Origin of the sequence: Kribbella sp. NPDC051620, assembly GCF_044453825.1 — a bacterium.
In the GTDB taxonomy this organism is placed as follows: Bacteria; Actinomycetota; Actinomycetes; order Propionibacteriales; family Kribbellaceae; genus Kribbella.
The window spans coordinates 351,085-407,360 of sequence record NZ_JBITDB010000006.1 but is presented as its reverse complement, the minus strand read 5'-3'; the positions used below and the strand labels follow the sequence as shown (position 1 = coordinate 407,360).

51 protein-coding genes and 1 pseudogene (2 of these 52 only partly in view) are annotated in these 56,276 nt (G+C 67.5%); 35 read left to right on the top strand and 17 right to left on the bottom strand.

Going from position 1 to position 56,276, the window contains the following annotated elements:
- Together ACIA12_RS31525 and ACIA12_RS31520 are read left to right on the top strand one after the other, a co-directional pair.
- Positions 1–149: the 3' portion of a TIGR03560 family F420-dependent LLM class oxidoreductase gene (locus ACIA12_RS31525; protein WP_396370833.1), read on the top strand. 694 nt of this gene lie to the left of the window's left edge; 149 of the gene's 843 nt are visible here — the last part of the coding sequence; its start codon lies beyond the left edge, outside the window; its stop codon occupies positions 147–149.
- A gap of 320 nt (positions 150–469) precedes the next feature.
- Positions 470–772, top strand: coding sequence for an MGMT family protein (locus ACIA12_RS31520; protein ID WP_396370832.1), 303 nt, complete (start codon positions 470–472; stop codon positions 770–772).
- Positions 773–787: 15 nt separating this feature from the next.
- Here ACIA12_RS31520 and ACIA12_RS31515 read toward each other — a convergent pair whose 3' ends face one another.
- Complete coding sequence (locus ACIA12_RS31515) at positions 788–1,873, bottom strand: DUF4037 domain-containing protein (RefSeq protein WP_396370831.1); 1,086 nt, start codon at positions 1,871–1,873, stop codon at positions 788–790.
- A gap of 85 nt (positions 1,874–1,958) precedes the next feature.
- Here ACIA12_RS31515 and ACIA12_RS31510 point away from each other — a divergent pair, with 85 nt between their 5' ends.
- From ACIA12_RS31510 to ACIA12_RS31500, 3 genes are read left to right on the top strand one after another with little or no spacing between them, the layout of a single operon-like run.
- A complete protein-coding gene (locus tag ACIA12_RS31510) occupies positions 1,959–5,183 on the top strand; it encodes an ATP-dependent helicase (RefSeq protein WP_396370830.1) in 3,225 nt (1,074 codons plus the stop codon).
- A complete protein-coding gene (locus tag ACIA12_RS31505; RefSeq protein WP_396370829.1) occupies positions 5,183–8,404 on the top strand; it encodes a UvrD-helicase domain-containing protein in 3,222 nt (1,073 codons plus the stop codon). Before ACIA12_RS31510 ends, ACIA12_RS31505 begins: the two co-directional genes overlap by 1 nt.
- A gap of 38 nt (positions 8,405–8,442) precedes the next feature.
- Entirely contained in the window at positions 8,443–8,757 is a 315-nt protein-coding gene (locus ACIA12_RS31500) for a peptidase inhibitor family I36 protein (RefSeq protein WP_396370827.1), read from the top strand.
- 133 nt (positions 8,758–8,890) lie between these two features.
- Here the strand turns inward: ACIA12_RS31500 and ACIA12_RS31495 are convergent.
- The 4 genes and pseudogenes from ACIA12_RS31495 to ACIA12_RS31480 form a co-directional block, all read right to left on the bottom strand.
- A pseudogene (locus ACIA12_RS31495) lies at positions 8,891–9,355 on the bottom strand (Uma2 family endonuclease); the annotation flags it as partial.
- 71 nt (positions 9,356–9,426) lie between these two features.
- A complete protein-coding gene (locus tag ACIA12_RS31490) occupies positions 9,427–9,990 on the bottom strand; it encodes a Uma2 family endonuclease (RefSeq protein ID WP_396370826.1) in 564 nt (187 codons plus the stop codon).
- Between the two features lie 39 nt (positions 9,991–10,029).
- Complete coding sequence (locus tag ACIA12_RS31485; protein WP_396370825.1) at positions 10,030–11,817, bottom strand: IucA/IucC family protein; 1,788 nt, start codon at positions 11,815–11,817, stop codon at positions 10,030–10,032.
- Between the two features lie 2 nt (positions 11,818–11,819).
- Entirely contained in the window at positions 11,820–12,389 is a 570-nt protein-coding gene (locus ACIA12_RS31480) for a GNAT family N-acetyltransferase (RefSeq protein ID WP_396370824.1), read from the bottom strand.
- A 160-nt stretch (positions 12,390–12,549) separates the two neighbouring features.
- Between ACIA12_RS31480 and ACIA12_RS31475 the strand changes: the two genes are divergently transcribed.
- A complete protein-coding gene (locus tag ACIA12_RS31475; protein WP_396370823.1) occupies positions 12,550–13,230 on the top strand; it encodes a GPP34 family phosphoprotein in 681 nt (226 codons plus the stop codon).
- Between the two features lie 119 nt (positions 13,231–13,349).
- Here ACIA12_RS31475 and ACIA12_RS31470 read toward each other — a convergent pair whose 3' ends face one another.
- Both ACIA12_RS31470 and deoD read right to left on the bottom strand, forming a co-directional pair.
- Positions 13,350–13,904 (bottom strand): hypothetical protein, encoded by a 555-nt coding sequence (locus ACIA12_RS31470; protein WP_396370822.1) that lies wholly within the window; start codon positions 13,902–13,904, stop codon positions 13,350–13,352.
- A gap of 20 nt (positions 13,905–13,924) precedes the next feature.
- Entirely contained in the window at positions 13,925–14,638 is a 714-nt protein-coding gene (gene deoD, locus ACIA12_RS31465) for a purine-nucleoside phosphorylase (RefSeq protein ID WP_396370821.1), read from the bottom strand.
- Positions 14,639–14,681: 43 nt separating this feature from the next.
- Between deoD and nudC the strand changes: the two genes are divergently transcribed.
- Entirely contained in the window at positions 14,682–15,605 is a 924-nt protein-coding gene (nudC, locus tag ACIA12_RS31460; RefSeq protein WP_396370820.1) for an NAD(+) diphosphatase, read from the top strand.
- A 4-nt stretch (positions 15,606–15,609) separates the two neighbouring features.
- On the opposite strand, the gene ACIA12_RS31455 is transcribed toward nudC, so the two are convergent.
- Positions 15,610–15,849 (bottom strand): mycoredoxin, encoded by a 240-nt coding sequence (locus ACIA12_RS31455; RefSeq protein ID WP_328327721.1) that lies wholly within the window; start codon positions 15,847–15,849, stop codon positions 15,610–15,612.
- 111 nt (positions 15,850–15,960) lie between these two features.
- On the opposite strand from ACIA12_RS31455, the gene ACIA12_RS31450 reads away from it, so the two are divergent.
- From ACIA12_RS31450 to ACIA12_RS31435, 4 genes are all read left to right on the top strand, one after another.
- On the top strand, positions 15,961–18,081 hold the full coding sequence (locus tag ACIA12_RS31450) for an ATP-dependent DNA helicase UvrD2 (protein ID WP_396370819.1): 2,121 nt from the start codon (positions 15,961–15,963) through the stop codon (positions 18,079–18,081).
- A gap of 398 nt (positions 18,082–18,479) precedes the next feature.
- Entirely contained in the window at positions 18,480–18,680 is a 201-nt protein-coding gene (locus ACIA12_RS31445) for a hypothetical protein (protein WP_396370818.1), read from the top strand.
- A 150-nt stretch (positions 18,681–18,830) separates the two neighbouring features.
- Positions 18,831–19,118: a WhiB family transcriptional regulator gene (locus ACIA12_RS31440; protein ID WP_328327716.1), complete on the top strand. Its 288-nt coding sequence runs from the start codon at positions 18,831–18,833 to the stop codon at positions 19,116–19,118.
- A 49-nt stretch (positions 19,119–19,167) separates the two neighbouring features.
- Complete coding sequence (locus tag ACIA12_RS31435; protein WP_396370817.1) at positions 19,168–19,386, top strand: hypothetical protein; 219 nt, start codon at positions 19,168–19,170, stop codon at positions 19,384–19,386.
- A 134-nt stretch (positions 19,387–19,520) separates the two neighbouring features.
- Here the strand turns inward: ACIA12_RS31435 and ACIA12_RS31430 are convergent, their stop codons facing one another.
- The gene (locus ACIA12_RS31430) at positions 19,521–20,438 is read right to left on the bottom strand and encodes a LysR family transcriptional regulator (RefSeq protein ID WP_396371176.1); all 918 of its coding nucleotides are present in this window, start codon (positions 20,436–20,438) and stop codon (positions 19,521–19,523) included.
- A gap of 128 nt (positions 20,439–20,566) precedes the next feature.
- On the opposite strand from ACIA12_RS31430, the gene ACIA12_RS31425 reads away from it, so the two are divergent.
- The gene (locus ACIA12_RS31425; RefSeq protein WP_396370816.1) at positions 20,567–21,310 is read left to right on the top strand and encodes a glucose 1-dehydrogenase; all 744 of its coding nucleotides are present in this window, start codon (positions 20,567–20,569) and stop codon (positions 21,308–21,310) included.
- A 15-nt stretch (positions 21,311–21,325) separates the two neighbouring features.
- Positions 21,326–22,339 (top strand): alcohol dehydrogenase catalytic domain-containing protein, encoded by a 1,014-nt coding sequence (locus ACIA12_RS31420; RefSeq protein ID WP_396370815.1) that lies wholly within the window; start codon positions 21,326–21,328, stop codon positions 22,337–22,339.
- Positions 22,340–22,352: 13 nt separating this feature from the next.
- On the opposite strand, the gene ACIA12_RS31415 is transcribed toward ACIA12_RS31420, so the two are convergent.
- Complete coding sequence (locus ACIA12_RS31415) at positions 22,353–22,877, bottom strand: NUDIX domain-containing protein (RefSeq protein WP_396370814.1); 525 nt, start codon at positions 22,875–22,877, stop codon at positions 22,353–22,355.
- Positions 22,878–22,909: 32 nt separating this feature from the next.
- Here ACIA12_RS31415 and ACIA12_RS31410 point away from each other — a divergent pair, with 32 nt between their 5' ends.
- Positions 22,910–23,077, top strand: a complete 168-nt coding sequence (locus tag ACIA12_RS31410) for a hypothetical protein (protein WP_396370813.1) — start codon at positions 22,910–22,912, stop codon at positions 23,075–23,077.
- 4 nt (positions 23,078–23,081) lie between these two features.
- Here ACIA12_RS31410 and ACIA12_RS31405 read toward each other — a convergent pair whose 3' ends face one another.
- Both ACIA12_RS31405 and ACIA12_RS31400 read right to left on the bottom strand, forming a co-directional pair.
- Positions 23,082–24,401, bottom strand: coding sequence for an ABC1 kinase family protein (locus ACIA12_RS31405; protein WP_396370812.1), 1,320 nt, complete (start codon positions 24,399–24,401; stop codon positions 23,082–23,084).
- A gap of 131 nt (positions 24,402–24,532) precedes the next feature.
- Positions 24,533–24,691 (bottom strand): DUF5679 domain-containing protein, encoded by a 159-nt coding sequence (locus ACIA12_RS31400; protein ID WP_012922897.1) that lies wholly within the window; start codon positions 24,689–24,691, stop codon positions 24,533–24,535.
- Between the two features lie 506 nt (positions 24,692–25,197).
- On the opposite strand from ACIA12_RS31400, the gene ACIA12_RS31395 reads away from it, so the two are divergent.
- Together ACIA12_RS31395 and ACIA12_RS31390 are read left to right on the top strand one after the other, a co-directional pair.
- Entirely contained in the window at positions 25,198–25,734 is a 537-nt protein-coding gene (locus ACIA12_RS31395) for a YgjP-like metallopeptidase domain-containing protein (protein WP_396370811.1), read from the top strand.
- Positions 25,735–25,800: 66 nt separating this feature from the next.
- Positions 25,801–28,698 (top strand): CHAT domain-containing protein, encoded by a 2,898-nt coding sequence (locus ACIA12_RS31390; RefSeq protein ID WP_396370810.1) that lies wholly within the window; start codon positions 25,801–25,803, stop codon positions 28,696–28,698.
- 12 nt (positions 28,699–28,710) lie between these two features.
- Here the strand turns inward: ACIA12_RS31390 and ACIA12_RS31385 are convergent, their stop codons facing one another.
- Entirely contained in the window at positions 28,711–29,685 is a 975-nt protein-coding gene (locus ACIA12_RS31385; protein ID WP_396370809.1) for a hypothetical protein, read from the bottom strand.
- Between the two features lie 747 nt (positions 29,686–30,432).
- Between ACIA12_RS31385 and ACIA12_RS31380 the strand changes: the two genes are divergently transcribed.
- Positions 30,433–32,625, top strand: a complete 2,193-nt coding sequence (locus tag ACIA12_RS31380; RefSeq protein ID WP_396370808.1) for an MMPL family transporter — start codon at positions 30,433–30,435, stop codon at positions 32,623–32,625.
- Between the two features lie 151 nt (positions 32,626–32,776).
- Positions 32,777–33,271 (top strand): hypothetical protein, encoded by a 495-nt coding sequence (locus ACIA12_RS31375; RefSeq protein ID WP_396370807.1) that lies wholly within the window; start codon positions 32,777–32,779, stop codon positions 33,269–33,271.
- A 60-nt stretch (positions 33,272–33,331) separates the two neighbouring features.
- On the opposite strand, the gene ACIA12_RS31370 is transcribed toward ACIA12_RS31375, so the two are convergent.
- Positions 33,332–35,125 carry a M4 family metallopeptidase gene (locus ACIA12_RS31370; protein WP_396370806.1) on the bottom strand — a complete coding sequence of 598 codons (1,794 nt, stop codon included), beginning with the start codon at positions 35,123–35,125 and terminating at the stop codon, positions 33,332–33,334.
- 149 nt (positions 35,126–35,274) lie between these two features.
- On the opposite strand from ACIA12_RS31370, the gene ACIA12_RS31365 reads away from it, so the two are divergent.
- Positions 35,275–36,282 (top strand): LysR family transcriptional regulator, encoded by a 1,008-nt coding sequence (locus ACIA12_RS31365; RefSeq protein ID WP_396370805.1) that lies wholly within the window; start codon positions 35,275–35,277, stop codon positions 36,280–36,282.
- Here the strand turns inward: ACIA12_RS31365 and ACIA12_RS31360 are convergent.
- Complete coding sequence (locus ACIA12_RS31360) at positions 36,266–36,931, bottom strand: class I SAM-dependent methyltransferase (RefSeq protein ID WP_396370804.1); 666 nt, start codon at positions 36,929–36,931, stop codon at positions 36,266–36,268. The two genes, ACIA12_RS31365 and ACIA12_RS31360, sit on opposite strands and share 17 nt — an antisense overlap.
- 45 nt (positions 36,932–36,976) lie before the next feature.
- On the opposite strand from ACIA12_RS31360, the gene ACIA12_RS31355 reads away from it, so the two are divergent.
- Positions 36,977–37,324: a hypothetical protein gene (locus tag ACIA12_RS31355; RefSeq protein ID WP_396370803.1), complete on the top strand. Its 348-nt coding sequence runs from the start codon at positions 36,977–36,979 to the stop codon at positions 37,322–37,324.
- Here ACIA12_RS31355 and ACIA12_RS31350 read toward each other — a convergent pair.
- A complete protein-coding gene (locus ACIA12_RS31350) occupies positions 37,321–39,576 on the bottom strand; it encodes an FdhF/YdeP family oxidoreductase (protein ID WP_396370801.1) in 2,256 nt (751 codons plus the stop codon). The genes ACIA12_RS31355 and ACIA12_RS31350 overlap by 4 nt on opposite strands.
- 146 nt (positions 39,577–39,722) lie before the next feature.
- On the opposite strand from ACIA12_RS31350, the gene ACIA12_RS31345 reads away from it, so the two are divergent.
- From ACIA12_RS31345 to ACIA12_RS31295, 11 genes are all read left to right on the top strand, one after another.
- Positions 39,723–40,457 (top strand): SDR family NAD(P)-dependent oxidoreductase, encoded by a 735-nt coding sequence (locus tag ACIA12_RS31345; protein ID WP_396370799.1) that lies wholly within the window; start codon positions 39,723–39,725, stop codon positions 40,455–40,457.
- Positions 40,458–40,635: 178 nt separating this feature from the next.
- Positions 40,636–41,940, top strand: a complete 1,305-nt coding sequence (locus ACIA12_RS31340; RefSeq protein ID WP_396370798.1) for an MFS transporter — start codon at positions 40,636–40,638, stop codon at positions 41,938–41,940.
- Between the two features lie 23 nt (positions 41,941–41,963).
- On the top strand, positions 41,964–43,766 hold the full coding sequence (locus ACIA12_RS31335; RefSeq protein WP_396370796.1) for a helix-turn-helix domain-containing protein: 1,803 nt from the start codon (positions 41,964–41,966) through the stop codon (positions 43,764–43,766).
- A 180-nt stretch (positions 43,767–43,946) separates the two neighbouring features.
- Positions 43,947–44,711 (top strand): CpaE family protein, encoded by a 765-nt coding sequence (locus tag ACIA12_RS31330; RefSeq protein WP_396370795.1) that lies wholly within the window; start codon positions 43,947–43,949, stop codon positions 44,709–44,711.
- Positions 44,712–44,736: 25 nt separating this feature from the next.
- A complete protein-coding gene (locus ACIA12_RS31325; protein ID WP_396370794.1) occupies positions 44,737–45,120 on the top strand; it encodes a type II secretion system protein in 384 nt (127 codons plus the stop codon).
- An 87-nt stretch (positions 45,121–45,207) separates the two neighbouring features.
- On the top strand, positions 45,208–46,302 hold the full coding sequence (locus tag ACIA12_RS31320; protein WP_396370793.1) for a type IV pilus twitching motility protein PilT: 1,095 nt from the start codon (positions 45,208–45,210) through the stop codon (positions 46,300–46,302).
- Positions 46,299–47,936: a GspE/PulE family protein gene (locus ACIA12_RS31315; RefSeq protein ID WP_396370792.1), complete on the top strand. Its 1,638-nt coding sequence runs from the start codon at positions 46,299–46,301 to the stop codon at positions 47,934–47,936. Before ACIA12_RS31320 ends, ACIA12_RS31315 begins: the two co-directional genes overlap by 4 nt.
- Before the next feature lies 1 nt (position 47,937).
- On the top strand, positions 47,938–49,143 hold the full coding sequence (locus tag ACIA12_RS31310; protein WP_396370791.1) for a type II secretion system F family protein: 1,206 nt from the start codon (positions 47,938–47,940) through the stop codon (positions 49,141–49,143).
- A complete protein-coding gene (locus ACIA12_RS31305; protein WP_396370790.1) occupies positions 49,143–49,607 on the top strand; it encodes a prepilin-type N-terminal cleavage/methylation domain-containing protein in 465 nt (154 codons plus the stop codon). Before ACIA12_RS31310 ends, ACIA12_RS31305 begins: the two co-directional genes overlap by 1 nt.
- Positions 49,598–50,239: a type II secretion system protein J gene (locus ACIA12_RS31300; RefSeq protein ID WP_396370789.1), complete on the top strand. Its 642-nt coding sequence runs from the start codon at positions 49,598–49,600 to the stop codon at positions 50,237–50,239. Before ACIA12_RS31305 ends, ACIA12_RS31300 begins: the two co-directional genes overlap by 10 nt.
- Positions 50,236–52,338 carry a hypothetical protein gene (locus ACIA12_RS31295; RefSeq protein ID WP_396370788.1) on the top strand — a complete coding sequence of 701 codons (2,103 nt, stop codon included), beginning with the start codon at positions 50,236–50,238 and terminating at the stop codon, positions 52,336–52,338. The genes ACIA12_RS31300 and ACIA12_RS31295 overlap by 4 nt, the downstream gene beginning before the upstream one ends.
- A 10-nt stretch (positions 52,339–52,348) precedes the next feature.
- Here the strand turns inward: ACIA12_RS31295 and ACIA12_RS31290 are convergent, their stop codons facing one another.
- Positions 52,349–53,080 carry a prepilin peptidase gene (locus tag ACIA12_RS31290; protein WP_396370787.1) on the bottom strand — a complete coding sequence of 244 codons (732 nt, stop codon included), beginning with the start codon at positions 53,078–53,080 and terminating at the stop codon, positions 52,349–52,351.
- 176 nt (positions 53,081–53,256) lie between these two features.
- Between ACIA12_RS31290 and ACIA12_RS31285 the strand changes: the two genes are divergently transcribed.
- The 4 genes from ACIA12_RS31285 to ACIA12_RS31270 all read left to right on the top strand — a co-directional run.
- Positions 53,257–53,910 carry a response regulator gene (locus tag ACIA12_RS31285; RefSeq protein WP_396370785.1) on the top strand — a complete coding sequence of 218 codons (654 nt, stop codon included), beginning with the start codon at positions 53,257–53,259 and terminating at the stop codon, positions 53,908–53,910.
- 258 nt (positions 53,911–54,168) lie between these two features.
- Positions 54,169–54,594: a type II secretion system protein gene (locus tag ACIA12_RS31280; protein WP_396370783.1), complete on the top strand. Its 426-nt coding sequence runs from the start codon at positions 54,169–54,171 to the stop codon at positions 54,592–54,594.
- A gap of 237 nt (positions 54,595–54,831) precedes the next feature.
- The gene (locus tag ACIA12_RS31275) at positions 54,832–55,926 is read left to right on the top strand and encodes a type IV pilus twitching motility protein PilT (RefSeq protein WP_396370781.1); all 1,095 of its coding nucleotides are present in this window, start codon (positions 54,832–54,834) and stop codon (positions 55,924–55,926) included.
- A protein-coding gene (locus tag ACIA12_RS31270) for a GspE/PulE family protein (protein ID WP_396370780.1) crosses the window boundary here: on the top strand, positions 55,923–56,276 show its beginning. 972 nt of this gene lie beyond the right edge of the window; only the first 354 of its 1,326 coding nucleotides appear in the window; its start codon is at positions 55,923–55,925; its stop codon lies beyond the right edge, outside the window. The genes ACIA12_RS31275 and ACIA12_RS31270 overlap by 4 nt, the downstream gene beginning before the upstream one ends.

Here is a 56,276-nt window from a genome sequence, read left to right as displayed (position 1 = left end):
ACGCCGACCAGCCGCTGTCCCAAGCCATCGACGAGGCCGTGGCGACAGCCGCGTCATACGCCGAAGCAGGCGTCGACCTCGTCGTCCTCAACCTCCCCTTGAACACCCCACCCACCATCCTCGAACCCCTCGCCAAAGCCATCGCCTGACAAGAGCAACAAGCGAAGAGCAACGGCGAAGAGCAACGGCGAAGAGCAACGGCGAAGAGCAACGGCGAAGAGTAACGGCGAAGAGTAACGGCGAAGAGCAACGGCGAAGAGCAACAGGCGGTCCCGGCTGCCGCTGTGGTTAACGCGGTGCCGGGGTGGCAGCTAGTTGTGGGCGGCGAGCCGACTTCGTGTAATGCCTCGGCGAATTGATGCAACTGGTGTGTGCCGCCCCGGCGTTGCTCCTCTGGCATCGACCCGGAGAATCCGCCATGGTCGGAACGGAGCGGGACTTTGTCGGGGGTGGTGGATAGCGTGGGGGTGTGGATCGTGAGGAGTATGTGGAGGCCGTGTTGGTGGCGGTCGAGTCGATTCCGGCTGGGCGGGTTGCGACGTACGGGGACATCGCCGAGTACGTCGGTCAGGGCGGCCCTCGTCAGGTCGGTGCCGTGATGCGCGAGTACGGCGGTGCCGTCGGCTGGTGGCGGGTCATCCGGGCCAGCGGCATCCCCGCCGACGAGGTGGTCGACCAGCAGATCCAGCTCCTCCGCGGCGACGGCGTCCGCGTAACCAACGGCAAAGTAAACCTCCGCGAAGTCCGCTGGAACCCCGAAGAACAGCCCTAGCTCAGTCGCCGGGACCTAGGCGGTGGCTGGCGTGGGCGTGTTCAGGAGGGTCCGGTATGTCCGCGTCAGATGTTCCGGCCAGGGCGTGAAGTGGATGAGCGCATCGTCGGCATGGGTGAGCTGATCGATCCCACCGACGGCTGTCAGTTTGCGCAGCGCCGGGTCAGTGATGGCTGCGGTTGTTGCCGCTATGAAATCGGAAGTGTTGAGGACCGGGTATGGCCGGACAGCGTCGTTGATGTTGACCTGAAAGTCGCCGATCACCGGTGTGACCGGATCGCTCAGCGCCAAGGCTGTATGGCGGTCGCCGAGCATCGTCAGGGCGCGGGAGATCGCGCTGTCTGTTCCGATCTTGGGGCTTTGTTCTATTGCGGCGTCGATCAGCGGCCCCAGAGTTGCGGCCGCTTCGAGCTCGGCGAACGCGGTGCCGAGCCACTTGTCGTAGGGCCAGTAGCGGCGTTCCTGAAGGAACGTCATGTGCATGATCAGCTTGCACAACTTGGCGGTCAGAAGCCGTGCGCCGCGTTGGTCGCCGGCTTCTAGAGCGCGTCCGATGAGGGGTTCGGTGTTGCCGATCAGGTACCACTGGCTGGCGACAAGCCATCGCCATACGTCGTCGGGGTACCAGTCCAGCGCGGAGCGCACACGCGTGAGTTCGCCGTCATCGTCTCTGAAGACCTTCCCGCGGGTCACGTAGAGAAGTCGCTGGTGTGCCAGCCCGAGCCAGGCGGCGTGGTCCATGCCCTGCCGCGGATCGGTTCCGATCTGGGCGACGATCCAGTCGTCGAAGGTGGTGACTTCGATGTGGTGCGTCACTGTGTTGGTGGCCAGTGAGTACCACGCCGTGGGGAGCCCGTCGTACTCGGCGGGCAGCCCCTGAGCGATCGCGGTGCGGACGCGATCGACCTTGTCGGCGCTCACGAAAAGCTGGACCCGAGGACCCCACTCGTGATCGGTCGACCGGGCGCTGTCATAGCCGAGAATCTCGGATCCCTCGCCGAGCAGACAGGCAGTGTGTGGGCAGTCGACGAGCGGAGCGACCACATCTGCATAGAAGGCCTCAGCGAGCGCAAGACCGGGTCTGAAAGCGGAGCTCGTCATCTCAGGGACGTTATTGGATCTGGTCAGCGCGGCGTCCGTGGGGTGCCGGGTCGGATTTGTCGGTGGGGTCTGGTGGGATGGGGGGATGGTCAGTAGAACTGGGTCCCGGTATCGGTTGGTGCGGGGTGACGGGCATCAGGCTCGGGTCACCGAGGCGCCGGTGCTGGATGCTGATCAGCAGGCTGTGGTTGATCATGCGGGTGGGCCGTTGCTGGTGCTGGCGGGGCCGGGGACCGGGAAGACGACGACGTTGGTGGAGGCCGTCGTCGATCGGGTGGGTAATCGTGGGCTGAAGCCTGATGAGGTGCTGGTGCTGACCTTCGGGCGGAAGGCGGCGACCGAGCTCAGGGACCGGATCACGGCGCGGCTCGGGCGGACGACGCGGGCGATGCCGTCGATGACCTTTCACTCGTTCTGTTATGCGTTGCTTCGGCGGTTCACGCCGGCCGATGCGTTCGACGTACCGCTCCGGCTGCCGTCCGGCCCCGAGCAGACGCTCCGGCTGAGCGAGTCGCTCGAGGGCAGTCGTGAGGTCGGCGTGACGAAATGGCCGGCCAGCTTGCATCCGGCGCTGAAGACGCGCGGGTTCACCGAGGAAGTACAGGCCGTCATCGGCAAGGCACGGCAGCTCGGGCTCGACCCGGAGGACCTGTCCGCGATCGGGCATTCGGCCAGCCGGCCCGAGTGGGTCGCGGTCGGCGACTTCTTCGAGGAGTACCTGCAGATCCTCGACCACGAGCAGGTGCTGGACTACTCCGAGCTGATCCACCGCGCGGTCATCCTGGCCGAGCAGCCGCACGTGAAGGCGCGGCTCCGCGAGGAGTTCAAGGCCGTCTTCGTCGACGAGTACCAGGACACCGACCCCGGCCAGACCAAGCTGCTCCAGGCGATCGCCGGCGACGGCCGCGACCTCGTCGTGGTCGGCGACCCGGACCAGTCCATCTACACCTTTCGCGGCGCCGACGTCCGCGGTCTGCTCCGCTTCACCGACGAGTTCCGTACTACGGAAGGCGCCGAAGCCGCCCAGATCGCGCTGGCCACCACCCGCCGATTCGGCACCACCCTGCAGCGCGTCTCGCGCAACGTCGTCAACCGGCTCGGCGTCCCCGGCACGCTCGACCGCGACACCTTCGACCGCTTCCGCAACCCCGACGCGAGCTCCTGCGTCTACGGCCCCGGCAAGGTCGAGGCCAACCTGTACTCGACCAGCGGCGCCGAATTGGAGCACATCGCCGACCTGCTCCGCCGTGCCCACGTGCAAGACGGAGTCGGCTGGCACGAGATGGCGGTGCTGGTCAGATCGGGCAGCTGGTCGATCCCGCCGTTGCGTCGCGCCCTGGCCGCCGCGGGCATCCCCGTCGACGTCGCCGGCGACGAGTTGCCGCTGTCGCGCGAGCCCGCGGTGCGGCCGATGCTGCTGGCGCTGAGAGCCGTCGCCGACCCGGCCACCTTGACGGTCGACGTCGTCCGGGCCCTCGCCTTGTCACCGCTCGGCGCGATGGATGCCGGCCAGTTGCGCCGCCTCGCCCGGGTACTGCGCAAGCGCGATCGCGAGGCAGCCGCGGGCCAGCGCCTCCCGCGATCGTCCGACGAGTTGCTCCGCGAAGCACTGCTGAACCCGTTGCTGCTCGACGAGCAGGCATCACCGGCCGAGGCACGCTTCGTCGCCCTCGGTGAAAGGTTGCTCAAGGCAAGAAACATCGTGACGGCCGGAGCCGCGCCCGACGAGGTCATGTGGTCGCTGTGGTCGGAGTCGCCGTGGCTGCGACGACTCCGCGGCCAGGCGAACAGCGGCGGCGAGGTCGCCCGTACTGCGAACCGCGACCTCGACTCGCTCTGCGCGCTGTTCGACACCGCGAGCCGGGCCGAGGAGCAGATCGGGTTCAAGGGTGTCTCGACGTTCCTCGCCGAGCTGGAGGCGCTGGACATCGCCGGCGACAACCGCTTCGACGCGACGTACCGCGAAGCCGGCGTGCAGCTGATGACCGCGCACCGCTCCAAGGGACTGCAGTGGCGGCTGGTCGTCGTGGCCAGTGTCCAGGAAGGGCAGTGGCCCGATCTGCGCAGGCGCGGCTCGTTGCTGGAGCCGGATCGACTAGGGCCCGATGGACTGGTCGAGCCGCTGTCGGCCGGTGCCATGCTCGCGGAGGAGAGGCGGCTCTTCTACGTGGCGATCACGAGAGCGCGGGAGCGGCTGATCGTGACAGCCGTCCAGGCGCCCGAGGCCGACGGCGATCAGCCTTCCCGATTGCTTGCCGAGCTGGACATTCCTTTGAAGTTGGTGGCCGGACGGCCGCGCCGGCCGTTGTCGCTGCCCGGTCTGGTGGCCGACCTCCGCTGCGTACTGGCCGACCCCGCCTCGTCGCCTGCCTTGAAGCGGGTCGCCGCTGACCGGTTGGCGCAGCTCGCCGACGCTGTCGACGACCGGGAGTACGCGCTGGTCCCGACGGCTGACCCGCAGCGCTGGTGGGGTGTGCGCGAGCGCACCAAGTCGGAGCGCCCGATCACCGATCCCGACCTGCCGGTGCCGTTGACCGGGAGCGCGTTGACGACGATCGTCGACTGCCCGCTGCGCTGGTTCCTGCAGCGTCGCGCGGGCGGTGAAACACCCAGTACTTCGGCCATCGGCTTCGGCATGGTGCTGCACACGCTCGCCGACGCTGTCGCGACCGGGACGCTGCCGCCCGACATCGACGAGCTGAACGGCTGGCTCGACAAGGTGTGGACGCAGCTCGAGTTCGAGTCGTCCTGGATCTCGGATCGGGAGCGGGTCGAGGCGGAGCAGGCGTTGCGGCGGTTCGTCGCCTGGCACCAGGGGCGGCCGGATCGGACGCTGCTCGGTACCGAGGTGGAGTTCGACGTACTGCTGCCGGACGAGGACAAGCCGGCGGTCCGGGTCAAGGGCCGGATGGACCGGTTGGAGCAGGACGGCGACGGCGCGATCCGGGTGATCGATCTGAAGACCGGGCGCAACGTGCCGACCAAGCCGGCGCTGGAGCGGCATGTTCAGCTGGCCATCTACCAGCGGGCGATCGAGTCGCGGCAGATGAAGAAGCTGGGTGAGGAGCCGCGCAGTGGCGGGGCTGAGCTGGTCCAGTTGCGGCATGACGACATCGGCTTGCCGAAGGTCCAGGGCCAGGCTCCGTTGGAGGCCGACGAAGACGGTCGTACCTGGCTGGACGACGCGGTCGAGGACGCCGAGTCGATGGTCCGTTCGGAGGAGTTCATCGCCAAGCGCAACCCGAGCTGCGACCGCTGCGACGTCCGAGCCCTCTGCCCCATCCAGCCCGAAGGCCGGGAGATCGTCTGATGAGAGCGAAGCTGGAGACGACGGCGGAGCTGTGTGACCTGCTCGGGATTCCGTTCAGTGATCAGCAACTGCAGGCGATCACCGCGCCGCTCGCGCCGGGCGTGATCGTCGCCGGCGCCGGGTCGGGCAAGACGACGGCGATGGCGGCTCGCGTGGTCTGGCTGATCTGCACCGGGCAGGTCCAGCCCGAGGAGGTCCTCGGTCTCACCTTCACCAAGAAGGCGGCCAACGAGCTCGACGTGCGGATCCGCGACGACCTCACCAAGGCCGGCGTGCTCGGCTCCACCCTGCCGCGCGACCAGCACCCGATCCTCGCCGCGCACCTCCGCAGCAACATCCCCAACTGGGAGCCCGAGGAGCCGGGCGAGCCCGTCGTCTCGACGTACCACGCCTTCGCCGGCACGCTGATCGCCGAGCACGGCCTGCGTCTCGGTCTCGAGCCCGACGTCCGGGTACTTGCCGACGCGACCCGTTTCCAGCTCGCCGGCCGGGTGGTACGCCGGTCTAACGGGCCGATCCGATTCGCCTCGCATCACGTGCCGACGCTGGTCAACAGCCTGCTCGCCCTCGACGGTGAGCTCGCCGACCACCTGCTCGGCGCGAACGAAGTACGGGCTCACGACGAGGCCGTGCGGGCTGAGGTCGCGGCTGCGCGCAAGCAGACGGTCGAGGTGAAGAAGCTGGCCGAGACGGCGCTGAAGCGTGGCGAGATCCTGCAACTCGTCGAGGAGTATCAGGCCTACAAGGGTGAGCGGGGCGTCGTCGACTTCGCCGACCAGATGGCGCTCGGTGCCCGGCTGGCCGAGGAGTGTCCCGAGGTCCCGGTGATCGAGCGAGGACGGTACAAGGTCGTCCTCCTCGACGAGTACCAGGACACCTCGGTCTCGCAGCGGCGGATGCTGACCGCGCTGTTCGGCGTCGACGGACACCCGGTTACGGCGGTCGGTGACCCATGTCAGGCGATCTACGGCTGGCGCGGCGCGTCGGTCGCGAACCTCGACGAGTTCCCCGAACACTTCAAGAACGCTGACGGTACGCCGGCCCAGCGGTACGTCCTGAGCGTGAACCGGCGGTGTGGCAGCCGAATCCTCGCGGCAGCCAACCAGCACGCGGCCGAGCTCTACCAGCAGCACCCCGGCGTGATCCCGCTGGAGGCGCCGCCCGAAGCACCCGAGGGCGCGATTACGGTCGGCCTGTTCGAGACGCGCTCGAAGGAGATCGAGTGGGTCGCGGACGCGATCGTCGCCGCGCACAAGCTGCCGAAGCGCCGATGGAAGGACATCGGCATCCTGATGCGCACCAACACCGACCTCAGCGCGGTCCACGAGGCGTTGATCGCGCGCAAGGTCCCGGTCGAGGTGGTCGGCCTCGGCGGACTGCTCGCGCTGCCCGAGGTCGTCGACGTGGTCGCCACCCTGCAGGCCGTCAACGATCTGACCGCGAACGCGGCAATGCTCCGCATCCTCACCGGACCGCGCTACCGGATCGGTCATCGCGACCTCGCCTTGCTGGCCAACCGTTCCCGGGTGCTGGCCGACGCCGGTGATCGCCCGGCCGCGGATGATCTCGTCGCCGCCCTCGACGCGGCGGTGGCGGGGATGGACTCGACCGAGGTCATCTCGCTGGCCGAGGCCGTGGATGATCCTGGGCCGACCGGGTGGGGCTATTCAGCGGAGGCTCTGGAGCGGTTCCGGGAGTTGTCGACCGAGCTGCGTGAGTTGCGTGCGCACTCAGGCGAGCCGCTGCTCGATCTGGTTCGCCGGGTGATCAGCACCATCGGCCTCGACGTCGAGCTCACCGCCACGCCCGATCACGTCGACTCCGGCCGGCGCGATCACCTGGCCGCGTTTTTGGATGCCGTGGGCAACTTCGTGTCGACGGAGTCGAGTGGTTCGCTGGACGGGTTGCTGGCGTACCTGGCGGCGGAGGAAGAGTATGCGGCGGGTCTCGACCTCGCGGTACCGAGCGAGGCGGACTCGGTGAAGTTGCTGACCACGCACCGGTCGAAGGGGCTCGAGTGGCCGATCGTGTTCGTGCCGACGCTGGTGAACAAGGTGTTCCCGTCGGATCGCGGCCGTGACAAGTGGACGACCAACGCGAAGGTGCTGCCATGGCCGTTGCGCGGTGACGCCGACACGCTGCCCAACTTCCACGACCTGTCGAACGCTGGGCTGAAGGTCTTCGCCGATGAGTGCAAGGACGTCAACGCGCTGGAGGAGAGGCGGCTCGGGTACGTCGCTTTCACCCGCGCCAAGGAGCTCCTGGTCGCGACCGGGCACTGGTGGGGGCCGACGCAGAAGCGCCCGCGCGGACCCTCGTCGTACCTGGAGACGCTGAAGCAGCACGCGGGGGAGCGGGTCATCGACTGGGCCCCGCAGCCTGACCTCAACGAGGAGAACCCGGAGCTCGCCGAGCAGACGCTCGCGCCATGGCCCGCGCCGTACGACGCAGCGGCGTACCAGCGGCGGCTCGAATCGGTGGCACTGGTCGAGCAGGCGCGCGCGGAAGGACCGTCGCAGGAAGCCGAGGAATCGCTGCTGCTGGACGAGCAGGCGACGGTCGCGCGCTGGGACTCCGAGCTGGAGCGATTGTTGTCAGAGGCAAGGGAAAGCCGGAGCCGGAAGGCGTACGACGTCGCGCTGCCGGCCTCGTTGTCGGCGACCCAGGTGATGCGGCTGGCGAAGGACCCGGACGGTCTGGCCGCCGACCTGGCCCGCCCGATGCCGCGGAAACCCAACCGGGCGGCGCGATTCGGCACCCGGTTCCATGCCTGGGTGGAGAGCTACTTCGGCCAGCAGTTCCTGCTCGACCCGGACGACCTGCCGGGCGCGGCCGACGAGGGCATCGTCGATGACACCGACCTGACCGAGCTGATGGACGCCTTCCGCGTCGGTCCGTACGGCGAGCAGATGCCGTACGAGATCGAGGCTCCCTTCGCGCTGGCGATCGGCGGCCGGATGGTCCGCGGCCGGATCGACGCCGTCTACCAGGTGATCCGCCCGGACGGCTCCCGCGGCTACGACGTGGTCGACTGGAAGACCAGCCGCAGCGAGACCGCCGACCCGCTCCAGTTGGCCATCTACCGGGTCGCCTGGGCCGAACTGCTCGGCATCCCCGTCGGGCAGGTGGGCGCCGCGTTCTACTACGTCCGTACCGGCGACATCGTCCGTCCGACAGACCTCCCGGACCGCGCTGCCCTGATCACGCTTCTCAACGGCTGAACCTTCCGCGACAACATTTCCAGCTGTCTCGAAAGGGTTTGTCGCGACCGGCCCAGGCGGCCACGACGTCAGGTACCTGCGGCGCCAACTTCGTCTGCATGTGGGAGGACCCGGGCTTCAACGGCACCAAGTACGTCGACGTCGTCGGCCAGCCCGGCTTCATCGACATCGACTGGTGGGAAGGCGACAACGAGATCAGCAGCGTGAACAACCGCACCGGCTACTGGGTCCGGATGTACGCCAACGACGACGCCACCGGCTTCTTCGGCTGCGTAGCCCCCAACCAGTCGATCGCCGCCCTCACCTTCGACAACGAAATGGAAAGCTTCAGCCTCAACACAACCTGCAACTAGTTGGCTGTCAGCACCCGCCGGCCACCCCGGCCGGCGGGCGCTACCCGACAAGCTCCGCTGGAACAATGCGCACCGGAAACGGCAACGTGGCGTCGAACGCCTCTTCGGCCTTCACCACAGCCCGCTCGACGTACCGGCCGTTCTCCAGCTCCAGCACGGTCAGCACAACCTCTTCGGGATCGAAGATCCAGTACGCCGCCACACCGGACCGCTCGTACATGACCCGCTTCAGCACGAGGTCTGTCGTCCGCGTGGCCGAGCACAACACCTCGACTGCCAAGAGCAGTGGGAGTTCGAGCCACTCCGTGCCAGTGTCTTCGCGGCTGAAGACCACCACGTCCGGCTGGAGCAGCAGGTCGGTGGCGGGCCGGAAAGCCAACGGACCTAGTAGCGCTCTGGCAGTGGGAGGGCAGTGGGCTCTCAGTTTCAGCGCCAGGTTGAACACGGCATCCTGGTGAGCGGCAGGCCGAGAGGGCGTGACCAGCAGGACGCCTTCGACCAGTTCGTAGCGCAGTCCGTTCTCCGGAAGACGATCGAGGTCCGCAAGGGTGAACCTGCCGGGCTCGATCGTCAGGGGCGCAAACAGTTCACGGTCCATGCCGCAATGCTGTTGTCAGCTGGGCTGTGCCTCAAGGCCGGATCGGAACTTGCCCGGAGCTGCCCCGGCTTTCAGGTGAGGAGTTGGGCAGGGGAGAGCGTGACAGGGAACGGGGTGGTGGTGGCGTGGGTCTCCTCGCCCTGGATGACGGCCTCGCAGACGTAGCGGTCGTCGTCAAGGCGCAGCACGGTGAGCTCTTGGGCCGCCGGGTCCAGGAGCCAGTACGCCGGTATGCCGTGTTGGGCGTAGAGGTCGCGTTTTGTTACCACGTCGGTGACTCGGGTGCTGGGGGAGAGGACCTCGACGGCCAGGAGTGCCTTCTGGGCGTATTGGGGGCCGGCGTCGGCGCGTGTGGTGACCAGGATGTCGGGGCGGAGGGAGAGGCGGCGGGTTGGGCGGAAGTCGAGGGAGCCGACGGAGACGAGCAGGTCTGGAGGGCAGGCATGCTTGAGCGTCACCATCAACGCGACCACCGCCGCCTGGTGAGCAGGTGGTTGCACCCCGGTCACCGCCAGCCGACCGTCGATCACCTCGTACCGCCGAGCATCCGGTGCCCGAACCGAACTCCCCGGGAGCCCGGCGGGCACGGCAAACGTAAGGCCTGCTGCTTCGAGTCGTGCCGTTCGATCACTCACCCCACCAGCATCGCGGAAACCCGCCGACCCCGGCGAAAGTTATCCACAGCCCCCAGCTCCGACGGCTGGCTGCTGGATCTCCGCCAGCGGGTTCCGCAGCGTCCCGACGAACTGCAACGAGCCGGCCTGGTCGGTCAGATCGACCATGCTCTGGTTGTTCTTCAGCTGCAGCCGGTTCAAGCAGGACAAGGCAAATTCAGGACTGAACAGATCGTACTTCGCGAACGCCGCCGCCAGCTCCGGCGTCGCCTCCTGATAATCACGGACCGACGACGCCACAACCGCCCAGAACTCCTCGGGCGACAGCAGTCCTTCGGCAGCGAGCAGCGGCGACAGGAAGCGGAAGATGCAGTCGAACACGTCGGTGAAGATGCTCAACAGCTTCTCGTCGTCAGGCACGTTGGTGACGCGCACCCGTTCGATCTCGGCGGGCAGTGCGGTCGCCGTGCTCAGCACCGCGATCTCCTCCGCGATGTCCTTCATCAGCACGCGTACCGGCACGTTGTCACGCAGGACCAGGATCAGGTTCTCGCCGTGCGGCATGAACACGAGCTCATACGCATAGAAGCAATGCAGCAACGGCACCAGGTACGCATCAAGATAGGACCGCAGCCATTCGCGGGCATTCAGTCCGGACGACCTGATCAACGCTGCCGCGAGCGCCGAGCCGTGCCGATCGACGTGCAGCAGCGAGGCCATCGTCGCCAGCCGCTCGCCCGGAGCCAGCGTCGGCACCGGGCTCTCACGCCAGAGGGCCGAAAGCATCTTCCGGTACGCCGACGTCGGGTTCGTCGCCGCTTCGTAGTACCGGTTGTGATACCCGACCGCGGCGATCTCGCGCAGCACGGAGAAGCCGTGGCGTTTGAGGATCGCGTCGTTCTCGACCAGGTCGTGCACCCAGTCGTTGATCGCCGGCGTCTTCGCCATGTACGCCGGGGACAGGCCGCGCATGAAGCCCATGTTGAGCACCGACAACGCCGTCTTCACGTAGTTGCGCTCCGGGTCCGACCGATTGAAAAAGGTCCGGATCGACTGCTGCGCTTGGTACTCGTCGTCGCTGGCGCCGAGGAAGACGATATGCCGCTGAGCGATGTCCGCCGCGAACGTGATCGTGGTCTTGTTCTCCCACTGCCACGGGTGCAGCGGCATCAGGTGGTAGTCGGCCGGTTCGCCGCCGACCGCCCGGATGCGCTCGCTGAACCGTTGCAGCACAGGCGTTCCGAGCTCGGACCGCAGCAGGTCGTCGTACGTGATCGTCTTGCTGTGCGAAACCGTCGCGTGGTCCCGGCGTACCGCGATCCACACCAGCCGAACGGGCGCGCCGGCCTCGGGGGCGAAGGCGCGATAGTCCTCGACGCCGAACCCGAGCCGCCCGTTGTTCGCCACGAAACAAGGATGTCCCTCGGTCATCGCGGACTCGATCGTCTGGAAATCCGCGCCGACCAGGTCGGCCGCGGTCAGGTCGTCCTTCGCCAGCTTGTACGCCGAACTGGCGAGCGTACTGCTGATCTCCTCGAGGTAGACCGGGAGCATCTCCGCGCCGATGCCCAGCAGCTCGTGGAACTCCGTGATGAAGTCCAGCGCGTCGACCGGCGCGTCGACGCCGGCGCGTGTGCGGGTGATGCTCGAGGCGTCGACTTCCCAATGATTCAAGGGATAAATCTCGGCCTGGAAGTAGTACTGGCTCGTCGCGTTCGCGACCGTGTAACCCTCGCCCGAGGTGACGGGTTCGAAGAGCCGTTCGTGCGTGAACTCGGCGAGTGCCTTGCGGACCAGCGCGCGGTTGGCGACGGCCCAGGTGTCGGGCTGGAGGTGGGTGGTGGTCATGGTCAGCCTGCCTCGTTCATCCGGGTCGCCTCGGCGTACTGGTCGCGGGTGCAGAAGCTCAACCACGCCTGCTTGTCGGGCAGCGTCACGATGCTGTGCTTGCGGAAACCCATGCGCTGGTTGAGTTCCTGGATCTTGGTGTTGCGCACATCGGGCTCGACCACGACGCGATCGACCAGCGGATCGCTGAACAGATAGTCGAGAATCGTCTCGAACACCGCGCCGGTGAAGCCGCGCACGCGCTGCTCGGGCGGCGCGACGAGGACATGCATGCCGACATCGCCCGGCGCCGGCTGGTACACCCCGCCGACCGGGTCGTGCGCGGGCAGATACCGCTCCATCAAGAACGCCGGCCGTCCGTCGTGGCTGCCCAGGAACGCCTGGTGATAGCCGGTGCGCTCGATTCGCTCGTACTCCGTACGCACCTCGTCAAGGGTGGCGTGCAGCAGCCCCCAGTACTGCGCGTAGGGCTGAGTCACCCACCTGTGCAACGTGGGCACGTCCTGGTCGAGATCAAACGGTCTCAGGCTGAGCGTTCCGATCCCAGCGGCGAATCGGCGGAAGGTGCGCACGGAGGTACTCCAGTCGCTAGATCAGTAGGCGGTTGATTAGCTAAGGCTTACCTTACTAGATAGCTGAGTGGGCGCGGAAAGAGGCCAGCCTTGCGGTGGATGCGGAAGGTCGTTCGCGCGGCGGATGTCCGGGTGGGGTGAGGCGTCCTACGTTGGAGGCATGTTGATCGCGGAGGACCTCGCGCTGCTCTTGTATGACGATGTGAGCGGGAAGCCCGTCACTGGGTCGCCCGGGCTTGACTACGCGCTCGGTGGAGCGGTGCTGATCGAGTTGACGCTGCTGGGCAAGGTGGACATCGCCGAGGCGGGTGACACGGTCAAGGCGGGGCGGCTGAAGGTACTGGACACCACGCCTACCGGGGACGCCGTACTGGACGAGCGGCTCGCGTTGCTGGCGGGCAAGCCGGGTGCTCGGCCGAAGGACCTGATGAAGAAGCTGTCGAACAACCTGCGCCGCCAGGTGCTCACCAGGCTGGCTGAGCGCGGTGTGCTGGAGCAGGACAAGGGCAAGGTGCTGGGCCTGTTCCCGGTCACCCGCTGGCCGGCCAAGGACGCACGGCATGAGGCAGAGGTCCGTACGTCCCTCGAGAACGTCCTGAAGCTCGGCAGCCAGCCAGACGAGCGCACCGCCGCCCTGATCGCCCTCCTGAGCGCCCTGAACGTCGTCCCCAAGGTGATCACCGACGCAGTCGACAAGAAGGCCCTCAAGAACCGCGCAAAGGAAATCGCCGAATCCGACTGGGCCGCCACAGCAGTCCGCAAAGCAGTCCAAGAAATGCAAGCAGCAGTAACCGCAGCCATAGTCGTAGCCAGCACCGCCGGCTCATCCGGCAGCTCCTAACCAACCCAACCCGACTCCACCGGACCACCGACTCCACCGGACCACCGGCTCCGCCGGGTGCGCTGCGCCTTCGTACTTCCCGCCGCCGGGCGCCCGGAGGGCGCGCGGCGGCGGGGTTCTTACTCGGCTTGGCAGTTTGTTTTGCAGGTGGTGTCTACCAGGGTCAGGTGGGCGCCGGGGTCTTCGGTGTCGACGGTTTCGGTGGACCAGTCGACCTCCCAGTCGCCGGCCTCCTCCGAGCGCTCGACGGTGCCCAGCTCGCCGAACCAGTCCGTGATCGGCGTCCGCGGGTTGATGTGCGCGATCTCCAGCACCTTCGGCAGTTGCTTGCCGATCTCGGCGCGCACGTCGGCGATCTTCGCGCCCTTGGCGTGCAGCGACACGACCGGCGGCCGCGGGTGGGATCCGGTCAGCACCCAGACCGCCACCGTGCCCGAAGTACAGATCGCGTACGTCCCGTCAGCCCCGCACTTGTACCCGCCCTTGGCCAGCCCCGCGACCACCTGAGCCGCAGTGAGGTCAGGCAGTACCGGGTCGGAAGGCTTCTCGCTGGGCTGGGATGCGGGCTCGCTGGTGGAGCCTGCGGGCGTCTCACTCGACGCAGGTGCGTCGGAGGACTTCTTGTCGTCTGATCCGGAGCAGGCCGTAGTACCGATGAGCAGTGCAGCGCTCACCAGTGCGACGGCGACCCGCTTCAGACCGCCACCTCGATCGCAGCATCGAGGGCGATCGTGATCATCTCGGAGAAGGTCGTCTGCCGCTCCTCGGCCGACGTCTCCTCCTTGGTGATCAGGTGGTCCGACACCGTCATGATGCCGAGCGCCCGCCGACCGAACTTGGCGGCCAGCGTGTAGAGCGCCGCCGCCTCCATCTCGATCCCCAGTACGCCGTACTCGGCCGTGCGCGACACCAGGTCGGGCCGGTCGTTGTAGAACAGGTCGCCCGAGAACACCTGCCCGACATGCACGTTCAGCCCGGCCGCCTCAGCCGCGTCGACCGCGGCGCGGAGCAGCTGGTAGTCGGCAGTCGGCGCGTAGTCGATGCCGTGGAAGCGCAGCCGGTTCATCTGCGAGTCGGTACTCGCGGACATCGCCACGATCACGTCCCGGACCCGGACGGCCTCGGTCAGCGCGCCACAGGTGCCGACCCGGATCAGGGTCTGGACGTCGTACTCGGCGAACAGCTCGTTCGCGTAGATCGAGGCCGACGCCTGACCCATGCCGGAGCCCTGCACGGAGATGCGCTCACCCTTGTACGTGCCGGTGAACCCGAACATGTTCCGGATCTCGGTGTAGCAGGTGACGTCGGACAGGTAGGTCTCGGCGATCCACTTGGCTCTCAGTGGATCCCCGGGGAACAGCACACGCGGTGCGATCTGTCCCTTCTCGGCAGCGATGTGAATACTCATGCCGGGATGCTCTCACGATCGCCGGGCGAGATACGTTGAAGCCGTGGCCTACTCGATCGTTCCCGGTTCCCTGTCGCTGTCCCGTTCCGTGCTGGACCGAGCTGCCGACCGGCGGCGTGACCAGGAGTGGCTGGAGAAAGCATGGGCCGCCGCGGACACGCAGGTGGCGCTAGTAGCCGGTGACAAGCTCGCAGTAGTCGAGGACCGTACTGCGCTCCGCCTGGTACCGCCCGCCGCAGCCCCCGACGGCATCCGCATCTTCCTGGGCATCGACCGCGTCGCCGGCGCCGGTATGACGGCCGACGGGCGTGCCGTGTTCGCAGTACTGGTCAGTGAAGAGCCAGACGACTCGTACGCCGGCCTGCGTGAACTCGGCGCAGTACTGGACGACAGGGAGGCCGGGATAGCGGTCAACGTGGTCGGGCTGGCCAACTGGCACGCAGTACACACCCACTGCGCCAACTGCGGAGCCCATACCGACGTGGTCGACGCAGGCCACGTACGGCACTGCCCGAACTGCGGTCTCAGCCACTTCCCGCGCAGCGACCCAGCGATCATCGTGCTTGTCACCGACGACCAGGACCGCGCTCTGCTCGGCCGCAACGAGGCCTGGCCCGAGGGCCGCTACTCCACCCTCGCCGGCTTCGTAGAGCCTGGCGAGTCCCTCGAGGCCGCCGTACGCAGAGAGGTATTCGAAGAGACCGGCGTAGTCATCGGAGAGGACATCGAATACGCCGGCAGCCAGCCCTGGCCCCTCCCGTCCAGCCTCATGCTCGGCTTCTACGCCAAGGCCACGGGCTACGCGATCAACGTCGACCAGGACGAGATCGCCGAGGCCAAGTGGTTCAGCCGCGACGACCTCCGCGCCCTGGTCGAGAACGGCTCAATGGCCCTCCCGGGCAACATCTCCATCTCCCGCCGCCTGATAGAAGGCTGGTACGGCGAGGAACTGACCGGCAGCTGGTAACTGCCTACGCGACCAGTTTGTCGGCGATCTGGGCGATCGACGGGTTGGTCATCGCGGTGCCGTCGGGGAAGACGATGGTGGGGACGGTCTGGTTGCCGTGGTTCACCTTCTCGACGATCTTCGCGGCGTCCGGGACCTGCTCGATGTCGACCTCGGTGAACTCGATCCCCGCTCGCTTCAGCTGGCCCTTCAGGCGGTGGCAGTAGCCACACCAGGGGGTCGAGTACATCGTGAATGCCGCCATCGTGGCTTGCTCCGTCTCTGCGTGGGGACGGGCGGCGGAAACTGTCCGGGCGCCCGCATAAGGTGGCTCTACCTTGAAGCCCAACCCCGTCGGTCGGAGTGCTGTTCCCGCATGTCCCAGTCCGTGAGCAACATCACGCAGGCCCTCGTCGGCCGGTCCGCCGACGAGCTGCTCGCTGCCCTCGACCCCGAGCAGCGCGAGGTCGCGACCGCCCTGCACGGCCCGGTCGTCGTGATGGCCGGAGCGGGCACCGGCAAGACCCGCGCGATCACCCACCGGATCGCGTACGGCGTCAGCATCGGCACCTACGACCCGGCCCGCGTGCTGGCCGTCACCTTCACCCAACGCGCCGCCGGTGAGATGCGCGGCCGGCTCGCCCAGCTCGGCGCCAACGGTGTCCAGGCGCGGACCTTCCACTCCGCCGCGCTGCGTCAGGCGCGGTACTTCTGGCCGAAGGTGTTCGGCGGTGAACTGCCACCGATCATCGACCGCAAGTTCCCGCTGCTGACCGAGGCGGCCTCCCGCTGCCGCGTCCGCGTCGACACCCCGGCCCTGCGCGACCTGGCCGGCGAGGTCGAGTGGGCCAAGGTCAGCAACGTCCGCCCGGACGACTACGCCAAGCTCGCCCCGCAGTCCGCCCGCGCCCTCGCCGCCTTCGACCCGGCCACGATCGCCCGCGTCTTCGCGGCGTACGAGGACGTGAAGCTCGAGCGCGGCCGGATCGATCTGGAGGACGTGCTCCTCTGCGCCGTCGCCCTGCTCGCGGAAGACGAGCGCGTGGCAGCCGAGATCCGCCGGCAGTACCGCACCTTCGTAGTAGATGAGTACCAGGACGTCAGCCCGCTGCAGCAGAGCCTGCTCGACCTGTGGCTCGGCGGCCGCGAGGACGTCTGCGTGGTCGGCGACCCGGCCCAGACCATCTACTCCTGGGCAGGCGCCGACCCGGCCAACCTGGTCCACTTCGCCCAGCGCCACCCGACCGCCCAGGTGATCAAGCTCGTCCGCGACTACCGTTCCACTCCGCAGATCGTCGACGTTGCCAACAAGGTCCTCGACGCGGCCGGCCCGTCCGGACTCCCCGGGCGCGTCACCCTGCGGTCCCAGCGCGAGCCCGGCCCGGCGCCGACCTACCGGGAGTACTCCGACGAGGTCGCCGAGGCCGACGCGGTCGCCCGAGCCGTCAGCCGCCTCCAGGATTCCGGTACCGCGCTGCGCGACATCGCGATCCTGTTCCGTACCAACGCGCAGTCGGAGAACTTCGAGCAGGCCCTCGCCGAGCGCAAGATCCCGGCGATGCTCAAGGGCGCCGAGCGGTTCTTCGAGCGCGCCGAGATCCGGCAGGCTGCAGTACTGCTCCGTGGTCAGGCCAAGGCCGGTGACTCCGGGGGAGATCTGGTGGAGACCGTCCGCGCCATCCTCGGCGGCGCGGGCTGGAAGCCGGAGCCGCCGTCGGGCGCCGGAGCGGTCCGGGACCGCTGGGAGTCGCTGGCCGCCCTCGTCACGATGGCCTCCGACTTCAAGGCCGCCCATCCCGACGCGGGGATCGTGGAGCTGGTCGCCGAGCTCGACCGCCGCGCGTCGATCCAGCACGCGCCGCTGGCCGAGGGCGTCACCCTGGCGACGCTGCACGCCGCCAAGGGCCTCGAGTGGGGCTGTGTCTTCATCGTCGGCGCCCACGAGGGCACCCTGCCGATCACGTACGCCCAGACGCCGGCCCAGGTCGAGGAGGAGCGGCGGCTGTTCTATGTCGGCGTGACCCGGGCGAAGGACCAGCTCGCGATCAGCTGGTCGACCTCCCGCTCACCCGGCGGCCGCGCCAGCCGCGGCCCTACCCGCTTCCTGGACCCGATCGGAGTCCGTACTCCGCGCTCTGGCGAGCGAGAGCCGTCCCCGCGAGCCCGTGCTCAGCGCACCGACCGCTCAGACCTGCCCATCCCGAAGTGCAGGGTCTGCGGCCGCGGACTGACCGAGCCGGCCGCCCGCAAGCTCGGCCGCTGCGAGGACTGCCCGTCCACGATGGACCAGGCGCTGTACGACGCCCTGTTCGAGTGGCGCGCCGAGAAGGCGGCCGAGGAGTCGATGCCCGCCTTCGTCATCTTCACCGATGCCACCCTGACCGCGATCGCCGAGGCCCGGCCGACCGACGAGCGCGAGCTGCTGAGGATCACCGGCATCGGCCGGACCAAGGTGATGAAGTACGGCGAGTCCGTCCTCAACATCTGCACCCGTTGACGGTCCAGCCTTCAACTATTTGCCCTTTGAGGCAGCAAGCCTGGCAACAAGTGGAAAAGCCGTTGCAGGCTTGGCCGAACCCGGGCGACACTCGAGGAGCAGGTTTTTCTGCTGCTGGCAGACAAGGGGTCGGGAAGTGGCATCTAGTGGCCACAGGCAACGATCTCGGAGGGTGCCGGGAGCGCGCCGGAGCGTGCCGGGCCGGTGGAGTGGCAGCAAGTTTCCGCACACCAGGCGGCAACTTCCGGCCAACTTCGAAAACCTGGATTAAATAGTTTGCGGCCTCCGGTGAGGTCGGCGTACTGTTCTTTCTGCGGTCGAGGGCTGGCCGGAAAACTTCAAACCATAGCGATGAGCTTGCCGCTCACTTCGCCACAACGAGAGGAGGTGCCTTGGAAATGGTCAACATCACGATGAAGCCGAACGGCGTCAGCGTCGCGCTGCCGTGCGCCCAGATCCAGGGTGCCGCCCTGTCGTCGCGTCTGCACGTCGAGACCGTTGTGGTGCTCGCCAATGACTTCACCCCGATCAAGGGCGGAGCTGTGGGCGATGCGAAGTACGGCGGTCAGGGTTCTCGAGCATGGAGTCCACCGGTCTGACGACAAGTCAGCCGGCACCTCCAAGGCCGCGGAACCCTAACCAGGGTCCCGCGGCCCTTTTGTTTGTCCCAGAGTTTGGCGGCGCCAACCGGTGGCCGTCGAAGACAGCAAGAGAACTACCAGCAAGACAGTCACTAGGAGGTGACCGGAATGAGCGTTAGCTTCCTCGATGCCTTCACCGAGGTTGCGACGTCGCAGGACCTGCCCTGTCGGTCCTACGCGCCAGAACTCTTCTTCGCCGAATCGCCGGCGGACGTCGAGTACGCAAAGTCTCTGTGCAACACCTGCCCGCTGCAGGCCGAGTGCCTGGCCGGAGCGCTCGAGCGTTCCGAGCCGTGGGGAGTGTGGGGAGGCCAGCTGTTCGTCCAGGGTGTCGTCGTCGCTCGCAAGCGTCCTCGCGGACGTCCGCGCAAGTGCGACACCGTGACCGCAGCCTGATCAACCCTGTCCAGACGACTCCATCCATCCCGAATCGAGACACACAGTCATGAAGACCCAGACTTCACCCAGGAGAGTTGAAATGCATTTACTTCAAGAAGATCTCGCTCGTGCTCATTGTCGTAACATCCTGATCGACGCCGAGCAGAACCGGCGCTTCCGTCTGGCGACCCAGTTCGCCAAGGCTCAGAAGCAGGCCGAGCGGGCCACCCGTCGCGCGGAGAGGGCCAGTGCAAAGGCACGCCTCTCCCTCGCCCGGCTGGTCTGATCCACCCCGGTCGCCGGCGCGCCAGGAGCCAATCTCCAGCACAGTGCGCGCCGGCCCCGAACTGAAACACCGAAGCTGACACCCCGAGAGGCGGCATCTAGCGGATGCCGCCTCTCGGCACATCCAAAGCGCTTCTAGGCCGGTCGCTCCGAGGAGCATGGGACCGTGGCCCGTCGAGTCTCCTGCAGAAGCAGTTCCAGGTACGGGTGAGTGCTGTACCGCGGCCAGACCAGCGCCAACTCGTTCGGCACCGCGTCGAGCAGCGGCAGCCACACCAGTCGCGGATGCGCGAAGTACGTGACCGTCGAAGCGGGCGCGATCCAGCATCCGTGCCCGGCCGCGACCAGGTGCAGGCACTCTTCCGGCGTACGGGCCTGTGGTCCGAACAGCGCCCGGCGGCCGTCCGGGCGGGGATCGATGAACCAGAAGTCGACGACCGCCGCCGGCATCCCGTCGCGGGGACCGACCACGGGCACGTCGGCCAGATCATCGATCGTCAGGGAGTCGCGGCCGGACAGCGGATGCCCGGGCGGGAGCGCGACCCAGCGCTTCTCCGCGAGCAGCGGGTGAATGACGAACCGCGGATCGTCGCCGATCGGCAGCCAGAGAAAGGCGGCGTCGGCGCGCCCGTCGAGCAACGCGGCCAGTTCGTCCGGCAGCGTGTGCACGGCGAGCGGCCGGACCTCCAGGTCGGGCATCTGGGCCCGGATCGCCGCCTCGACGCCGGGCATGAAGTGCGCCGTACTCTGCGCCTTGAACGCGATCCGCAACGGCTGTGGCCGCTCCGCGCCGACCACCCGGGCCTCGGCGACCATGGCATGGGCCGAAAGCAACAATGCTTCGCCCTGCTTGAGCACGATCTGCCCGGCCGCGGTCAGTTCGATTCCGGTCGGTAACCGCTCGACCAACGCGCAGCCAACAACCTTCTCCAGTTGACGAATCTGGCTGCTGACAGCCTGCTGCGTGAGGTTGAGTTGCCGCCCCGCGCGCGTCATGCTGCCTTCCTGGGCAACCGCCGCAAGTGCCTGAAGCAACCTCAAGCTGAGATCCACGCCGTGTCGGGTCACTCAGCCATCGTGCCACAACGGTCTGTTGTGGCTCCGCCAACAAGTCTCTGTTTCCGTTCCGCCCGAGGAGGCCGGACGATCGGACCAGGGCCACTTGATGGGAGAAAGCAAGTATGACGCTGCAAGGAAAAACGGCGCTCGTCACCGGGTCGTCCAAGGGGCTCGGACGGGCGATCCTGCTCCGGCTGGCCGCGCAGGGCGCCAACGTCGTCGTCAACTACTCGCGCGACGAGTCCGCCGCGAACGAGGTCCAGGTCGCCGCCGAGGCGCTCGGGGTCAAGGCGATCACGGTCGCCGCGGACGTGTCCCAGGTGGACGGGATCACCAAGGTCTACGACGCCGCGGTCGAGGCGTTCGGGCAGATCGACATCGTGGTCGCGAACGCCGGGATGGAGAAGGTGAACATCCCGGTCACCGACGTCACCGAGGAGGACTTCGACCTGCTCTTCCGGGTCAACACGAAGGGCCCGTACTTCGTACTGCGCGAGGCGGCCCGCCGGATCGCGGACAACGGCCGGATCATCACCATCTCGTCGAACACCACCACGGTCCCGCAGATCGGCGTCGGCCTGTACGGCACCAGCAAGGTGGCGACCGGCTACCTGGCCCGGGTGCTCGCGCTCGAACTCGGCCCGCGCGGCATCACCGTGAACACCATCGTGCCCGGCCCGATCGACGGCGCCGGCATCTTCACCGACCCGGCCAACGACGAGTACAAGAAGAGCCTGATCGCGATGGTGCCGATCGGCCGGCTGGGCACCACCGAGGACGTGGCGGGAATCGCGGCCTTCCTGGCCAGTGATGACGCGGGACTGATCACCGGCCAGCAACTGGTCGCCGACGGCGGAATGCACTGAGGGAGATACCAGAAAATGACAGCGACAATGCGTGCGGCCCAGGTCCAGCAGGCCGGCGGCCCCTTCGTGATGACCGACCTGCCCATCCCCGAGCCCAAAGCCGGCCAGATCCGGGTGAAGGTGTACGCCTGCGGCATCTGCGGCGGCGACGCGATTCCCCGCAACGCGCTCTTCGGCACCGTACTTCCGCGCGTCCCCGGCCATGAGATCGCCGGCGTGGTCGACGCGGTCGGCGACGGTGTGACGGTGTGGGAGGCCGGCCAGCGGGTCGGCGTCGGCTGGTCCGGTGGCGTCGACTTCACCTGCGAGTTCTGCCGTCGCGGTGACTTCACCAACTGCGTCCAGCACACGATCGTCGGTACGTCGTACGACGGCGGTTATGCGGAGTACATGGTGGCTCCGCAGGACGCGGTCGCCCGGATTCCCGAGGGGCTGACCTTCGAGGACGCGGCGCCGTTGATGTGTGGCGGCATCACCGCGTTCAACGCGCTCCGGCACGCGCACGCCGGGCCGGGGGACACGGTCGCGGTACAGGGGGTCGGTGGGGTCGGGCACCTGGCGATCCAGTTCGCGAACAAGATGGGCTTCCGGACCGTCGCGATCAACCGCGGCCGGGACAAGGAGAAGCTGGCGCGTGAGCTCGGCGCGGACGAGTACATCGACAGCAACGAGGGTTCCGCGGGTGAGGCGCTCAAGGCTTTGGGCGGAGCTTCGGCAGTGCTGGCGACGGTGTCCCGGGCGGAGCTGCAGTCCGACCTGGTCAAGGGCCTGCGCCCGAACGGCCAGCTGATCGTGCTGGAGGGCGGCGACCCCATCCAGGTCACCGGCCACGACCTTGCCGACACGCGACTGTCGGTCTCCGGCTGGTACAGCGGCGTCGCCCAGGACAGCGAGGAGACCCTCAACTTCGCCGTCCTGAAGGGAATCCGGCCGATCATCGAGACCTACCCGCTGGAGCAGGCCGAGGAAGCCTGGCAGCACCAGCCGAAGGCCAACCTCCGCATCGTCCTCAAGACCCAACCGGAGTAGGGGCCGGCTGAAGTCAGCCCTGCAACAAAGCTTGTTGTAGTCCAACGAGAGTGATCCCGCTGACGATCTCGCGCCGGGCGATCATCGCCGGTACGTCGCTCAGCGGGATCCACTCGATCCGATCCGACTCATTCAGCTCAGTCGGCTCTCCGATCCGTACCGCCGACGTAGCGCGAAACACGTGATGCTCGGAGTCCATGATCCCGGCCGCGGGTTCGGAGTACACAAGCTCCTCCAACCCACCGACCCGCCACCCCGTCTCCTCCTCAACCTCCCGAGCCGCCGCCTCAGCAGCCGTCTCACCCGCCTCGATCAACCCCATCGGCAGCTCCCAAGCCCACCGATCAGTCAAAAACCGATGCCGCCACATCAAGAGCACCCGCCCCTCCCCATCAGTCACCACCGCCGCCGCAACGTGCCTCAACCGCACCGCGTGATAGTCGAACCGCCTCCCATCAGGCTGCTCGACATCGAGCCGCCGCACACTCAGCCACGGGTTCCCCCAGGCCTCGGTCTCTCCATGGATCTGCCATCGCATATCGGAGAGCCTATGGGTGCAGAATTGGTTTCATGACCAACCCGAGCTGCGCACTGTGCGGCACGCAAGCACCGACCGAGGACCTGCCGCTGACCTGGGTGACCTCGGTCGAGAACGGGCACAAGCTCCTGTACTGCGACCGCTGCGCCCGCGAGAACGTCCGCGGCATCGAAGGCAAGCTCGACAGCGCCTGGTGGTGACTGTCTAGTCGGTGAAGCCGGGGAGGAACTCCTCGAGCACCGACCGGAAGGGCGCCTCGGTGTCCAGCTGGGACAGGACGGCGATGCCGCCGATCCAGACCCGGTGGATCAGCAGGTACGACGGCGGCAGGTTGATCTTGAGTGCCATCGACGCGTTCGGCGAGCGGAAGTCGCTGGTCCGGTTCGCCTGCGCTCGCATCCACGCCCGGTTGAAGTGGAAGTACTCCTCGCGGGCCGGCTCGGCGAACGGCGCCAGGTAGTCCATCAGCTGTGCCGGGTCGATGTCCATCCGCGGCTTGATGAAACCCTCCGCGCGCAACCCCTCCAGTACGGCGTTGCCGTCGCCCTCCAGCGAGATGCGCAGCAGTCGCCCGATGGCAGGCGGCAGCCCGTCAGGCAGCCGCGCGCAGAGGCCGAAGTCGACCACCCCGAGCCGCCCGTCGGCCATCACCCGGAAGTTGCCGGGGTGCGGGTCGGAGTGCAGCAGCCCGGCCAGTCGGGGGCCGCTGAACATGAACCGGACGTACTTGAGCCCGATCTCGTCCCGCTCTTGTTTCGTACCCTCGGTGATCACCTTCGACAGCGGCTTGCCCTCGATCCACTCGGACACGATGACCGTGGGGGAGTGCTTGATGACGCGCGGCACGACGAACTCGTCATGGTCCTTGAAGGCGTCGGCGTACTGCTGCTGCGCCTGCGCCTCGCGGTCGTAGTCGAGCTCCTCGCCGATCCGCTCCTGCAGCTCCGCGACGAGCGGTTTCATGTCGACACCCGGGACCAAGGCACCGAAGGTCCGGGCGAAGCGGCCGAGCTGCTTGAGGTCCGCGCGCAACGCCTCGGCGGCACCCGGGTACTGGAGTTTGATCGCGACCTCACGGCCGTCCTTGAGGATGCCGCGATGCACCTGGCCGATCGACGCGGCGGCCGCGGGCAGGTCGTCGAACTCCTGGAACCGGTCCCGCCAGCGCTTGCCCAGCTCGCGGGAAAGGATCGTGTGCACGGTCGAGGCCGGCATCGGTGGCGCCGAGTCCTGGAGCTTGGTCAGCGTGGCCCGGTACGGCGCCGCGAACTCCTCCGGCATCGCCGACTCCATCAGGCTCAGCATCTGCCCGAACTTCATCGCACCGCCCTTGAGCTCACCCAGGACGGAGAACAACTGGTCGGCGGTCCGGCGCTGGAACTCGGCCATCACCGTCTCGGCCGGCGCACCGCCGATCCGCTTGCCCAGCCCGACGGTTGCGCGCCCGGCGGCACCGAGCGGCAGGCTGGCCAGCTTGGCGGTGCGGCTGAGGGCCTTGCGGGGGAGGTCGGACACGCTCCCCATTCTGTCCGGTCACCCAAGCGAAGCCCCGGCCGGGGCACCGCGAGTTGGGTCACAGCACGTGAAGGTTGCTTAACGACGGAGGGGCGGAGGTGGACCCGAAGGTCGCACCGCCGCCCCCACGACTTGGTGCGTCAGGCCTTGCCGAGGATCCGGTTCAGGTTCGTACCGCACTCGGGGCACTTGGCCTTGGCCATGCGCGTGCCCTTGTCGTTGACCTTGACCTCGCCGTCGGCGGTGCGCTTGGCCTTGCACTTGACGCAGTAGAACTCGCCGCTCCAGGTCTCTGCCATGAGGGCCCTCTCCTTGCTTGATACCAGCCGAGGCTTTGCCCGGCCGTCGTGGATGCTTTCGGCAGACCGTCCTGCCGTAGGCCGTTCGGCCCAATCGGGATTCACCCTACGGCAGGCTGAGAGTGACTCAAGCCCAACTCCCGCTCCGCGCGCCGCCTGGAAATCGCTTTCCGTGGTCCTGGCCGAACGCGGAACAGGCTCCCGGGGGTCCGCCACCGGAGCCACTCGGCTTCCCCTCCGAGTGGCCCCGGAGGCGGTCCGGGAGCCTGCTGGACCTGACGCTAGGAGGTACCGGCCGCGCTGACAAGTCCGGGTTGTCCACCCCTGTGGATAAACCTGTGGGCAAGCTGTGGGGCGCGCCGGGCGACACTGTGGACGAGTGGGGGAACAGGGTGTAAACAACCGGCGTCCACCGATTCGCAAACAGGCGTCTGACCTGCGGAAACGTCCATGCACAGGATGTGGACGGAAGAAAGTTGGGGGATTCAGGCGGTACGGTCTGAGGCATGGCCGACTCTCCACCGCGCCCGATCCCGCCGTACGTGGACATCCGCCGCAGCAAGCGGCGCAAGCGGACCGTCAGCGCCTACCGGGACGGTGAGCGGGTGATCGTGCTGATGCCCGATCGGCTGTCCGCCGCCGAGGAGGCGCGCTGGGTCGAAACCATGCTCCAGCGGCTCGAGAAGCAGCGCAGCAAATCCCGCGTGTCGGACGAAAAATTGTTGGCCAGAGCACACGATCTCGCGTGTCGCCACCTCCCAGAAGTGCCCGAACCTGCGTCGGTGAGGTGGGTTTCGAACCAGAATCGACGCTGGGGATCCTGCACTCCGGCCGACCGTTCGATCCGGTTGTCGACCCGTTTGCAGTCCATGCCGGCCTGGGTCGTGGACTACGTCCTGGTCCACGAGCTCGCTCACCTGGTGGAGCCGTCCCACAACGCAGCGTTCTGGGGCCTGGTCCACCGCTACCCCAAATCCGAGCGCGCCGAAGGCTACCTGGAAGGCATCTCCGCCGCCTCCACCCTCGACCTCGAAGACTTCTGACCAGGAGCCGTTCACTGGGCGTCGCATCTGTGGTGTTGTGGTCTCCCGCTCGATCGGTGGGGGACCATGACGGAATCTGCAGTGACCTGGGCGCGCCGCCGACTCGTCGACTTCGACCGGACCGCCGACACGGCGATCGTCCTCGCCGAGGAAGTGCCGACGCATCTGCTCCGACTGCGGGCCGAACTGGAGTCGCTGCAATCAGGCTCGGATCCTTGGATCGCGGCCAGCGCCGTCGCGGGCCGGCTGTACTACCTGCGGTCTGCCGCCCTTCCGGAAGATGACAGCTGGGCTGACTACGCTGCCGCGTTGCACCTGCTCACACCCGTTGCGGACTTATCCCCTGACCTGGTTCCGGTCGAGCTGCGGAGCGTGATCGGCCGGTCCAGCACGCCCCAAGACCAGGCAGACGCAGGTGGCAGCCTGCTGACGTACTGCCAGGAAGTCGACGATTCGGATGCTCTCGATCTCGCGGTCAGCCTGCTCGGCTCCGCTGCAAGAGGGGCCGTTTCGACGGCAGCGAGAGCCGGCTACCAGGCTGACCTCAGTGCGGCGTACCTGAGCCGCTTCTATCACCACGGCAGGCTGGACGATCTGACTGCCGCGATCGATGTCGCCGAGACCCTTCGGGCCGGAGCATCGATCGCGGACGAACATCGCAGCGGATTCCTGTCCAATCTCAGCGTCGCCTACCGGACGAGATTCGACCACCGCGGTGTCGCGGCTGACATCGACATGGCCATTCGGCTGGGTGAGGAAGCGCTGGCCGCTGCTCCGCCTGAGGACGCCGAGTACAGGGGTGACTTGCTGGCAGGTCTGGGAACTGCGCACCAGCTGCGGTACGTGACGAACTGGGAGCTCGCGGATCTCGAGGCGGCCATCTCTCACGGGCGGTCTGCAGTGGACGCGGAGCCGGACGACGACGGCTTTCAGGCCGATCTCGGGATCGCCTTGAAACTTCGGTTCGACCGGCTCCAGTCACCGGCCGACCTGGCCGAGGCGATCGAACACACAGCCACCGCGGCCGACACGACCTCCTCCGTGATCGAGAGAATCGGCTATCTGACGAACCTCTCGAACTACCATCGGGCCAGCTTTCTGGTCACCGAGGATCGTGCCGACCTCACCTCCGCAGTCGATCGTGCCCAGGCCGCCGTCGACGCCGGAGCGCCGAACCTCGACCTCCGAGTCAGTGCGATGACCGCGCTGGGCGTCGCCCTCCACCTCCGCTATCGGGAAGATGAGGATCCCGCTGACCTCGAGGGTGCTGTCGGTTGCCTGCGTGAAGTAGTCGACTCGGCGGCGGAGGATCGGCCGGATTTCGCGACCTTGCTGTCCAACCTGGCGCAAACGTACGAGTCTGTGCTGGAGAGCGGGGGCGAGATCACGCCGGAGATACTGACCCGGCTGGTCAGTGCGGTCGGCTCGCTGCCCGGCGCCACACCCTTGGCCCGAGCCCTCGCGATCGGCCGCGTCGCGATGGTTGCGCAACTCTTCGGCGCGGTCGACAAAGCGGCCGAGCTGTTCCGCCAGTCCATCCAGATATTGCCGCAAGTGGCGCCGGGGTGGATGGAGACCGCCGATCGGGAGTACGGCCTCGAACAGTTGCAGGTCTTCGTCGCGGAGGCCGTCGCTGCCGAGCTCGCCGTGGATCGCGCTCCGGCCGCTGTCGAGCTCGCCGAATTGGGCAGAGGTCTGCTGCTGTCCTCGAAACTCGACCTTCAGGCAGATGCTGATGAACTGATTGGAGCCGACCCGCAGCTGGTGCGGCAGTTCTTCCAGGTACGTGAGCAGTTAGCTGCTGCGGGCCCGTCCGGTCAAGCGGCTGATGCGCGGCTGGCAGCGGCCGCCGGCCGACGTGAGTTGGACAGTGAGGCGGGTCGACTGCTCGGAGAGATCCGACGTACCGCGGCAGGCTTCTTGGCCGAGCCGAAGTTCCATGAACTCCGGCAGGCAGCCGGCGCCGGCACGATCGTTCTCGTCAACCCAGCGAGCAGCAGAGGCGACGCGATCCTGATCAACGCGGGGCGGGAACCGATCACGGTTCCGTTGCCAGACTTGGATGCGGACGAGGTGGCTGTCCGCGCGAAGGCGCTGGCGGCTGCCTTCTCCGACGAGTCGCTGGCGGCTCGGTTTCGTCGTCCACGAGTGGTCGCGGAGACGCTCTCGTGGCTGTCGGACGCGGTCACCAGCCCGGTACTTGCTGCTCTTCGGCTCGACGCGGCAGGGAGCCGGGATGCACCGAGGGTGTGGTGGCTCCCGATCGGGCAACTGGTGTCGCTGCCCCTCCACGCGGCCGGGGACGCCTTGGATCAAGTGGTTTCGTCGTACGCCCCGACCATCAGATCGTTGGCCAGGGCAACAAGGCGGGCACCGGCCGCAAGCCGTCGGCAGCTCGCCGTCGCGATGACGGCGACCGCAGGGCACGAGCCGCTTGTTCACACAGCGCTGGAGGCGCAAGCCCTTGCCGACCGATTCCCCGGTGTGCAACCGCTCGTCGACGAGATGGCGACGCGGGCAGCTGTGATTGCCGGGATCCGCGCGACATCCTGGGTGCATTTCGCCTGTCATGCGGTCGAGGATCCGATCAGTCCATCCCGAAGCGGGCTGATTCTGTCCGACCAGATCCTCGCGGTACAGGAACTGAATCGCGAGAGGTTCGACTCCGCCGAGCTCGCCTACTTGTCGGCCTGTTCCACAGCCCGGACCAGCAGAAGCCCCGATGAGCCGATTCACCTCGCCTCCGCTTTCCAGCTGGCGGGCTTCCGGCATGTACTTGCCACTCTCTGGCCAGTACCGGACCGGACCGCGGCCGTTGCGGCACAGGCCTTTTATGCGAATTTCGAGACGTCGGCAGACGCGCAGCTGGCCGGTCCGGTGGCCAACAAGGTCGCGCGGCAGTTGCGTGACGAGTATCCCGAGCGGCCGGATCTCTGGGCGGCATTCGTTCATGCCGGCCCTTAGCCGGCCGCTGCCTCATCGACCCTTGCGGACGATGCGCGTGATCTCCAGTCCCTCATCCGGCGTCAGCGGACCGACGGCATCGTCCGCGCCGACCCCGAGTGCTATCGCCAGGGTACGTCCGTGCAAGTCGAGCGCTGCTTCGGTCAGGTCGCCCAGGTCGGCGATCGCAGCTCTTCCCCGAGCCCATCCGACCGCCGCGATGAGGAAGCCGACGACCAGCGCCGGGTACCAGAAGAGGCCTAGGACAAGGTACGGCGCTGCCCAGGCACCGATCAGAACCGCGACGGCAAACTGCCCGAGCGATTGATTGAGCATGCTGGAGACTGATTCGGGTAGAACCAGACGAAACCGTGGCCAACTGAACGGCAGGTCCAGCCCATAACGATTCAAGGCCACCTGATCGACTGCCTGTACACGGTCGCCCATCCAGGTCGGGCGCTGTGGGCTACTCATGGCGAGTCGGTTGATCCGGCCCGCCGCCTGATCAATTCGGTCCTGGTTCTTGGAGGACCGGGAGCCTGCCGGAAAGCGGGTCTCGAGCTCGCGGCGCTGACTCAGCAAGCGGGTGTATCGCTTTTGTCGCGAGAGGATCAGGCGTGCAGCCGGCCGCTTCAGGCCACGCGGCCATTGCCCGAGCCAGAATGCGCGGGTGGACCCTGTCAGCGCTTGAACGAGGAGCCCTGCGCCTGTGCTCGTCAGCAGCACCCCGACGAGGGCTGCTCCTTGGGCGGTCGCGCTCCAGTGGCCGAAATGATCAGCCGCGTCGCCGATCGTCGAGGCGATCCGGGAGACGTCCAACGCGTGACCGTGCCCCAGGAAACCTTGCCGTCCAGCCGCGATCGCGATGGCCGTCGTACTGAGGAAGAGCAACCCGGGGATGGTCAGCAGGCTGATCCACCGCTCGGCCAGCTTCTTGGCAAGTTCCTGGAAGAACTGCCCCATCAGACCGGCTTCGACCGTGTCATTGCCTGGCGGGTGACCTGGCATCGAGGTATCGGACCAGCAGGTTCAGTCCAGCCGCGAAGGTCGCACCGGGCGACCGGACACGAGAACTCCTCCTCGTCGGCCCGGCCAGGACCGAGTCCCGGGAAGGCACCGACGCCTCGATAGGCGTCTGCCTCTGCATCCAGTAGATCGCGCAGCCTTCGAGCTATTGGTTTCCCGGCGGCAGCGGCGCTCACGATCGTTTCCAGCTCGGCCTGTAGGCGCGGCGGGTGAATCGGGTTTGCAAGTTCGGTTCGGAGTTCTGCAAGGTCCCGGCAGAGAGCGGTCATGGCCTGCCGTTCGGAAATCCCCATCCAGGTCCTCTCACATCGGCCGTCGACCACTACGGCGGTCGGCCAGCTAAGCCTGGTGGGGCGATGCCCGGAAGGCAACAGCGGAGGAGCGACCAGGAGCGAACGAAGTCTGGACCTCGACGAGTTCTGAGCCTCGGGGGGATCCCCCAGGGGTCGGCCGGGGTGCGCCGGAGTTCTCGCGGTGGGTAGTACGCGGGGATTGCACGCTCCGTGGTCGTTGGCGGCACGTTCCGTCAGGCGGTCCAGTGGCGCACGTAGTACCGGGGCCTGGTTTGCCCCAGGGTGGGGTGGGGCTGGCACCAGGGTGGAGTCGGTGGCTTCCTGCATGGTGGCGGGTGCCTGCCTTAACGAATGCTGAGACGCGTAGCCAGCAGTCGGCGTCGGGCCGGGCTGGGAGGGTGCGTCCAGAGGCGGGCGCAGAGGGGTAGGAACCACCATGTCCACTTCCAGGGGACAACTCACGGTGCGGGCCGCACGCTGGAGTGCCACCCATCCGTGGCGCGCGATCGCCATGTGGGTGGTCGTAGTCGTGGCGTGTTTCGCGCTCGGCAACCTGACCGGGACCAAGGAGTCCAGCAACGAGGGTGACATCGGCGAGGTCACCCGCGCCGACAACATCGTCAAGTCCGGCAACTTCCCCGACCACGACATCGAGAGCGTGCTGATCACGCCGCGCTCGGGTCAGCTCGACCAGGCTGAGGCCAACAAGGTCGCCGGCGTGGTGACTGAGCGGATGCGCGCCCTCGGTGGGGTCGCGGAGGTCGCCAAGCCCACCCTGTCGCCGAACAAGGACGCGCTGATCGTCCGCGTCACGCTCAAGGACGGTGACGACGACAACCGGGTCCAGCCGCTGCTCGACACGACGGCCAAGGTCCAGCAGGACTTCCCGGGTCTGCGGGTCGAGGAGGTCGGTGGCGAGTCCATCGACAAGGCGCTGAACGAGACGCTCGGCAAGGACTTCCAGCGCGCCGAGATCTTCAGCCTGCCGGTGACCCTGATCATCCTGCTGATCGCGTTCGGCGCACTGATCGCCGCCGCGGTACCGCTGCTGCTCGCGCTGTCGGCCGTCGCCGCCGCGATCGGATTGGCCGCGGCCGCATCGCAGCTCGTACCTGCCGTCGACGCGGTCAACAGCGTCATCCTGCTGATCGGTATGGCGGTCGGCGTCGACTACTCACTCTTCTACCTCCGCCGCGAACGAGAGGAACGCGCCAAGGGCCGCGGCCACGTCGACGCGGTCGAGATCGCGGCGGCAACATCCGGGCACGCGGTCGTTGTCTCCGGTACCGCCGTCATCATCTCGATGGCGGGACTCTTCCTGGCCCGCGACGCCGTCTTCTCGTCCTTCGCGGTCGGCTCGATCCTCGTGGTCGCCGTCGCAGTGGTCGGCTCGCTGACCGTGCTCCCCGCGATCCTCGCCAAGCTGGGCCGCTGGGTCGACCGCCCGCGCATCCCGCTGCTGTGGCGCCTGACGGCCAACAAGTCTCAGCCTCGCTTCTGGCCGACCATGCTCAAGCCGGCCCTGAAGCACCCGGTCGCCACGCTGCTGGTCAGCGTGACCGCGCTGCTCGCGGTGGCTTCACCTGCGCTCGGCATGACGCTGAAGTTCCCTGGTACGGAGGATCTGCCGCGCGATACCGCGGTGATGAAGGCGTACGACCGGTTGACCGCAGCCTTCCCGAGCACGGGGACGAGCCACGAGGTCGCGGTACGGGCTCCCGCCAACCAGCAGCCGGCGGTGAAGGCCGCGTTCGCCGACCTGATCAAGCGGACGCAGTCGGACAAGCTGTTCGCGCAGGACGGACTGGAGGAGCCGAAGGTCTCCGCCGACGGTCGCGTGACGGTCTTCGAGGTGGCCACTCCGTACGAGGGCGGCAGCCAGCAGGCGCGTGACTCGCTGACCAAGCTGCGCAAGGAACTCATGCCGCAGACCTTCGGCAAGGTGCCGGGTGTCGAGTACGCGGTCGGTGGGTTCGTGGCGGCTGATGTCGACTACGCCGCCCACACCCGGGCGAAGCTCCCGCTGGTGATCGGGTTCGTCCTGCTGCTGACGATGATCGTGATGATGGTCACCTTCCGCTCGGTCGTCGTCGCGGTCACGGCTATCGGTCTGAATCTGCTGAGCGCCGGTGCGGCGTACGGAGTGGTGACAGCGGTCTTCCAGAACACCTGGGCCGAGGGCCTGCTCGACTTCCGCTCCAACGGAGCAGTCGTCTCCTGGCTGCCACTGTTCCTCTTCGTAGTCCTCTTCGGTCTGTCGATGGACTACCACGTCTTCGTGGTCAGCCGGATCCGCGAGGCTGTACTGCGGGGAGTTCCCACCAAGCAAGCTGTTGCCGAGGGCATCACCGGCTCCGCGGGCGTGGTGACCAGCGCGGCCGCCGTCATGATCGGCGTCTTCGCAGTCTTCGCCACTCTCAGCACCCTCGACATGAAGCAGCTCGGCGTAGGCCTGGCGGTGGCAATCCTCATCGACGCCACCATCATCCGAGCGGTAGTACTCCCCGCCATCATGACGCTGCTCGGCGACGCCAACTGGTGGGCGCCCAAGTGGCTCCGCGGCAAACAAGCCAAGCACGCCACCACCCCCACCCCCGAACCCGAACGAGAACTGACCCCGGTCGGCTAACCCCGACCACCCAAGAAGTCCCGCCCACAAACCTGTGAGCGGGACTTCTTGCTGCCGGAGGTTTCCGTCTGTATTTCAAGGGTTTTGGATGGCCTGGGGGTGGATTACCGTCCGATTGCTCGGAAATCCGCCCCTCAGGAAGAGAACTGACATGATCAAACGTCTGTACGCCGGGCTGCTGGCTGCATCGGCTGTTGCTGTACTGCTTGTTTCTGGTGTCAGCCCGGCGGCCGCGACCGACCGCGAGCCGCAGGCTGTCGCGCCGGTGGCCAACGCGGTGGCTGTAGCGGAGCCGTCGACCTCGCCGGCTGTCGAGCGGACCTGGGTCGGGCATGTCGGGCTGGAGTTGTGTTCTAGCGGGTACTTCTGCGCCTTCGTGCAGTCCAACGATCCGGCCAAGCGGTTCACCGGCTGGTGGCGGTTCAAGTTCTACACCTGTACCACCTACTCGCTGAGCAACTGGTACGACTACACCGATGGCGCCTGGAGTGAGGTGCTCGACTATCAGACCGGCGGCGTGGCGACCGCCATCCTCGGTGCCAGTGGGAACACGTTGCAGACCGTCCGTCCGAACACCGGAGCGATCCAGCCGATCCTGGAGCACCAAGGTGGCTGGAACTCCGTCTACAAGATCAGGACCTGCTAGTACCGACCTAGTACCGATCGTGCCTGCAACGGCTCCCGGGTGATCCCCGGGAGCCGTCTGCTAGTTGGCGGCGGTCACGTTCACTGCTGCCCAGGCTTTGTTGACCGTCTGGTACTCGATGCCGGCCGCGCCGTAGAGATCGGCGGCGGCCTGGAGCGTGGCGACCCGGGCGCCGTGGAAGTCGGTGGTTGAGACCATGTACCGGGTCAGGGCCCGGTAGAAGATCGCCGTGGCCTTGGTACGGCCGATACCGGCGACCACGGAGCCGTCGTAGGTCGGCGAGTTGTAGTTCACCCCACCGATCGTCTTTGCGCCGCTGCCCTCCGCGAGCAGGTAGTACGCGTGCGAGGAGATCCCGGAACCGGCGTGCACCTCGGTGTCGAACGCGGCCTTCGACCAGTAGTCGACGGCGCCTTCGAGCTTGTCGAGCGAGGGGCGATCCAGCCGGCGCAGGAACTTCTGCGCCAAGCCGAGCTGCTCGCCGACCAGGTAGTTCGGCGGAACGTTCGGGTTGTTGGTCGCGAACTCGGTGGCGGAGCCGAAGATGTCCGCGAGTGACTCGTTGAGCGCACCCGGCTCGCCGAACTGGTTGCCCTGCCAGTCGATCCGGGTGGGCTCGAGGGCGGCCGTGGCCGCGACCACGCCGTGGCTGAGCTCATGGCCGGTCACATCGAGTACGACGAGCGGCTTGGTGAAGGTGACCCCGTCACCGTCGCCGTACAGCATGCAGTCGCAGTCCGGGTCCCAGTACGCGTTGGCGAGGTTCTGGCTGTAGTGGACGAGCGCGTGGGCGCCGGCGCCGTCGTTCTTGATGCCGTTGCGGCCGAAGGTGGACTTGTAGAAGTCGAAGGTCTTCGTGATGCCGTACTGAGCGTCCACAGCAGGCTTGGTGAGATCGCTGAGACCCCACTTGTTGGTCGTGGAGGTGAAGCTGCTGCCCGTGGAGAAGTCGTTGGTGCCGGTGTTGCGTGCGGTCCTGGTCTGGGTGTTGCCGCGGGTCGAGTCCTTGAGGAGGTAGGAGGTCGCGGCGGTCTGCACGGTGTTGAGCGGGACAACACCCGCGAAGAGCGACGTGCCGGAGCCGACCGCGGCGGCCGGATAGCTGGCCGCGGCCTGGGGCGCGGCGAGGGCCGAGGTGGACCGGCCGGTGGTGAAGCCCGACTTCGGGGTGGCCGGGACAGCGAGCTTGCGCAGCTTGTCCTGGACCTGGGGCGTGATGAACGAGTCGTTGACGGCGGCGTTGCTGATCAGAGTGCCGGTCAGGGCGTTGATCAGGACCTCGCGGACCGGGGATTCCTTGCTGCTGCCCACGACCCGTACCTGGTAGGCGAGCGTGACGCCCGATGTGCCCGCGCTGAGGACGAGTTGCGCGTCGGCGGCAGTGCCCTTGCCCGCGGCGGCCGCCTTCTTCTTGGCCTGGCCCGCCGTCAGCTTGGGGTTGACCATGCCGGCCTTGAGGTCGCGCTTGTAGGCACGGGTCACGCCGATCCAGGCGGACTTGGCGTCGAGGTGAACGACGAGATCGCCTCGTAGCACAGGGAGTCCCTTGTGGGTACGGCTGAACCGGACGTGCTGCTTTCCGTCCGGGTCGACCAGTGCGTCGACGGCCGTGAGCTTGTCGTCCTTGCCCACTCCGGTGGCCTCGGGGTGCGCGAAGGCCGCAGCGATCGCCGCGGTGATGACGGCCTTCGCGGCCTCGACCGTTTGCTTCGACGGCGCCGAGTTGGCGACCGGCCGCGCAGCAGCCGGGGATACCTGGGTGGCAAGAGCGCTGCCTGCGGTGGTGGCGGCCAGAGCTGCTACGGCAGTGGCCGCGACGGCCATGGACAGGCGATACCGATGGGGTCTACGCATGTCAGTTCCTCACTGGGGCTGGGCGGTGGGTGGAGCGCGCAATTCAGTTCGAAGTGGCCGGTTCATGCGCAACGATGAATCGGCGTGGGAAAAAGATTTGCACCGTTGCCGCCTGTAGAGACATCCCATCGGGGTATAACCTGCCGCCTATGGAGCTGGATCTCCGTCACCTGCGAGTGATCTGCCGGGTGGCCGACACGGGCAGCATCTCCAAGGCCGCGGCGTCCTTGCAGGTCTCGCAGCCTTCGCTGACCGCACAGCTGCGCCGGATCGAGTCGGCCATCGGTGGAGAGCTGTTCCAGCGCGACATCCGCGGCGTGGTCGCGACACCCCTGGGCCAGCATGTCGTCGTCCGGGCCCGGGCGTTGCTGGCCGACTTGGACGACCTGGTCAACACCAGCTCCAAGTACGTCGGTGAGGCCAGTCCGCTGCGGCTCGGCTCGGTGAGCACTGTGATGTTCGCCAGTTGGTTGTCCCGGCTCGAGCAGGAACTGGCGGGACGCGACATCCGGACCCAGGTCGACCCGTGTGGCGGGCTGCTGACGGATCTGCTCGCCGCCGACGTGCTCGACATCGCCATGCTGATGGTCTGCGAAGAGGCCTACGCCCCACCCTGCCCGCCCGGCGTTCACGAACAGAAAATGGTCGACCCCGAACCGGCACTCATCATCATGGCCGCCGATCATCGACTGGCCGGCCGGTCGCAGGTGAGCCTTGCCGACCTCGGCGACGAAACCTGGATCGTGCCGCCCGCGGGCAGACGCGATGGCGCGATCGCCGCCCAGCGAGCGGCCTGCGAGGCGGCCGGCTTCACCCCGAACTTCCGGTACGACGAACTGGGCGAGCACGAGGCCGCGCAACTGATCGCCGCCGGCCGGGGAATCGCGACTTGCGCGCCAACCATCGGCCCGCTGCCAGGCACCGTCGTCGTCCCGTTGGCCGACCAGGCCCTGGAGTTCCGCCGGGTCCTGCGCTGGCGGCCCGAGCGCGTCCCTGCCGACGTGGTGGGCACGGTCCACAGAGCATTCACCGAGTCCTACCGTGAAGTCCTCGCCAGCCGCATCCCGAACTATCCGTGGTGGGACTCCGCTCCCAGCGGCCACCCGGTCGTTCACGAGCCCGCTGGCGGACTCGAAACGATCAGGAGTTCTCGGTAGCGCGTTTGGCGATGAGGATCAGGGAGGGGACGCCGGCGATGCTTTCGGGGAAGCGGAGGTCGGCTACTGGGGTCAGGCCGGCTGTGGTCAGGAGGGGCCAGAGGGTTTCTGGTTGGTAGAGGTGGGTGGTCCAGGTGACGGGGATGCCGCCGTAGGCCTCGGTGCGGTGGAGGTCGGTGTCGCCGCCGTGGGTGCCGAGGATCAGGTGGCCGCCGGGGAGCAGGGCTTGGGCCAAGGAGGTCAGTACCTGGGGGAGGACGTGGCGGGGGAGGTTGAAGAGGGACCACCAGGCGACGATGCCGCCGAGGGACGAGTCAGGGAGGTTCAGGTCGGTGGCTGACGCGACGGAGAAGGTCAGGTCGGGGTGGCGGCGGCGGGCGTTGGCGATCATCTGGGGCGAGAGGTCGACGCCGGAGATGTCGAGGCCGCGAGCTGCCAGGTAGGCGGTGATGTCACCGGGGCCGCAGCCGACGTCCAGTACCGGGCCTACGTCCTGTACCGCGACCGCGAAGCCGTCGATCGCGGTACGGAGCCACGGGTAGGCCGTGATGTCGCCGAGGTTCATCGCGACGTAGTTGTCTGCCACACGGTCGTACGAGGCGCGGACCGTGTCGAGATCGGTAGGTTGCTCGATGCGGGAAGCATTCACGATGCGGGATGCTAGTCAGCGGGTCGGACAATTCGAGGAGGCTGGATGTTCGGGCGATGGCGGCGTGGGCCGGGGCTGAGCAAGAAGGATCTCCGGGACCTCAAGCACCTGCGGGCCTACAACGAGAAGGAAGAGCAGCTCCGGCGGGCCCGGCGTACTCCGCTGGAAGATCTGCCGCCGCTGGTCCGCGAACTGGTCGGGCTCGGGCAGGCGACGTCGTTCCGGGAAGGTACCGCCGGAGACCGCCGGGCCCGGGCGATCGGCGAGATCCTCAACGAGGCCGGCGGCATCGAGGCGATGCGCGACGCGTACGAACTGGCCGCCGACTGGATCCCGCACGAAGTCCTCACCCTGCAGAACACCTGGCACAACATCGGCGACTGGCAGGCTTAGCTGGTGGGCTCCAAACGGACGGTCAGGCCCTTGGCTACTGGGGTGTTGCTGCCTTTGGCTACGTCGTCGGCTGACATCAGGACGTTGGTTTCGGGATAGTACGCCGCTACGCAGCCGCGGGCGGTGGGGTAGGAGACCACCCGGAAACCCGAAGCGCGGCGCTCCACGCCTCGGAACTCGCTGACGATGTCGACGGTCTGGCCGTCTCTCAGACCGAGGGTTGCCAGGTCTGAGGGGTTGACGAAGACGACCTCTCGGGTGCCGTGCACACCGCGGTACCGATCCTCCAACCCATAGATCGTCGTGTTGAACTGGTCGTGGCTGCGCATGGTCTGCAGCAGCAGGCGGCCGGGCTCGGTAGGCAGCCAGGTGAGGTCGTTGGCGCTGAACTGCGCCCGCGCGTCCGACGTCTTGAAGACCCGCTCGTCCCGCGCCGCGTGCGCGAGCAGGAACCCACCGGTCGCCTGCAGCCGCTGCTCGAAGTCCTCGTACCCATCGCAGACCCGCCCGATCCGCTGCCGGATCAAGCTGTAGTCGTCCGCGAAGTCCCGCCACGGAATCTCGCCGATCTCCGGCACGACGAGCTGGGCGATACCGCAGATGATCGCCACCTCCGACTTCAACTCAGGTGCCGGAGGCAACAAGTTCCCGGTCGACAGATGCACCGCGCCCTGTGAGTCCTCGACCGTCACCGACTGCGGCCCGGCCGCGGTGTGATCGCGATCGGTCCGCCCCAGCGTCGGCAGGATCAATGCCTCCCGCCCGACGATCGTGTGCGACCGATTCAGCTTCGTCGACACATGCACGGTCAGGTCACACCGCCGCAGCCCCTCAGCCACAACCTCGGTGTCCGGCGTCGCCGACGCGAAGTTCCCGCCCATCGCAAAAAACACCCGGACAGCACCCGAGCGCAACCGTTGCACGGTCTCGGCCGCATCGATCCCGTGCTCCCGCGGCGACGTGAAGGAGAACTCACGATCCAGCCGATCCAGGAACGCGTCCGGCATCTTCTCCCAGATGCCCATGCTCCGATCGCCCTGTACGTTCGAATGCCCCCGAACAGGGCAGGGCCCGGCGCCCGGCTTCCCGATATTCCCCTGCAGCAGCAGCACGTTCACGATCTCGGTGATCGTCGCGACCGCCTCGCGATGCTGGGTCAGCCCCATCGCCCAGCAGATCACGGTCGCCTTCGACTTGATGAACCGGCGCGTGAACTCCTCGATCTCGGCCCGGGTCAGCCCGGTCGCCTGCTCGACCGCCGCCCAGTCCAGCTCCGAGTTGTGCTTCGCATACAGCTCGTACCCGCTGGTGTGGCTCTCGATGAACGACTTGTCCAGCACGGTGCCCGGCGCCGCCGCCTCGGCCTCCAGCAGCAAGTGGCCGACGGCAAGGAACAGCGCCTGATCGCCACCGATCCGGATCTGCAGGTGCTGGTCAGCCAGCGCCGTGCCCTTGCCCACCCAGCCGGACGGCCGCTGCGGGTTCTTGAAGTTCATCAGCCCCGGCTCGGGCAACGGGTTCACCGAAACTATGTCGGCGCCCCGCTTCTTCGCGATCTCCAGATGGCTGAGCATCCGCGGCGCGTTGGTGCCCGGGTTCTGGCCGACCACGACGATCAGCTCGGCCTCCTCGAGCATCTCCAGCGTCACCGCGCCCTTGCCGCTGCCGATCACCCGGCCCAGCGCGGTACCGGACGATTCGTGGCACATGTTGGAGCAGTCGGGCAGGTTGTTCGTGCCGTACGCGCGGACGAAGGTCTGGTACAGGAAGGCGGCCTCGTTGCTGGTCCGGCCGGAGGTGTAGAAGACGGCGTCGTTCGGGTCGACGAGGGCCTTGAGGTGCCGGGCGACCACATGGAACGCCTCGTCCCAGCCGACCGGCTCGTAGTGGGTCGCGCCGGCCCGGAGCAGCATCGGCTCGGTGATCCGGCCGAGCTTGCCCAGCTCGAACTCGGAGATCCTGCCCAGATCCTCGATCGAGTTCTCGGCGAAGAAGGACCGCGGCACTCGCTTCCGGGTCGCCTCCCAGGCGACCGCCTTGGCGCCGTTCTCGCAGAACTCGGCGGCGTGTTTGCGCTTGTGGTCCGGGTCGGGCCAGGCACAGGACGGACAGTCGAAGCCGCCGTCCTGGTTCATCTTGAGGAACACCTTGCCGGTCCGCGCCGGCCCCATCTCCCGGAAACCGAACTTGAACGACGAGAGCACGGCGGGGACGCCGGCGGCCTTCTTCTTCGGCTGTTCGATGTCGACCATGGTTCAACTGTAAATCGTCCTATCAGCACAAGCAGGTTTGATAGGTCACGGTGTGGCTGGGTGGTGCGCGCCACCATGACCGAACCGCCCACTGTGTGACGTCACGCCATAGTGCGCGGCGGCGGGGATTTCTAGAGTCCTCAGCCATGGAGACCCGTCGAGCCCTCGTCACCGGAGCCGCGTCCGGCATCGGCGCCGCCTGCGTCCACCGGCTGGCCGCGGACGGCGTACAGGTCGTAGCGGTCGACCACGACGCCGCAGCGCTCGGCGAGCTGGCCGCCGGCGGCATCGAGACGATCACCGCCGATCTGACCGACCTGGACAGCCTCCAGGACCTGCCGACCGACATCGACATCCTGGTGAACAGTGCCGGAGTCCAGCAGGTCGCGCCGGTCGAGCAGTTCCCGCCCGAGCGCTTCGGCTACCTGCTGCGGCTGATGCTGGAGTCCCCGTTCCGCCTGATCCGGCAGACCTTGCCGCACATGTACGGCCGCGGCTGGGGCCGGATCGTCAACATCTCCTCCGTGCACGGCCTCCGGGGCAGCCCGTTCAAGGCGGCGTACGTCGCGGCCAAGCACGGGCTCGAGGGTCTCAGCAAGGTGGTCGCCCTCGAAGGCGCCCCGCACGGCGTCACCAGCAACTGCGTCAATCCGGCGTACGTCCGTACGCCGCTCGTCACCGCCCAACTGGCCGACCAGGCGCTCGTACACGGCCTGACCGAGGCCGAAGTACTCGACAAGGTCCTGCTCGAACCAGTCGCCGTGAAGCGCCTGATCGAGCCGGAAGAGGTAGCTGAGCTGGTCGCACTCCTCTGCGGACCGGCGTCGGCCTCGCTCACGGGGAGCTCACTCGTCCTCGACGGCGGCTGGACCGCCCACTAACAGGTGTCCTGTGTCCGGGGTTCTTTGGCGCTTGCGGCGCCCAGGCACGCACCTCGCGGCACTTGAGGAGCATCCACGATGCTCCGCATCGAGGACGCCCCTCAAGCACCGCGATGCACGCACCTGAACACCGCAAGCACTCAAACAACCCCGAACACAGGACACAGGAGCCCGCCCAATGGCAACATCAACCGAACCAACCAGGACCAGGACTCCGATCGCGCGGGTCGTCGGCGCGAGCCTGATCGGCACCACGGTCGAGTGGTACGACTTCTTCCTGTACGGCGTCGCCGCGTCCGTCGTCTTCGGCGACCTGTTCTTCCCCAAGGGCGAGCAGCTCACCGGCACCCTGCTCAGTTTCGCCACCTTCGCCGTCGGCTTCTTCGCCCGGCCGATCGGGGGCGTCGTCTTCGGTCACTTCGGCGATCGGCTGGGCCGCAAGAACCTGCTGGTCCTGTCACTGGTGATGATGGGCGTGGCGACGTTCGCGATCGGCCTGCTCCCGACGTACGCGCAGGTGGGAGCACTGGCGCCGGTGCTGCTCACCGTCCTGCGGCTCATCCAGGGCTTCGCGCTCGGCGGCGAGTGGGGTGGCGCGGTACTGATCGTGTCGGAGCACGGTGACCCCAAGCGGCGCGGGTTCTGGTCGTCCTGGCCGCAGGCGGGCGCACCGGCCGGGCAGCTGATCGCCAACGGGGTGCTGGCAGGACTGGCGGCCTTCCAGAGCGACGCGGCGTTCGACAAGTGGGGCTGGCGGATCCCGTTCCTGCTGTCGGCGGTACTGGTCCTGGTCGGACTGTGGGTGCGGCTGCGGATCGAGGAGTCGCCGGTGTTCCGGGAGGCGCGGGCCAAGCAGGAGCCGGCCGACAAGCTGCCGTTCGTCGAGGTGATCACGAAGTACCCGCGCGAGGTGCTGACCGCGATGGGCGCGCGGATGGCGGAGAACGTCAGCTACTACATCTTCACCATCGTGATCGCGACGTATGCCAAGGAGCATCTCGGGCTCGGCAAGTCGTTCGCGCTGAACGCCGTGCTGATCGCCGCCGCGGTGCACTTCTGCGCGATCCCGCTGTGGGGCGCGTTGTCGGACCGGGTCGGGCGCAAGCCGGTCTACCTGTTCGGAGCGATCGGGGTCGGCATCTGGGGATTCGTCTTCATCGCGCTGGTCAACACGAAGAACTTCGGGCTCGCGGTCCTCGCGGTCACCATTGGGCTCGTGCTGCACGGCGCGATGTACGGGCCGCAGGCATCCTTCTTCACCGAGCTGTTCGGTACCAGGGTCCGGTACTCCGGGGTCTCGGTCGGCTACCAGCTGGCCTCGATCATCGCCGGTGGGCTGGCGCCGTTCATCGCGATCGCGCTGCTGAAGGCCTATGACTCCGGCTTCGCCATCTCGGCGTACGTCGCGGTCTGCGCGGTGATCTCGATCGTCGCGGTGCTCAGCTACGGCGAGACCCGGCAGCGCGATCTCACCACACTCTGACCCCGCGGTGACATGATCCGCTGATGGAGGAGTTGCTGCGACTGCTGGCGGACGACGCGCCGGGAAGCGAGCTCGCGCGGGCGGCTGGGACGAACCAGGCCGCCCGCGACCTCGCGCTCCGGATCCGCGCCGGGATGGACGCGAGCAAGAAACGCGAGACGGAGCTGTCGGCGCTGGTCGACGTCGCCCGCGAGCTCGCCTCCGCCCGCGACCCCGGCCGGGTCCTCGACACGATCGTCCACCGTGCGCGCACGCTGATCGGCACCGACGTCGCGTACCTCACCCTGTACGACGCCGCGCAGGGCGACACCTTCATGCGGGCGACCGACGGGTCCGTCTCGGCCGCCTTCCAGCAACTCCGGTTGCCGCTCGGTGCGGGACTCGGCGGGCTGGTCGCGAAGACCCACAAGCCGTACTGGACAGCGGACTACCCCGGCGACCAGCGCTTCAAGCACACCTCCCGGATCGACAGCGCGGTCGGTGAGGAGGGCCTGGTGGCGATCCTCGGTACTCCGCTGCTGGTGGACGGCGCGTTCGTCGGCGTGCTGTTCGCCTCCAACCGCACCCGCCGCCCGTTCAGCCGCGAAGAGGTCTCACTCCTCGGCTCCCTCGCGACGCTGGCCGCCGTCACACTCGTCCAGGTCAGGGCCGCGGCAGAGACCGCGGCCGCCCTCGATCAACTGTCGGCCGCTCACGCAGGCGTCGAGCATGCCGCGGCCGCGCACGACCGGTTTGCCGAGATAGTCCTGTCCGGCGGTGACGTGGATGCCATCGCCGCCGCTTTGGCCGAGCTACTCGCGGTCTGGGTCGTTCTGGTCGATGCCACCGGCAACGAACTCGCCCGGGCCGGCCAAGTCGACCCCCAACCGCTAGCCGCAGCAGGTAAAGGCCGGCCGATGCCTTGGGCCGAGTCGCCGGCGTCGGGGCGGCTGACCCGGACCGGCGACTGCTGGGTGGTGGCCGCTACTGCCAAGGGGGAGCGGCTGGGGGCGCTGGTGATTGGGGGTGTCGACGAGCTGTCCGGAGCAGATCAGCGGATTGTGGAGCGGGCGGCCGTGGTGACGGCGTTGGTACTGCTGTTTCGCCGGCAGGCCGCTGAGCAGTCGAGGCGGGCTCAGGCCGACATCCTTGCCGACACGTTGAGCGGTACCGCCGATCCGCGAGCACTAGCCGACCGCTTTCGCTTGCTGGGCAAGAAAGAGCTGCCGAAGCAGGTGGTCGTGGCGGTCTGCAGGGGCGACCACTCGGGAGTACTGGCCCGCTTGACGGCTCCACTGGAGGAACGGCTCGCACTCGTAGGCCCGTACGCCGGGGACCTCGTCCTGCTCATCGCCGACTCCGACACCGTGAGGGTGGCGCAGGAGTTGACCGAGGTTGCCCGGCGTACCGGCGTGACCATCGCAGTGACCGGCCCTGCAGCCTGGGGGAGTGAGGTCATCACCAGGCACCGCGAGGCGGCCCGGCTCGTCGCCACGATGCTGCGCCTCGGCAGGACCCGACAGGCCGCCACCCCTGACGACCTGGGCCTCGCAGGCCTCGTCGGCGCCGCCCAGGTCGACGTCGCCACCCACGTGAACCACGTACTGGGTGCAGTCATCGAGTACGACGCACAGCGCGGCACCGACCTCATCGGCACCCTCCGCGCGTACTTCGCGGCCGGCCAAAGCCCCACCCGCGCCGCAGAGGCCCTCCACGTCCACCCCAACACAGTCCAGCAGCGCCTGGACCGAGTAACAGTCCTCCTAGGCCAAGGCTGGCTGACCCCCGACCACGCGCTGAACGTCCAGGTAGCCCTCCACCTCCTAGCAACCCTGCCTACCGGATAGCCCCTGTCTGTAGGCCATTCGGCCGACAGGGGTAGGACGAATGGCCCACCCGATTCTCGGCCTTGTCACCCGTTCACCGACTGTGATGAAGTTGCGCTCGGCCCCCACTCTTTAGGCGGGAGCGGCACCAAAAGCAGTAACGCAGAGTGCCGATCCCGTCCAAGCGACGGGGGGTGTGAGATGGCGGACGGGCGGATCATCACGGTCTTCGCGGCCAAGGGTGGTTGTGGCAAGACGACTGTGGCGACGAACTTGGCGACGGTCCTGTACGACCGTGGCGCCCACCGCGTCTGCCTGCTCGACCTCGATCTCGAGTTCGGCGACGCCGCCGGCATGCTCGGTCTGCGGCCTGAGCGCAGCATGGTCGACGCGCTCCCGGTGGCCGATCAGCTGACCCCGGAGACGGTCGCCTCGCTGATGACGACCTACCTGCCCGGATTCGACTGCCTGCTGGCGCCGACCCGGCCGGGTGACGCCCAGCGGATCCCCGCCTCGCTGGTGAGCCGGTTGCTGGCCGTCCTGCCGCTCGTCTACGACTTCGTGGTGGTGGACACACCGAGCAGCTTCGGCGCGAACGTCCTCGCGGCGCTCGATCTCGCCGACCACCAGATCCTGGTCACGACGCCCGAACGGCCGGCGCTGAAGAACCTCCGGGTCACGCTCGACATGCTCGACCTGCTGCCGTACGACCGGACAGCGCGCTCGATCGTGGTCAACCGGTCCGACGCCAGGTCAGACCTGCCTGCGGCGCTCCTGGACGAGCTGGTCCGGAGCCCGATCGCTGGCCACCTGCCGAGCTGGGACGGCGTACCGGCTTCGATCAACCGCGGCGAACCACTGGCCGCGGCCCAACCAGATCACGAAGTCAGCCAGGCGATCCGCCAACTGGCTAAGGCTCTCCTCGCGAGCGACGGGAGGTGCAGCCGCGACCCGCCGCCCGCGTAGCCCACGCCATCACACTCAAAATCCTTTGAAAAGAAAGCGAATCATCATGCTTCAGCAACTACGTCAAGCTCGCAAGAACGAGTCCGGCTTCACCCTGATCGAACTCCTGATCGTCATCGTCATCCTCGGCGTCCTGTCAGGAATCGTCGTCTTCGCCGTCTCCGGCATCCAGGACCGCGGCAACGCCGCCGCCTGCAAGTCGGACCGCTCGACCGTCGAGGTTGCGGTCGAGGCCTACTACGCAAAGAACACCGCCTATCCCGATGCCGGTGCCGCCGGCTATCTGCAGCTGACCACGGCTCCTGACAAGTTCCTGCGCAGCGCACCGACGGCGACCATGGCCAACGGTGGCTATGTGATCACGCTCGGAGCCGATGGAGTCGTCACTGCCAGCGGTGCCTGCACCTGATCGGTGCACCTCAAGCCACTGCCGGGGAGGGCTGACCCCCAAGGGCTTTCCCCGGCAGTGTTCCAACCGCTTCACCGGAGGAATGTGATGAAGGTTCTTGCTCGCGGCAGCCGCGTCGACGTGCTGCTGGAGGAGCTGTGGAACGCCGGCGGCACCGACCTGCTGCTCACCGTGGGCATGCCTCCGCAGATCCGCGTCCACGGCACACTGCACGCGGTCAACGGCACCACGGCGCTGAGCCACGACGACACCGACAACCTGCTCGCCGAGCTGTTCACGCCGGCCCAGGCCGATGCCTGGTGCAACAGTTTCGAGCTCGACTTCTCCTTCTCCTGGCGCGACGATGCCCGGATCCGCGGCAACGCCTTCAGCCAGCGCGGCGACAGTACGATCGCCCTCCGGATGATCCCGCGCAACATCCCGACGATGGCCGAGCTGGGCCTCCCGCCGATCCTCGGCCAGTTCGCCAAACAGCACCAAGGCCTCGTCCTGGTCACCGGCCCGACCGGCTCCGGCAAGTCGACCACGCTCGCGGCCGTGATCAACCAGATCAACACCGACCGCGCCTGTCACATCATCACGATCGAGGACCCGATCGAGTACGTCCACGACCACAAGCGCTCCGCGGTCAACCAGCGCGAGGTCGGCAGCGACACCGCTTCCTTCCCTGACGCACTGAGGTCAGCCCTTCGCGAGGACCCCGACGTTCTGCTGGTCGGCGAGATGCGTGACCTCGAATCGATCCGCTTCGCGCTCACCATCGCCGAGACCGGCCACCTCGTCTTCGCCACCCTGCACACCAACGACACCGCCCAGTCGCTCGCCCGCATCATCGATGTCTTCCCACCAGAGCAGCAGTCCCAGGTACGGGTGCAGCTGGCGGCGGCGCTGACCGGAGTCGTGTACCAGCGCTTGATCCCTCGTGTCGGCGGCGGCCTGATTGCGGCGTACGAGGTGATGGTCGCGAACTCCGCGATCCGCAACCTGATCAAGGAAGGCAAGACGCACCAGCTGCGCAACTCCCTCGTGACCGGCCAGCGCGAGGGCATGCTGACGCTGGAGCAGTCCCTGTCCGCCCTGGTCCAGGCCGGGACGGTCTCGTACGACGATGCCGCCGCGCGCAGCCTCTATCCCAAGGACATCGAGTCGCGGCCGAGGCTGCGGGCAGGAGTGCCGGCATGAGGCACCGCAAACGTGACCAGGCCACTGCCATCGTCACCCTCACCGCGCGACCCGAGGTACGTCCGGCCGCGACCCAGGAAGACCTCCAGATCGAGCGCAACCGGGCCCGGCAGATTGCCGAACAGCACGGCCTCGCTCAGGTCGACCTCCGCACGGTCACCCCGGATCCTGCCGCTGCGGCACTGATCGACGAGCAGACCGCTCGTGCGCTCACCGCGGTTCCGCTGACCGTCGACGAGAACAGCATCACCGTCGCTGTCGCCGATCCGGAGGTAGAGGCCGACCTGCGGGCCGTACTCGATCGCAGGGTCGTACTGCGGATCGCCGCGCCGACCGACATCCTCACCGCCATCGGGAACAGCTTCCGGGCCCTGACCGGGATCGACTCCCGGCTCAAGATGTTCGAGGCGCGCGATGTCCTCCGCAAGGACTCCAGCCGGGTCGAGGTGGCTTCCGCGAACGACGAAGCGCCGGTCGTCCAGGTCGTGCAGCTCATCATCACGCAAGCGCTGCGGGACCGGGCGTCCGACGTCCACATCGAACCGCATGACGACCGGGTCCGGATCCGGTTCCGGGTCGACGGTGCGCTGCACGACCAGCTGGAGCTGCCCGGCTCGATCGGTCCAGCGGTGGTCAGCCGGATCAAGATCATGGCCGATCTCAACATCGTCGAGCGGCGCCGCCCGCAGGACGGTCAGATCAGCATGGATGTCGAGGGCCGCGAGGTCGACATCCGGGTCTCGACGACAGCCGTGGTCGGTGGCGAGAAGGTCGTACTCCGGCTGCTCGACAAGAGCCGCCCACTGTTCAAGCTGGAGCAGCTCGGGATGCCGCCGGAGATGGCCCAGCGGTACTCCGCTCTGCTCAGGTCGCCGTACGGGATGGTGATCTGCGCGGGGCCGACCGGCAGCGGCAAGACCACCACGCTGTACGGCTCGCTGGGCGAGATCAACACCCCAGAGCGCAACATCATGACCATCGAGGACCCGGTCGAGTACACCTTCTCCTCGATCAACCAGATCCAGATCAACGAGTCGGCCGGCATCACCTTCGCCGGTGGGCTGCGGTCGATCCTGCGGCAGGACCCCGACGTGATCCTGGTCGGCGAGGTCCGCGACGTGGAGACCGCCCGGATCGCCGTACAGTCCGCGCTGACCGGGCACTTCGTCCTCTCCTCGTTGCACGCGACGGACGCCGCGACGGCGCTGCATCGCCTGCTGGACATGGGAATCGAGAATTTCCTGATCGCTTCCTCGGTCAGCGCGGTGGTCTCCCAGCGGCTGGTACGCCGGATCTGCCACAACTGCCGTGAGTCCTACCAGCCACCAGCCGAGGAACTCGCCTTCCTGGACACCTTCGGTGGCAGCGTGCCGGCCGGTGGACTCGTCCGCGGCGCCGGCTGCAACTTCTGCGCGCGGACCGGCTTCCTCGAGCGGACCGGGGTCTACGAGCTGATGCCGGTGTCCGACGCCATCCGTGAGCTGATCGTCGACCGGGCGTCGCACGACGAGATCCGCAAGGCCGCCCGGTACGAGGGAATGCGAACCCTGCAGGAGGAAGCGGTCCGGCTGATCGGCGCGGGAGTCACCACGGTCGCCGAGGTCGTGCGGTCCATTTATGTGGTCGGGAGCTGAGATGACCAGATTCGCGTACGTCGCCGTCGCGCCCGACGGACAGCCCGCCAAGGGGATCACCAAGGCGGACACCCGTGAAGAGGCCGAGCTCGCCCTGTACGAGCGGGAGCTGCGCGACATCCGGGTGACCGAGAAACCGGGGGTGCTCCAGCTGGAGATCACCGCCCGGCGGGTCAAGCGCGAGGAGGTCATGCACCTGTCCCGCCAGCTCGGCGCGTTCATCAAGGCGGGCCTGCCGCTGATCGACGCCGTCCACAGCCTTGGCCAGGAGGCCGACAACAACTCCGTCCGCCGGATGATGGCCGAGGTCGAGGAGGGGCTCCGCGGGGGTGAGAAGCTGTCGGACTGCTTCGACCGGCACCCCAAGATCTTCCCCGAGTTCTACCGGGGCATCCTGCGATCGGCGGAGCTCAGCGGGCAGCTGGACTCGGTACTGTCCCAGCTCGCGAAGTACCTGGAGCGCGATCTGGAGGCGCGCCGCAAGATCAAGCAGGCGATGATCTACCCGGCCATCGTGTCGCTCATGTCGCTGGTCACCGTCGTGGTGCTGGCGGCGTTCGTGCTGCCACGGTTCAAGGAGTTCTTCGCGAGTCTGCACGCCGAGCTGCCGCTGCCGACCCGGATGCTGCTCGCGTTCACCGACTTCATCACCGCTTGGTGGTGGGCCGTCGGTATCGCGGCGGCATCGGTGGCCCTGCTGCTGTTCGCGATCACCAGGAGCCATGGCGGCCGGTATGCCCGGGACAAGCTGTTCCTGAAGCTTCCGGTCCTCGGGGGAACCATCCAGTTCGCTCTGGTCGAACGGTTCTGCCGGATCCTCTCGTCGATGGTGGGCGCCGGCGTGCAGCTCCCCGAGGCGCTCCGGGTCGCGACCGGCTCGTTGCCGAACCTCGTCTTCCGGCGCGCGCTCGGCGGAGCCGGTGAGGCGCTGCTCGAGGGTGAAGGACTGGCCCGGCCGCTGGCCGCCACCGGCCTCTTCCCGACCACGGCTGCCCAGATGATGCGAGTCGGCGAGGACACCGGGACGCTCGACACCCAGCTCGAGGTCACGGCGGAGTACTACGAAGGTGAGCTCGACTACAAGCTGAAGAAGCTGATCGGGCTGTTCGAGCCGGCCGTCATCATCGTGATGGGAGTGGTCGTCGGCTTCGTCGCGGTCGCTCTGGTGTCCGCGATGTACGGCATCTTCCGTCAGGTCCAGGGCTGATGTCCGATCGGCACCGCGTGGCCGACGAGCGGGGGGAGACCCTGGTCGAGATGCTGCTGGCAGTTGCGATCATGGGCATCGCCGCGGTGGCGCTGATGGCCGGTCTGACCACCAGCGTGCTGATGTCTGACGTGCACCGCAAGCAGTCGACCGCCGGCACCACTGTCCGCGACTACGCCGAGGCGCTCCAGAATTATGTTGCTGACGGCCACTATGTCGACAGCTGCGCCTCGCCCGCGCCGTATGCTCTCGGGTCCTTCGCGGATCCGGCCGGCTTCCAGCACTCGGTCGTCGCGGGGTCGATCCGGTACTGGGACGGTACGGCTTGGCAGTCGGCCTGCGGCACCGACAAGGGGTTGCAGAAGCTGACCGTCAAGGTGGCCAGCGCCGACGGCCGGGCGAGCGAGCAGCTGGTCGTAGTACTGCGAAAGCCTTGTGGACTGGGGGAAGACCTATGTGGCTGAGAGACCGGACGCGCTCCGAAGACGGCTTCACCCTGGTCGAACTGCTGGTGGCAATCGTCATCCTCGGCATCATCACGGTGCCGTTGTCCGGCACCGTCGTGAGTGCCCTGAAGAACACCGGCAGGACTCAGGACCGGATGACCCTGTCGCACGACGCGCAGCTCAGTTCGTCGTACTTCGCCCGTGACGTCGCCGCCGTCGGTATCCGCGACTACGACCATGTCAGCGGCAACTCCCTGCCCTTCAAGCCATCAGTCCAGCTCGACGCCGCCTACAACCAAGGTGGCTACACCTGCGGAACTGCTGGTACGCCGGTCGCGGCCCTGCGGCTGTTGTCCGATGCCTGGGATCCGGCGGACTCGATGACGACTCCGAAGACGGTTGTCGTCGCCTACTACCTGAAGACGGTTGCCGGTGGCATCGAATTGCATCGGCTGAAGTGCCCGGGCAGCGACACGCCGGCCGACGTCGTGGTTGCCCACAATGTGAAGCCCAGCAGCATCACGGTGACCTGCTCGTCGGCCTGCGAGGCAGCGGACGTGCCGGACAAGATCACCCTTCGCCTGGTGGCGACGAAACCATCGGTCGGCGACTATCCGATCACCCTCGACGGCCAGCGGAGGCAGTCATGAAAGGCCGATCTCGCGCCCGCTCCGAAGAGGGCGCGGCGCTGGTCCTGGTGATGATCCTGGTCACCGTGATCGCTCTCGGGCTGGCCGCGCTGCTGACCAGATCGGACACCGGTCTGCGGGCGACGGTCGGGCTGCGTGACCAGGCGGCCGCGACGTACAACGCGGACGGCGCGCTGCAGGCGTCGATCAACAACCTGCGCAACAGCACCTACAACGACGCCGCCGGCCAGAAGTGCTTCGGCGCCTCGAACACCCTGGAGCTGAAGAACTTCTATCCTCCTGCGGTGCAGACGGTCCCGCCGACGCCTGCCGACTCCGCAGCGGTGATCTGCTCTGCGGACCCGAAGAAGGTCCTGATCCAGTGCCCGTCGCTGTCGCAGTGCAACCGGCCGGGCAACGCCATCCTGACACTCGGCAAGGTCAGCGGCGAGGACGGCCTGAACATCCGCCAGAACACCGGATCGACCTTCCGGGTCCGCGGCAACGTGTTCTCCAACTCGAACATCAACGTCGTCAACGGCACCCTGAACACCAACGCCTCGACCTGGGCCCGGACAACCTGCAGCGGCACGATCCAGAGCACGCCGGCACCATCCTGCAACTACGGCAGTACACCGAACGTTCTCGGCGACGACCCCAACTACTCGCCTTCGGCAACGGATCCGCCGGTGCATCGTGACCTGCCGGCCTGTACGACACAGAACTCGGTGGTGACGTTCTTGCCCGGCACCTACGATGACGTGGCCGGGCTGAACGCCATGATGAAGGGCAACAGCTCGTGCAAGAACAGCACCTGGTGGTTCAAGCCGGGCGTCTACTACTTCGACTTCCGCAACACCGGTGTGAACGCCAACCCTCTGCTGGCTTCCCCGGGCAGTGACGGCAACGTCTGGTCGATCGACGACGGCTATCTGGTCGCAGGTACGCCGGTCAACGGGGCCGGCGCCATCATCGCCAGCCCGCCGGTACCGGCCTCGATCCCGGGATCCTGCGACAACCCGATCAAGAACGCGAGCGCCGTCGGCGTCCAGTTCATCTTCGGCGCGGACAGCCGATTGGCGATCAAGACCGGACAGGCCGAGATCTGCGGGACGTACCGGGTGGACAAGGCTCCGGTCGCCATCTACGGACTCAAGTCCGGTGCCGACACCACTACGACCTGGACCGGCGCCAACGCCTTGAGTATGACCGCCGTCGACACGGCGGGCCTCTTCACGACCCCGGGCAACGTCGTCAAGCCCGACGGCCAGCTCGCGACGTGGACGAAACCCTCGAACAGCAACCAGACCAGCGCGCTGACAGTCAGCGGGTACCCGCCCACGACTGCGATCCCGGCCGGGTCGGTGCTCAAGTCGGCCAAGTTGGTCGCCGTCCACGGGAACTCCGCCGGGGTATTGGGCGACAGACGCTCGATCCAGGTCTCACCCACCGGCGGGACCACGATCAATGTCTCGCTGCCCGACGTCGGCGACACCGCCATGCACACCGATGTGATCGACCTCTTCCAGTCCGGCACCGGGACGTTCGCCAACCTGGTCACCAAGGGCACGTTCTCGGGTGCCAAGATCAGCTACTCGGCGACCGTCGGGCATCCCGGGATCGAGCGGGTCGACTCACTTCAGCTGGAGCTCACCTTCGTCCCACCGGCCTTCCGCGGCAGCAGTGGTTGTGTCACCAATACGCCGTACACAGGCGGCGGTGAGGCCGCGCCCAACTGCTCGCTGGTGACGGCGGTCAACAGCGCCGGCAACCAGTTCTACGTCCAGGGCACCACGTACGCGCCGAAGGCGGCGCTCGACATCACCCTCAACAACGCGGCCGAGCAGGTCTTCCGGTTCGGGGTCATTTCGCGGTCGCTTTGGGTCAGAGAGACCGGCAGCTTCTCGTACGCAGGTGTGGTGATCGAGGTTCCGGACGACTCGCCGGGGTTCGTCTTCAGCATGTACCTGTCGGTCTACATCTGCCCGAAGTCACCGACCTGTACCCCGGCAGGCTCGCCTGTACTGCGCTCCAAGGTCGCCCTGGTGGACAGCGATCCCACCACTCCACACGCGGGAGCGCGACAGGTGACGATCCTGAGCTGGTCGCGACCGGGGTGAATCGAAACGCTCAGACGAAGAAGATCGCGAGCAGGGCGCCCGCGATCATGAACGGGCCGAACGGCAAGACGGTCTTCTGTCCGGCGCGTCCGACGGCTATCGCTGCCACACCGAGCACGAAGCCGGTGAATCCGCCGATCAGCAAGCTGGACCAGGACAGGTAGGCCAGTACTCCGCCCAGCAGGCCGGCCAGTTTGACGTCGCCCCGGCCCGTGGCCGCCGGCGCGATCAGCACCAAGAGCAGGAAGAAGCCGGCCAGGGCGGCTGCTCCGAGGCCGGCCCTTGCCAGCGGCCACCATTCGTGTTGCCAGGCTGCCGAGGCCGTCAGCAGGACCGCGATCACCGGGTACGACGGCAGCACGATCGCGTTCGGCAGTACTCGCAGTTCCAGGTCGATCAGCGCGAGCGCGATTCCCGCCCCCGCGAACCACAGGTACGCCGGGAGCGCCGGGAGCAGGTCGAGTCGGTCGAGACGCCAGGCGAGGGCGGCGAACAGCAGGCCCGTCGCGAGTTCCACGAGGGGGTACCGGACGCTGATCGGCGTACCGCAGTCCGCGCAGCGGCCGCGCAGGATCAGCCAGCCGACGACCGGAAGGTTGTGCCGGGAGCGGATCGGATTGCCGCATTGCGGACAGCGTGAGGCCGGCCGGACGACGGACTCGTGGCGTGGAACCCGGTGGATCACGACGTTCAGGAAGGAGCCCACGGCGACCCCCAGCAGCAAGGCGAGCGCGGGGATCATCGCCGGTTCGCCTCCTTGGGCAACGGGTCACACGATCGAGGGGTCAAGCGGTTGAAAGCACCTCTCCCAACGTCGTAACAATTGGTGTACGTTCAACGATCAAGGTTACAGAAGGTAATTTTTATCGTCACTTGTCGCCAATTTGTCACGGAACGTTATATCAGCGGGGGGACCGCATGACAGATTCGATCGGCGTTGCCGTCATCGACGGACACACGCTAACCCGGTACGGCCTGGTGACCCTGGTGGGCTCGGCCGAGGACATCCGGATGGTGGGGGAGTGCGGTTCGGCCGCGGAGGCTGCCGCCCTGGTCGCGAGTACAGAACCCGACGTGGTAGTGCTCGACGTCGCGCTGCCGGACGGCGACGGGCTGCGCGTCGCCCGTGAGCTGAGGGATCGCTATCCCGAACTCGGCCTCGTGTTGCTCACCTCCAACACCGAGGACGACGTGCTCTTCCGCGCCCTGGAGACAGGTGTGTCGGCGTTCGTCTGCAAGACGGCGCCCAACGCGGAGGTGCTCGCCGCGATCCGGCACGCGTCGGTGGCCGCGGCGTCCTTCACGGCCACCGGTCTCGCGCTCGCTCTGGGCCGCCGCGCGACCCGGCCTACCGGGCTCGTGCTCAGCCCGCGCGAGCGGGAGGTGCTGTTCTTGCTGGCGGACGGAAAGTCCGTGCCGGCCATCGCCCGCTCGATGTATGTCAGCCCCTCGACAGCCAAGACCTACGTGGCCCGGCTCTACGAGAAGCTCGGCGCCTGCAATCGTGCCCAGGCGATCATGTCCGCGCTGCGACTCGGCCTGATCGAGCAGAACCTCTCAGTGCCGGCCTGACCGGTGCCTGTCGGCTGAACGGCCGACAGGGCGTCGGGTGAGTGGCCAGGGGAGTCGGGCGTTCACCCGCTGTGACGCGGGCCTTGCAGAGGCGAGTGTTTGACGCGGCAGCAAAGCGGCATCTGGGGGGCCAGCGTCGGCTTCGCGCGCCGGGGTCCAGGGGTCGGACCGTCGGTACGCCGGTCGGTCCGTCGCGCGCTGTCGCGCCTGGAAGACCCTGCCTCCGTCGCCTGCCGGAGCATTCGCAAAGGAAGCACCATGGAACACCGCCTTCGGGCCGCCGTGCCGGCCGCCCGAACCGTCCACCGCGCCTCGAACCACCGACCCGCCCGCCGCCGAGCCCGAGAGCTGACGCAGCGGAAGAGCGAATCCGGTTTCACCCTGATCGAGCTGCTGATCGTGATCGTCATCCTCGGTGTGCTGTCCGGCATCGTGGTGTTCGCCGTCAGCGGGATCCAGGATCGTGGCAACGCTGCCGCATGCAAGACCGACAAGAAGACCACGCTGGTCGCCGTGGAGGCGTTCTACGCCAAGAACGGCACCTACCCGGCGGCTGGTGACGCCGGCTGGCTCCAGCTGACCGTGGGGGTAGACCAGCTGCTGCGCGACCGGCCCGCCGGTACCGGCTACACGATCACCCTCGGCGCCAACGGCCTGGTCACCGCGACCGGAGCCTGTACCTGATCGATATTCCGCCCCTCCCCGCGCACCTCACGGCGCGGCGGCGGGTGGACCGGCTCGGAGGAGAGCCGGTCCACCCGTTGAGGGAGCGCACCGCAGTACCGCCACCCGAGAAAGCCGGCGACCCGGACCGTCGTACCGGATCGCCATCGGTCTACCGGTTGTCCTCGCAACCGGTAGACCACCTCGGTGAGGCGGTCCCCCGATCGATCCGACGGTACCGATCCGCAAAGGGATTCGATGAAAGTTCCCGCGCCAGGCAGCCGGGTGGACCTGCTGCTCGAAGAACTCTGGAACGCCGGCGGCACCGACCTGCTGCTGACGGTGGGGATGGCGCCGCAGTTGCGCGTCCACGGAGTACTGCGTCCGGTCGCCGACCGCACCCCGCTGACCCGGACCGACACCGACAACCTGCTCGCCGAGATGCTCAACCCACACCGGTCGAACGTCTGGCAGACCACGTACGAGCACGACTTCTCGTTCTCCTGGCGGCAGAGCGCCCGGATCAGAGCGAACGCCTTCACCCAGCGCGGCGACACTGCCCTGGCGCTGCGGATCATCCCGCGCAGCATCCCGACCATGTCGGAGCTCGGCCTGCCGTCGGCGGTCGGCAAGTTCGCCCAGTTGCACCAGGGGCTGGTCCTGGTCACCGGCCCGACCGGTTCGGGCAAGTCGACGACGCTCGCCTCGGTGATCCACCAGATCAACACCGACCGGGCCTGTCACATCATCACCATCGAGGACCCGATCGAGTACGTGCACGAGCATCGCCGCTCGGCGGTCAACCAGCGCGAAGTCGGCAGTGACACGGCATCGTTCCCGGATGCCCTGCGCGCCGCGCTGCGGGAGGACCCGGATGTCCTGCTGGTTGGCGAGATGCGCGATCTGGAATCGATCCGGTTCGCGTTGACGATCGCCGAGACCGGTCACCTCGTCTTCGCCACCCTGCACACCAACGACACCGCGCAATCGCTGGCCCGGATCATCGACGTCTTCCCAGCCGAGCAGCAGTCGCAGGTACGGGTCCAGCTGAGCGCCGCGCTGAGCGGGGTCGTGTACCAGCGCCTGATCCCGCGGACGGGCGGCGGCATGGTCGCCGCGTTCGAGGTGATGATCGCCAACGCGGGTATCCGCAACCTGATCAAGGAAGGCAAGACGCACCAACTGCGCAACGCGCTCGTCACCGGCCGCCGCGAAGGCATGATCACGCTCGAGCAGTCGCTGTCAGCACTGCTCCAGGCCGGCGACATCTCGTACGCCGACGCCGTCTCGCGCTGCGCGTATCCCAAAGAGCTCGAAGTCCGGCCGAGGACAGGAGTGGGTCTCACACCATGAAGCATCGCGGACGGGGAACCGCGCCTCTGGCGCAGGTGGCCGCAGACAACCAGTATCCGGAGCAGAACGCGCTCGCCGGTGTCGCCGAGCGGGTGAAAGCGTTCCAGGCAAGGCATCTGACGCCGGATGACGTCGCTGTCGAGAACGAGGACGCGCCGGTCGTCCAAGTGGTCCAGCTGATCATCACGCAGGGCCTGCGCGACAGGGCCTCCGACATCCACATCGAGCCGCACGACGACCGGGTGCGGGTGAGGTACCGGGTGGACGGCGCGCTGCGGGACAAGATCGAGCTGCCGGGCGCGATCGGGCCGGCCGTGGTCAGCCGGATCAAGGTGCTCGCCGACCTCAAC

Coding starts and splice junctions, on each gene's coding strand:
- ACIA12_RS31515 (WP_396370831.1), bottom strand. CDS start 1,873: ATGACGAGCTCCGCTTTCAGACCCGGTCTTGCGCTCGCTGAGGCCTTC.
- ACIA12_RS31510 (WP_396370830.1), top strand. CDS start 1,959: ATGGTCAGTAGAACTGGGTCCCGGTATCGGTTGGTGCGGGGTGACGGG.
- ACIA12_RS31505 (WP_396370829.1), top strand. CDS start 5,183: ATGAGAGCGAAGCTGGAGACGACGGCGGAGCTGTGTGACCTGCTCGGG.
- ACIA12_RS31485 (WP_396370825.1), bottom strand. CDS start 11,817: ATGACCACCACCCACCTCCAGCCCGACACCTGGGCCGTCGCCAACCGC.
- ACIA12_RS31475 (WP_396370823.1), top strand. CDS start 12,550: ATGTTGATCGCGGAGGACCTCGCGCTGCTCTTGTATGACGATGTGAGC.
- deoD (WP_396370821.1), bottom strand. CDS start 14,638: ATGAGTATTCACATCGCTGCCGAGAAGGGACAGATCGCACCGCGTGTG.
- ACIA12_RS31455 (WP_328327721.1), bottom strand. CDS start 15,849: ATGGCGGCATTCACGATGTACTCGACCCCCTGGTGTGGCTACTGCCAC.
- ACIA12_RS31450 (WP_396370819.1), top strand. CDS start 15,961: ATGTCCCAGTCCGTGAGCAACATCACGCAGGCCCTCGTCGGCCGGTCC.
- ACIA12_RS31445 (WP_396370818.1), top strand. CDS start 18,480: ATGGTCAACATCACGATGAAGCCGAACGGCGTCAGCGTCGCGCTGCCG.
- ACIA12_RS31440 (WP_328327716.1), top strand. CDS start 18,831: ATGAGCGTTAGCTTCCTCGATGCCTTCACCGAGGTTGCGACGTCGCAG.
- ACIA12_RS31435 (WP_396370817.1), top strand. CDS start 19,168: ATGAAGACCCAGACTTCACCCAGGAGAGTTGAAATGCATTTACTTCAA.
- ACIA12_RS31425 (WP_396370816.1), top strand. CDS start 20,567: ATGACGCTGCAAGGAAAAACGGCGCTCGTCACCGGGTCGTCCAAGGGG.
- ACIA12_RS31420 (WP_396370815.1), top strand. CDS start 21,326: ATGACAGCGACAATGCGTGCGGCCCAGGTCCAGCAGGCCGGCGGCCCC.
- ACIA12_RS31415 (WP_396370814.1), bottom strand. CDS start 22,877: ATGCGATGGCAGATCCATGGAGAGACCGAGGCCTGGGGGAACCCGTGG.
- ACIA12_RS31410 (WP_396370813.1), top strand. CDS start 22,910: ATGACCAACCCGAGCTGCGCACTGTGCGGCACGCAAGCACCGACCGAG.
- ACIA12_RS31405 (WP_396370812.1), bottom strand. CDS start 24,401: ATGGGGAGCGTGTCCGACCTCCCCCGCAAGGCCCTCAGCCGCACCGCC.
- ACIA12_RS31400 (WP_012922897.1), bottom strand. CDS start 24,691: ATGGCAGAGACCTGGAGCGGCGAGTTCTACTGCGTCAAGTGCAAGGCC.
- ACIA12_RS31395 (WP_396370811.1), top strand. CDS start 25,198: ATGGCCGACTCTCCACCGCGCCCGATCCCGCCGTACGTGGACATCCGC.
- ACIA12_RS31390 (WP_396370810.1), top strand. CDS start 25,801: ATGACGGAATCTGCAGTGACCTGGGCGCGCCGCCGACTCGTCGACTTC.
- ACIA12_RS31385 (WP_396370809.1), bottom strand. CDS start 29,685: ATGCCAGGTCACCCGCCAGGCAATGACACGGTCGAAGCCGGTCTGATG.
- ACIA12_RS31380 (WP_396370808.1), top strand. CDS start 30,433: ATGTCCACTTCCAGGGGACAACTCACGGTGCGGGCCGCACGCTGGAGT.
- ACIA12_RS31375 (WP_396370807.1), top strand. CDS start 32,777: ATGATCAAACGTCTGTACGCCGGGCTGCTGGCTGCATCGGCTGTTGCT.
- ACIA12_RS31370 (WP_396370806.1), bottom strand. CDS start 35,125: ATGCGTAGACCCCATCGGTATCGCCTGTCCATGGCCGTCGCGGCCACT.
- ACIA12_RS31365 (WP_396370805.1), top strand. CDS start 35,275: ATGGAGCTGGATCTCCGTCACCTGCGAGTGATCTGCCGGGTGGCCGAC.
- ACIA12_RS31355 (WP_396370803.1), top strand. CDS start 36,977: ATGTTCGGGCGATGGCGGCGTGGGCCGGGGCTGAGCAAGAAGGATCTC.
- ACIA12_RS31350 (WP_396370801.1), bottom strand. CDS start 39,576: ATGGTCGACATCGAACAGCCGAAGAAGAAGGCCGCCGGCGTCCCCGCC.
- ACIA12_RS31345 (WP_396370799.1), top strand. CDS start 39,723: ATGGAGACCCGTCGAGCCCTCGTCACCGGAGCCGCGTCCGGCATCGGC.
- ACIA12_RS31340 (WP_396370798.1), top strand. CDS start 40,636: ATGGCAACATCAACCGAACCAACCAGGACCAGGACTCCGATCGCGCGG.
- ACIA12_RS31335 (WP_396370796.1), top strand. CDS start 41,964: ATGGAGGAGTTGCTGCGACTGCTGGCGGACGACGCGCCGGGAAGCGAG.
- ACIA12_RS31330 (WP_396370795.1), top strand. CDS start 43,947: ATGGCGGACGGGCGGATCATCACGGTCTTCGCGGCCAAGGGTGGTTGT.
- ACIA12_RS31320 (WP_396370793.1), top strand. CDS start 45,208: ATGAAGGTTCTTGCTCGCGGCAGCCGCGTCGACGTGCTGCTGGAGGAG.
- ACIA12_RS31315 (WP_396370792.1), top strand. CDS start 46,299: ATGAGGCACCGCAAACGTGACCAGGCCACTGCCATCGTCACCCTCACC.
- ACIA12_RS31310 (WP_396370791.1), top strand. CDS start 47,938: ATGACCAGATTCGCGTACGTCGCCGTCGCGCCCGACGGACAGCCCGCC.
- ACIA12_RS31305 (WP_396370790.1), top strand. CDS start 49,143: ATGTCCGATCGGCACCGCGTGGCCGACGAGCGGGGGGAGACCCTGGTC.
- ACIA12_RS31300 (WP_396370789.1), top strand. CDS start 49,598: ATGTGGCTGAGAGACCGGACGCGCTCCGAAGACGGCTTCACCCTGGTC.
- ACIA12_RS31295 (WP_396370788.1), top strand. CDS start 50,236: ATGAAAGGCCGATCTCGCGCCCGCTCCGAAGAGGGCGCGGCGCTGGTC.
- ACIA12_RS31290 (WP_396370787.1), bottom strand. CDS start 53,080: ATGATCCCCGCGCTCGCCTTGCTGCTGGGGGTCGCCGTGGGCTCCTTC.
- ACIA12_RS31285 (WP_396370785.1), top strand. CDS start 53,257: ATGACAGATTCGATCGGCGTTGCCGTCATCGACGGACACACGCTAACC.
- ACIA12_RS31280 (WP_396370783.1), top strand. CDS start 54,169: ATGGAACACCGCCTTCGGGCCGCCGTGCCGGCCGCCCGAACCGTCCAC.
- ACIA12_RS31275 (WP_396370781.1), top strand. CDS start 54,832: ATGAAAGTTCCCGCGCCAGGCAGCCGGGTGGACCTGCTGCTCGAAGAA.